57 protein-coding genes (1 of these 57 cut by a window edge) are annotated in these 55,300 nt (G+C 62.9%); 16 read left to right on the plus strand and 41 right to left on the minus strand.

From position 1 onward, the window contains the following. The 7 genes from ABUH87_RS04725 to ABUH87_RS04755 all read right to left on the minus strand — a co-directional run. Window positions 1-1,814: methyl-accepting chemotaxis protein (locus ABUH87_RS04725; RefSeq protein WP_367770385.1), on the minus strand; the 1,814-nt coding region annotated here is incomplete at its 3' end. 214 nt (window positions 1,815-2,028) lie between these two features. Beyond that, entirely contained in the window at window positions 2,029-2,643 is a 615-nt protein-coding gene (locus tag ABUH87_RS04730; protein ID WP_367770388.1) for a response regulator transcription factor, read from the minus strand. A 395-nt stretch (window positions 2,644-3,038) separates the two neighbouring features. Further along, window positions 3,039-4,124, minus strand: coding sequence for a sigma-70 family RNA polymerase sigma factor (locus ABUH87_RS04735; protein ID WP_367770401.1), 1,086 nt, complete (start codon window positions 4,122-4,124; stop codon window positions 3,039-3,041). Window positions 4,125-4,246: 122 nt separating this feature from the next. Then, window positions 4,247-5,206, minus strand: coding sequence for a peptidoglycan-binding protein (locus tag ABUH87_RS04740; RefSeq protein ID WP_367770404.1), 960 nt, complete (start codon window positions 5,204-5,206; stop codon window positions 4,247-4,249). Further along, the gene (locus tag ABUH87_RS04745; RefSeq protein ID WP_367770407.1) at window positions 5,203-5,646 is read right to left on the minus strand and encodes a hypothetical protein; all 444 of its coding nucleotides are present in this window, start codon (window positions 5,644-5,646) and stop codon (window positions 5,203-5,205) included. Before ABUH87_RS04745 ends, ABUH87_RS04740 begins: the two co-directional genes overlap by 4 nt. After that, window positions 5,643-7,007 (minus strand): flagellar protein export ATPase FliI, encoded by a 1,365-nt coding sequence (fliI, locus tag ABUH87_RS04750; protein WP_367770410.1) that lies wholly within the window; start codon window positions 7,005-7,007, stop codon window positions 5,643-5,645. Before fliI ends, ABUH87_RS04745 begins: the two co-directional genes overlap by 4 nt. Before the next feature lie 40 nt (window positions 7,008-7,047). Beyond that, on the minus strand, window positions 7,048-7,494 hold the full coding sequence (locus ABUH87_RS04755) for a flagellar biosynthesis repressor FlbT (protein WP_367770413.1): 447 nt from the start codon (window positions 7,492-7,494) through the stop codon (window positions 7,048-7,050). 168 nt (window positions 7,495-7,662) lie between these two features. On the opposite strand from ABUH87_RS04755, the gene flgE reads away from it, so the two are divergent. Genes flgE through ABUH87_RS04770 form a run of 3 tightly spaced genes read left to right on the plus strand, consistent with a single transcriptional unit; the run spans window position 7,663 to window position 12,008 of the window. Further along, window positions 7,663-8,955, plus strand: coding sequence for a flagellar hook protein FlgE (flgE, locus tag ABUH87_RS04760; protein ID WP_367770416.1), 1,293 nt, complete (start codon window positions 7,663-7,665; stop codon window positions 8,953-8,955). 46 nt (window positions 8,956-9,001) lie between these two features. After that, window positions 9,002-11,086 carry a flagellar hook-associated protein FlgK gene (flgK, locus tag ABUH87_RS04765; RefSeq protein ID WP_367770419.1) on the plus strand — a complete coding sequence of 695 codons (2,085 nt, stop codon included), beginning with the start codon at window positions 9,002-9,004 and terminating at the stop codon, window positions 11,084-11,086. A 13-nt stretch (window positions 11,087-11,099) separates the two neighbouring features. After that, on the plus strand, window positions 11,100-12,008 hold the full coding sequence (locus tag ABUH87_RS04770; RefSeq protein WP_367770422.1) for a flagellin: 909 nt from the start codon (window positions 11,100-11,102) through the stop codon (window positions 12,006-12,008). Window positions 12,009-12,207: 199 nt separating this feature from the next. Here the strand turns inward: ABUH87_RS04770 and ABUH87_RS04775 are convergent, their stop codons facing one another. From ABUH87_RS04775 to ABUH87_RS04795, 5 genes are all read right to left on the minus strand, one after another. After that, a complete protein-coding gene (locus tag ABUH87_RS04775) occupies window positions 12,208-13,326 on the minus strand; it encodes a DUF2332 domain-containing protein (RefSeq protein ID WP_367770429.1) in 1,119 nt (372 codons plus the stop codon). Between the two features lie 8 nt (window positions 13,327-13,334). Continuing rightward, window positions 13,335-15,161, minus strand: coding sequence for a methyl-accepting chemotaxis protein (locus tag ABUH87_RS04780; protein WP_367770432.1), 1,827 nt, complete (start codon window positions 15,159-15,161; stop codon window positions 13,335-13,337). Window positions 15,162-15,242: 81 nt separating this feature from the next. Then, complete coding sequence (locus ABUH87_RS04785; protein WP_367770435.1) at window positions 15,243-17,738, minus strand: TonB-dependent receptor domain-containing protein; 2,496 nt, start codon at window positions 17,736-17,738, stop codon at window positions 15,243-15,245. A 301-nt stretch (window positions 17,739-18,039) separates the two neighbouring features. Next, window positions 18,040-19,872: a tetratricopeptide repeat protein gene (locus tag ABUH87_RS04790; protein WP_367770439.1), complete on the minus strand. Its 1,833-nt coding sequence runs from the start codon at window positions 19,870-19,872 to the stop codon at window positions 18,040-18,042. Then, complete coding sequence (locus ABUH87_RS04795) at window positions 19,869-20,129, minus strand: hypothetical protein (protein WP_367770442.1); 261 nt, start codon at window positions 20,127-20,129, stop codon at window positions 19,869-19,871. Before ABUH87_RS04795 ends, ABUH87_RS04790 begins: the two co-directional genes overlap by 4 nt. Window positions 20,130-20,228: 99 nt before the next feature. Here ABUH87_RS04795 and ABUH87_RS04800 point away from each other — a divergent pair, with 99 nt between their 5' ends. Beyond that, on the plus strand, window positions 20,229-20,642 hold the full coding sequence (locus ABUH87_RS04800) for a hypothetical protein (RefSeq protein ID WP_367770445.1): 414 nt from the start codon (window positions 20,229-20,231) through the stop codon (window positions 20,640-20,642). A 65-nt stretch (window positions 20,643-20,707) separates the two neighbouring features. Here the strand turns inward: ABUH87_RS04800 and ABUH87_RS04805 are convergent, their stop codons facing one another. The 4 genes from ABUH87_RS04805 to ABUH87_RS04820 are packed head-to-tail and all read right to left on the minus strand — an operon-like array spanning window position 20,708 to window position 23,137. Continuing rightward, window positions 20,708-21,238 carry a MotE family protein gene (locus ABUH87_RS04805; RefSeq protein WP_367770449.1) on the minus strand — a complete coding sequence of 177 codons (531 nt, stop codon included), beginning with the start codon at window positions 21,236-21,238 and terminating at the stop codon, window positions 20,708-20,710. Further along, entirely contained in the window at window positions 21,235-21,612 is a 378-nt protein-coding gene (locus tag ABUH87_RS04810; protein ID WP_367770452.1) for a DUF6468 domain-containing protein, read from the minus strand. Before ABUH87_RS04810 ends, ABUH87_RS04805 begins: the two co-directional genes overlap by 4 nt. A 5-nt stretch (window positions 21,613-21,617) precedes the next feature. Continuing rightward, window positions 21,618-22,622: a flagellar motor switch protein FliM gene (fliM, locus tag ABUH87_RS04815; protein WP_367770456.1), complete on the minus strand. Its 1,005-nt coding sequence runs from the start codon at window positions 22,620-22,622 to the stop codon at window positions 21,618-21,620. Beyond that, window positions 22,619-23,137 carry a flagellar basal body-associated FliL family protein gene (locus ABUH87_RS04820; RefSeq protein ID WP_367770459.1) on the minus strand — a complete coding sequence of 173 codons (519 nt, stop codon included), beginning with the start codon at window positions 23,135-23,137 and terminating at the stop codon, window positions 22,619-22,621. Before ABUH87_RS04820 ends, fliM begins: the two co-directional genes overlap by 4 nt. 136 nt (window positions 23,138-23,273) lie before the next feature. On the opposite strand from ABUH87_RS04820, the gene ABUH87_RS04825 reads away from it, so the two are divergent. Genes ABUH87_RS04825 through flgH form a run of 4 tightly spaced genes read left to right on the plus strand, consistent with a single transcriptional unit; the run spans window position 23,274 to window position 26,070 of the window. Next, window positions 23,274-24,017: a flagellar hook-basal body complex protein gene (locus ABUH87_RS04825; RefSeq protein WP_367770462.1), complete on the plus strand. Its 744-nt coding sequence runs from the start codon at window positions 23,274-23,276 to the stop codon at window positions 24,015-24,017. Between the two features lie 28 nt (window positions 24,018-24,045). Continuing rightward, a complete protein-coding gene (flgG, locus tag ABUH87_RS04830) occupies window positions 24,046-24,831 on the plus strand; it encodes a flagellar basal-body rod protein FlgG (RefSeq protein WP_367770465.1) in 786 nt (261 codons plus the stop codon). Next, window positions 24,831-25,265, plus strand: a complete 435-nt coding sequence (flgA, locus tag ABUH87_RS04835) for a flagellar basal body P-ring formation chaperone FlgA (protein WP_367770468.1) — start codon at window positions 24,831-24,833, stop codon at window positions 25,263-25,265. The genes flgG and flgA overlap by 1 nt, the downstream gene beginning before the upstream one ends. Before the next feature lie 37 nt (window positions 25,266-25,302). Then, the gene (gene flgH, locus ABUH87_RS04840; RefSeq protein ID WP_367772104.1) at window positions 25,303-26,070 is read left to right on the plus strand and encodes a flagellar basal body L-ring protein FlgH; all 768 of its coding nucleotides are present in this window, start codon (window positions 25,303-25,305) and stop codon (window positions 26,068-26,070) included. 113 nt (window positions 26,071-26,183) lie between these two features. On the opposite strand, the gene ABUH87_RS04845 is transcribed toward flgH, so the two are convergent. Both ABUH87_RS04845 and ABUH87_RS04850 read right to left on the minus strand, forming a co-directional pair. Continuing rightward, complete coding sequence (locus tag ABUH87_RS04845; protein ID WP_367770471.1) at window positions 26,184-27,011, minus strand: class I SAM-dependent methyltransferase; 828 nt, start codon at window positions 27,009-27,011, stop codon at window positions 26,184-26,186. Further along, a complete protein-coding gene (locus tag ABUH87_RS04850) occupies window positions 27,011-29,440 on the minus strand; it encodes an HAD family hydrolase (RefSeq protein ID WP_367770474.1) in 2,430 nt (809 codons plus the stop codon). The genes ABUH87_RS04845 and ABUH87_RS04850 overlap by 1 nt, the downstream gene beginning before the upstream one ends. Window positions 29,441-29,761: 321 nt before the next feature. Here ABUH87_RS04850 and ABUH87_RS04855 point away from each other — a divergent pair, with 321 nt between their 5' ends. Both ABUH87_RS04855 and ABUH87_RS04860 read left to right on the plus strand, forming a co-directional pair. Further along, complete coding sequence (locus ABUH87_RS04855) at window positions 29,762-30,580, plus strand: flagellin (protein ID WP_367770477.1); 819 nt, start codon at window positions 29,762-29,764, stop codon at window positions 30,578-30,580. A 185-nt stretch (window positions 30,581-30,765) separates the two neighbouring features. Beyond that, window positions 30,766-31,170 carry a hypothetical protein gene (locus ABUH87_RS04860; protein WP_367770480.1) on the plus strand — a complete coding sequence of 135 codons (405 nt, stop codon included), beginning with the start codon at window positions 30,766-30,768 and terminating at the stop codon, window positions 31,168-31,170. A 267-nt stretch (window positions 31,171-31,437) separates the two neighbouring features. On the opposite strand, the gene ABUH87_RS04865 is transcribed toward ABUH87_RS04860, so the two are convergent. The 8 genes from ABUH87_RS04865 to ABUH87_RS04900 all read right to left on the minus strand — a co-directional run bounded on the left by ABUH87_RS04865 (window position 31,438) and on the right by ABUH87_RS04900 (window position 40,866). Next, window positions 31,438-32,109: a flagellar hook assembly protein FlgD gene (locus ABUH87_RS04865; protein WP_367770483.1), complete on the minus strand. Its 672-nt coding sequence runs from the start codon at window positions 32,107-32,109 to the stop codon at window positions 31,438-31,440. A gap of 11 nt (window positions 32,110-32,120) precedes the next feature. Then, entirely contained in the window at window positions 32,121-33,533 is a 1,413-nt protein-coding gene (locus tag ABUH87_RS04870) for a flagellar hook-length control protein FliK (protein ID WP_367770486.1), read from the minus strand. A gap of 64 nt (window positions 33,534-33,597) precedes the next feature. Continuing rightward, entirely contained in the window at window positions 33,598-35,676 is a 2,079-nt protein-coding gene (flhA, locus tag ABUH87_RS04875) for a flagellar biosynthesis protein FlhA (protein ID WP_367770489.1), read from the minus strand. An 8-nt stretch (window positions 35,677-35,684) separates the two neighbouring features. Beyond that, window positions 35,685-37,037 carry a sigma-54-dependent transcriptional regulator gene (locus tag ABUH87_RS04880; RefSeq protein ID WP_367770492.1) on the minus strand — a complete coding sequence of 451 codons (1,353 nt, stop codon included), beginning with the start codon at window positions 37,035-37,037 and terminating at the stop codon, window positions 35,685-35,687. Next, window positions 37,037-37,408: a flagellar motor switch protein FliN gene (gene fliN, locus ABUH87_RS04885; protein ID WP_367770494.1), complete on the minus strand. Its 372-nt coding sequence runs from the start codon at window positions 37,406-37,408 to the stop codon at window positions 37,037-37,039. The genes ABUH87_RS04880 and fliN overlap by 1 nt, the downstream gene beginning before the upstream one ends. An 11-nt stretch (window positions 37,409-37,419) precedes the next feature. Further along, window positions 37,420-39,018, minus strand: a complete 1,599-nt coding sequence (gene fliF / locus ABUH87_RS04890; protein WP_367770497.1) for a flagellar basal-body MS-ring/collar protein FliF — start codon at window positions 39,016-39,018, stop codon at window positions 37,420-37,422. A 113-nt stretch (window positions 39,019-39,131) separates the two neighbouring features. Next, complete coding sequence (locus ABUH87_RS04895; RefSeq protein WP_367770500.1) at window positions 39,132-39,791, minus strand: FliH/SctL family protein; 660 nt, start codon at window positions 39,789-39,791, stop codon at window positions 39,132-39,134. A gap of 43 nt (window positions 39,792-39,834) precedes the next feature. Further along, window positions 39,835-40,866, minus strand: a complete 1,032-nt coding sequence (locus ABUH87_RS04900; RefSeq protein WP_367770503.1) for a flagellar motor switch protein FliG — start codon at window positions 40,864-40,866, stop codon at window positions 39,835-39,837. A gap of 88 nt (window positions 40,867-40,954) precedes the next feature. Here ABUH87_RS04900 and ABUH87_RS04905 point away from each other — a divergent pair, with 88 nt between their 5' ends. Continuing rightward, complete coding sequence (locus ABUH87_RS04905; RefSeq protein WP_367770506.1) at window positions 40,955-43,612, plus strand: NHL repeat-containing protein; 2,658 nt, start codon at window positions 40,955-40,957, stop codon at window positions 43,610-43,612. A gap of 21 nt (window positions 43,613-43,633) precedes the next feature. Continuing rightward, window positions 43,634-44,068, plus strand: coding sequence for a flagellar basal body protein (locus ABUH87_RS04910; protein ID WP_367770513.1), 435 nt, complete (start codon window positions 43,634-43,636; stop codon window positions 44,066-44,068). A gap of 192 nt (window positions 44,069-44,260) precedes the next feature. On the opposite strand, the gene ABUH87_RS04915 is transcribed toward ABUH87_RS04910, so the two are convergent. The 3 genes from ABUH87_RS04915 to ABUH87_RS04925 are packed head-to-tail and all read right to left on the minus strand — an operon-like array spanning window position 44,261 to window position 46,087. Beyond that, on the minus strand, window positions 44,261-44,683 hold the full coding sequence (locus tag ABUH87_RS04915; RefSeq protein ID WP_367770516.1) for a flagellar biosynthesis protein FlgN: 423 nt from the start codon (window positions 44,681-44,683) through the stop codon (window positions 44,261-44,263). Beyond that, on the minus strand, window positions 44,673-44,987 hold the full coding sequence (locus ABUH87_RS04920; protein ID WP_367770519.1) for a rod-binding protein: 315 nt from the start codon (window positions 44,985-44,987) through the stop codon (window positions 44,673-44,675). The genes ABUH87_RS04915 and ABUH87_RS04920 overlap by 11 nt, the downstream gene beginning before the upstream one ends. Further along, entirely contained in the window at window positions 44,987-46,087 is a 1,101-nt protein-coding gene (locus ABUH87_RS04925; protein ID WP_367770521.1) for a flagellar basal body P-ring protein FlgI, read from the minus strand. Before ABUH87_RS04925 ends, ABUH87_RS04920 begins: the two co-directional genes overlap by 1 nt. A gap of 69 nt (window positions 46,088-46,156) precedes the next feature. Between ABUH87_RS04925 and ABUH87_RS04930 the strand changes: the two genes are divergently transcribed. Beyond that, window positions 46,157-46,570 carry a flagellar assembly protein FliX gene (locus tag ABUH87_RS04930; protein ID WP_367770524.1) on the plus strand — a complete coding sequence of 138 codons (414 nt, stop codon included), beginning with the start codon at window positions 46,157-46,159 and terminating at the stop codon, window positions 46,568-46,570. A gap of 27 nt (window positions 46,571-46,597) precedes the next feature. On the opposite strand, the gene flhB is transcribed toward ABUH87_RS04930, so the two are convergent. Genes flhB through flgC form a run of 5 tightly spaced genes read right to left on the minus strand, consistent with a single transcriptional unit; the run spans window position 46,598 to window position 49,484 of the window. Then, window positions 46,598-47,668, minus strand: a complete 1,071-nt coding sequence (flhB, locus tag ABUH87_RS04935) for a flagellar biosynthesis protein FlhB (protein ID WP_367770528.1) — start codon at window positions 47,666-47,668, stop codon at window positions 46,598-46,600. Between the two features lie 3 nt (window positions 47,669-47,671). Continuing rightward, window positions 47,672-48,424, minus strand: coding sequence for a flagellar biosynthetic protein FliR (gene fliR, locus ABUH87_RS04940; RefSeq protein WP_367770531.1), 753 nt, complete (start codon window positions 48,422-48,424; stop codon window positions 47,672-47,674). A gap of 5 nt (window positions 48,425-48,429) precedes the next feature. Continuing rightward, window positions 48,430-48,693, minus strand: coding sequence for a flagellar biosynthetic protein FliQ (locus ABUH87_RS04945; protein ID WP_367770533.1), 264 nt, complete (start codon window positions 48,691-48,693; stop codon window positions 48,430-48,432). Between the two features lie 4 nt (window positions 48,694-48,697). Next, a complete protein-coding gene (gene fliE, locus ABUH87_RS04950) occupies window positions 48,698-49,030 on the minus strand; it encodes a flagellar hook-basal body complex protein FliE (RefSeq protein WP_367770535.1) in 333 nt (110 codons plus the stop codon). A gap of 31 nt (window positions 49,031-49,061) precedes the next feature. Further along, a complete protein-coding gene (flgC, locus tag ABUH87_RS04955; protein ID WP_367770538.1) occupies window positions 49,062-49,484 on the minus strand; it encodes a flagellar basal body rod protein FlgC in 423 nt (140 codons plus the stop codon). A 114-nt stretch (window positions 49,485-49,598) separates the two neighbouring features. On the opposite strand from flgC, the gene ABUH87_RS04960 reads away from it, so the two are divergent. The 3 genes from ABUH87_RS04960 to fliP are packed head-to-tail and all read left to right on the plus strand — an operon-like array spanning window position 49,599 to window position 51,057. Beyond that, window positions 49,599-49,826, plus strand: a complete 228-nt coding sequence (locus tag ABUH87_RS04960; RefSeq protein WP_367770548.1) for a FliM/FliN family flagellar motor switch protein — start codon at window positions 49,599-49,601, stop codon at window positions 49,824-49,826. Between the two features lie 3 nt (window positions 49,827-49,829). Next, a complete protein-coding gene (locus tag ABUH87_RS04965) occupies window positions 49,830-50,339 on the plus strand; it encodes a FliO/MopB family protein (RefSeq protein WP_367770551.1) in 510 nt (169 codons plus the stop codon). Continuing rightward, a complete protein-coding gene (gene fliP / locus ABUH87_RS04970) occupies window positions 50,332-51,057 on the plus strand; it encodes a flagellar type III secretion system pore protein FliP (RefSeq protein ID WP_367770554.1) in 726 nt (241 codons plus the stop codon). The genes ABUH87_RS04965 and fliP overlap by 8 nt, the downstream gene beginning before the upstream one ends. Here the strand turns inward: fliP and ABUH87_RS04975 are convergent. The 7 genes in view from ABUH87_RS04975 to ABUH87_RS05005 are tightly spaced (at most 34 nt apart) and all read right to left on the minus strand, a layout consistent with a single transcriptional unit that may run on beyond the window. Next, on the minus strand, window positions 51,047-51,733 hold the full coding sequence (locus ABUH87_RS04975) for a PilZ domain-containing protein (protein ID WP_367770557.1): 687 nt from the start codon (window positions 51,731-51,733) through the stop codon (window positions 51,047-51,049). The genes fliP and ABUH87_RS04975 overlap by 11 nt on opposite strands. Before the next feature lie 24 nt (window positions 51,734-51,757). Further along, complete coding sequence (locus ABUH87_RS04980; RefSeq protein ID WP_367770560.1) at window positions 51,758-52,192, minus strand: hypothetical protein; 435 nt, start codon at window positions 52,190-52,192, stop codon at window positions 51,758-51,760. A 3-nt stretch (window positions 52,193-52,195) separates the two neighbouring features. Beyond that, a complete protein-coding gene (locus tag ABUH87_RS04985) occupies window positions 52,196-53,050 on the minus strand; it encodes a flagellar motor protein MotB (RefSeq protein ID WP_367770563.1) in 855 nt (284 codons plus the stop codon). 1 nt (window position 53,051) lies between these two features. Then, window positions 53,052-53,342 (minus strand): hypothetical protein, encoded by a 291-nt coding sequence (locus ABUH87_RS04990; RefSeq protein ID WP_367770566.1) that lies wholly within the window; start codon window positions 53,340-53,342, stop codon window positions 53,052-53,054. 34 nt (window positions 53,343-53,376) lie between these two features. After that, window positions 53,377-53,898, minus strand: coding sequence for a chemotaxis protein CheD (locus ABUH87_RS04995; protein ID WP_367770569.1), 522 nt, complete (start codon window positions 53,896-53,898; stop codon window positions 53,377-53,379). 8 nt (window positions 53,899-53,906) lie between these two features. Next, window positions 53,907-54,296, minus strand: coding sequence for a response regulator (locus ABUH87_RS05000; protein WP_367770572.1), 390 nt, complete (start codon window positions 54,294-54,296; stop codon window positions 53,907-53,909). Window positions 54,297-54,307: 11 nt separating this feature from the next. After that, window positions 54,308-55,300: the 3' portion of a protein-glutamate methylesterase/protein-glutamine glutaminase gene (locus ABUH87_RS05005; protein WP_367770576.1), read on the minus strand. Its footprint extends 30 nt past the window's final position; only the last 993 of its 1,023 coding nucleotides appear in the window; the start codon falls outside the window, past its right edge; its stop codon occupies window positions 54,308-54,310.

Here is a 55,300-nt window from a genome sequence, read left to right on the forward strand (position 1 = left end):
GGCGGCGGCGCCAGATCGTTGACGGGCGGAGCCATCAGGCTGGTTGCGGACTTCACGACGACCTTGGCGGACCGTGCGCCATCGCTGATCCGGAACTGACCGGCGGTGACGGCGAGCGCTTCGGATTCGCTGTTCAGGTTGCGCGCTGCGGCCGACGTTTGCTCGACCATGGCGGCATTCTGCTGCGTCGCCTGATCCATGTTGTTCACGGCAACGCTGATCTGGGTGATCGCAGAGGCCTGCGCCTGGTTGTCGGACGCCATGCCGCCGAGCAGCTGGTGCACTTCGCCCACGCCTTCTGAAATCCCGGCCAGAGCACCATCGACCCGCTGCACGGCTTCTACCGCGGTGACAATGTCGGTCTGCGTCACCGTCAGCTGATCACGGGCGCGCTTGGCTTCCTCTTCGGCGCGCATTGCAAGCGCGCTGACCAGATCGGCCACGACAGCGAAACCACGGCCCGCATCGCCTGCACGGCCTGCCTCCACGGCAGCATTCATGGCCAGAACCCGGGTCTGGAACGCGATCTTGTCGACACCCTCGATGACCTCGTCGATGCCCTTGGCGCTTTCGCGAACACGGCTCATGGCGCGCACGGCTTCGTCAGCCACGCCCCGGCCGCCCGAGACGGTGCTGATCGCCTCGTCCGCACGCGTCACAGTGCGGCTGGCCGCTTCGGCGGTCGCCTTGATGCGGCCATCGATCTGCGTCAGCGCAGCCGAGGTCTCCTCCAGGCTGGCCGCATTGCTCTCGGTCCGGCGGGCCAGATCTTCCGAAGCCTGCGCGATCTCGTTCGACCCGGTGCGAAGGCTGTGCGAGCTCTCGATCACAGAGCCGATCAGTTGGCGAAGGTTGATAAGAGCAGCGTTGAAGTTGCTCCGCAGATCAACATAAGAAGGCGGGAACTCGGCCTTGATCTCCGCGGTCAGGTCGCCTTGCGACACGCTGGCGAGCTTTTCGGAAACGGTATCGACCACGAACTTCTGGTCCGCGTCGGCCTTGGCTTTCGCAACCGCCGCCTTTTCCTGAGCAATGGCTGCATCCCGGAAAACCAACACGGCTTTTGCCATGGAACCTACCTCGTCGCCGCGGTCGGTTCCATCCACTTCGACTGAGTTGTTGCCGTCGGCCAGACTACGCATCGTATCCTGGAGGCGACCGAGCGGCGCAGAGATCAACTTGCGTGAAGCAAGTGCTGCAACAGCAATGCCGCTCGCGACGCTGACGACGCTGATCACGAGCATCCAAAACGACATGGAAGTCGCGTATTCATCAAGCGCATCCGTCTGCACGTCGCCATCAGCCACGCGCTTCTTGTTCAATGTCGAGTAGCTGGTGGAAAGGCCCTGCATCTGACCGTCGGCCTCCTGCAGCACGCGACCGGCTTCCTCCGTTCGATTGGCGAGGCTCAGCGCAATGCCGCGAGAAACGGTGGCGTGTAGATCGTCGAACTGCTTGCGGAGTTCGGGCATCTTGTCGGCCAACGCCGGATCAGTCTCTGAAGCCTCATCCAGGTTCTGGCTGCCAGCCTCGTAGGCCTTCTGCAATTCCTCTGCGGCCGCACGAGCCTGCACGCTAGCGCCAGGGTACGCGTAAGCCCGGTATCCGCTATAGCCCATCTCGACCGCCCTACGGTTGGCCCGCGCGAGATCGGAGGTCGCGGGGAGCGTCTGGTCGGCAAGGACGGTATAGTCGTCATTGATCGCACTGATCGTGCTGTAGCTGAGGATCGCCAGGCCCAGAGTGACGACGCCTAGCATGATTAGCAGGCTTGCCACCTTTCCGGCGATCTTCATGTTGCTGATGAAGCTCATGAACTATCCTTCATAGGTCGGCGCACCGCGTTAGGCGATGCAACTCACCTGAATCTTATAGGAAAGTTGGCCGGCAAAGCCGGCCACAGGGGCAGGTTTTTCGTTACAATCAGCGGCTCAACCGATTGCTCCTATGCGGGTGCAAGGGGAGCGGCGTGCGGTCCACACCCTGTGTGCTAGCCGTCGTCGACAATCCGGCGCAATCAGCCAGCGCTCACTCGATGGGGATCAAGCCTGCGGCGAAGGAGATACGCAGCGCTTCGGAAAGGCTGCCCACCTCCAGCTTGTCCATGAGCTTGGACCGGTGAATCTCCACCGTACGTGGACTGATCTCAAGCTCATGCGCGATGACTTTGTTCGGGCGCCCCCGTATCAGGCCATCCAGCACCGCCTTTTCCCGCCCCGAAAGGCGCTCAATCTTGGCTTGCGCCGCCGCCACGCGCGCGTCTGCGGCACGGTTCCGCTCCAGCCTTTCGAACGCAGCGTCTACAATGTCGAGCAGCCGTTCCGGCTCGTAGGGCTTCTCCAGAAAGTCGATTGCGCCAGCGCGCATAGCTTCCATTGCCAAGCTCACACTCGCGTGACCGGTGAGCATGATCGTGAGGAACCTGCTGCGATCCGTCGCGCGCAGCACCTCGACACCGCTCACTCCCGGCATGTGATAGTCGACGAGCAACACCCCAGGATCAAGCTCATCCACTTGCTCAAGGAAGGCGCTGCCGGACCGGTAGCAATGAATCAAAAGATTGGAGTGGATGGCCAGAAGCGCGCGAAGGGAGTCTCGGACCGAATCGTCGTCATCGACTATGTAAATCGCGCGAGTAGCCACCGTTTACATCTTCCCGTCTGTTGTCGGAACGATCTGGCGGAGCCTCCTGCCAGGCGGCCTGATACCTTCATGCAGCATGTCGCCCCTGCGCACCTCCACCGCCCGGTAGCGAAATGGGAGCCCCCTGCGTGCATCAGCGCTGGTGGCATTCCGAGTGCCGGGTCCATGTTTGAAGACGCCCGTGCCCACCGATCGTTCCTCCCCCAAAGTCAAAATCTCCCTCGCCTTTCTGGCCGTTGTGGACACCTTGCAATGCCGAGAGGAGAATTCCAAGCCACTTACAATAACTTGCCCAAACAGAATGGCCGCGCCAGATTACGTCCTGACGCGGCCACCGAGAGTGCTGAAAAGAGCGTCACCAGGTGAAGGCACGGCCCTCACCCATGTCGCAGATATCAGGCAGCGAGAGATCCGCGCATGATGGGCTGGGTAGCCGCGACCAGAGACTCTGCGCGAATTTCGGCAGAAAGCGCAACCGTAGGCGCTCCCTCGGAGCCATCGACCGCGACCACGCGCAGAATGCGGTTGTGGGGCTGGGCCGCATCCGGAAGAATGCTGACCTTGCTCTCGGCGGCGATCTGCGGAACGACGGCGGCTGCAGCGTGCGCGGGCGTGCCTTTTGCGGCTTTGGCGGCGGGAACACCGTATTCCGCCATGATGGCGAAACGGGGCTGCGTAGATGCAAGCTCAGCCAGTCCTTTGGTTGCGCGCTTGCTGATCTGACGGATCTGCTCCTTGGTGATACCCGTGCTCACGCCGACTTCGTCGAGCGTCGCTTCTTCGAACACCCGGCGCTCCAGGATCTCACGATCACGTGCCAGCTTTTCTTCGAGCTTCTGCACCTCTGTGGGGTCGAGACGGCTGAAGGCAGACCGCGAGCCAGTCTGAGCCTCGAGCTGACGCAGGGCGCGCTTGGGCTGAGGGCGACGGCGAAGCTGCTCCAGGCCCGCTGTGCGATTGTGACGGACATACTCTTCGAGAAGCGCGTCGGTGCTGCGCTTTGCGAGGTAATCAGAAGCAGCGCTCTCGGTGAGGGCCAGTGCGCCCTCGTCCTCGATCAGACCCTCGATCGACGTTTCCTCGCCATCAGGGCCACTCGCCGCCGCGTGGAGAGACACGGTCGTCGCTTCGACCTTCTTGGCCGATGCGCGCTGGTCGGTCATCAGGCGGAAACGCAGGCTCTGGAGTTCGCCGCGCAACTGCCAGTTAACGAACGTGGTAAACTGCGCCTTGGTCGGATCGTAACCTTCAATCGCGCGGTGCACGCCTATGGCGCAGCACTGCTCGGCATCTTCCCAGTGGGCCACCAAGCCATACTGCCGGATGAAGTGGCGTATGCGCGGAGCAATCAACTTCAGGATCTTGGCGAATGCCTTATCAACATTTGCCCGCTGCCGAGCGGTCTGCCGCTCCCCCTCATTTGCACGGTTCTCAATAACCGTTGCAACAGCGGCTTCCAAAGCGATGGTGATCTTGGACATTGGAGCTAAATTTCCGGTTACCTTGGAGCCGACCCCCCGTCGTCTCCGTGACCGCTCAATGCTCCACGCGTCCTCAATGGGGAGTAATCATTCCCATTAGTAGGATCCCCTAGTCAGTTCTCTCAGGCGAACCGGTCCGGGTTGATCCGGCGCTCGGTGTATGACGTCAGCCAGCGCCGATGCGCGTCGGTGGCGTTGCCTGCTTCCATGAGCCGGCGTGACGCTTCCGCGGGCCCGACCTGAGCTGCCAAAAGCCGGCGGGCACGGGCAGGATCTAGCCCTCCGTTCAGAAACTTAGCAGCATCCGAAGGCCCAAGATGATGTCCCAGATAAGCCGCGCGGGCAACACTCTCAACGTCCCTATCAACGTTAACGCCGACCCGCTTGAGACGGTTAAGATTACCGCGTGCGTAGTCTGCGATCGTCTGGATCGAAGCTTCCGGGTCGTAACGCAGGGAAAGAAGTGAACTGCGCGACTCTCGCGTCACTTGCCCCGAATCGTTAAGCCAGCCGCGCCGATTCGCTTCCTCATTCAGCCATGTGCCCGGGCGCTCGGCCTCAGCCTCCCAGGTTCCGCTAAGAAATTGCCCGAGTCCCGCTGCGCTAGAGCGCGGATTGCGGGAATGGATATTCCAGCTCCCGTCGCGCGCTCTCCCGGCTTCTGCATCGATGATAGAAGCAAGCGCCGTAGCAGGTATCCCCGTGCGCTCCGCGGCCCGAGAGATTGAATCAGCATGGCGCACGTTGGGGCCGAGCGCATCGGCGCGCAACGTGTCGTCCGAAACGGTCACCGTCGATGTCGTGGGCGCGTCCTCAACGGGTGCATGTGCACTTTCGGGCAACTGTTGCACTTTACCGGCGGCAGGAGTCGATCCCATGTCGCTCATCAGCGCCAGCAGCGCGTCGAGGCCGCTTCGACCGCCGACTGATTCGCTCCAATTGGCGCTCTGGGCGTTCCGCTCGTGCTCATCGCCCAGAGCGGCGCGCCAGAGACCCTGCGCCAGTTCTGACTGCGCTTGCCTGTAGATCAGGTCAGCCCTTTGCGAGGGTGTCAGGGCTGAAAGCTGGGTCCTGTCGATCATCTACGCCGCCCGGCAGCAACCCGCGCGCTGCGAAGTCTGGTAAGGAAGTCGACCGCCGAACGATCATCTATGGCAGATTGTTCGGCGCCTTCGATGCGCCGTGTCTCGGCGTCGCGATAGCGAGTGGCCGCGCCCTCGATGGCATTCAAGGAGCCATACACCTCGCGCGCCTGCGTGCGCAGCCACGTAACCTTCGCGTCGATCTCGCGCTGGCTTTCTTCCAGCTGGGATTTCTCCGCATGCATTCTGGCGAAATATGCGGTGGCCGGAAGGTCGAACCCGTCAGCGGCAATGCTGCGTTCCCGATTCACATCGTGTTCGAGCTCGGCCTGTCGGCGCTCCACCTCGGTAAGTCGGCCGATCTCGACGCCGATGGAAATACGGATCTGGTCGACTTCGCGGCGCTGAAGGCCGATCGCGGAGCAATAAGGGGTCCTCATGCCGTGACGTCCTCATTCTCTGTGGTTGTCTCTAGCTCAGTTGTGGGCTCGAGGATTTCGCGGAGGGCGGCGAAGCTCTCGGCACGGAAGCCCTGCGCATCCTTGCCCTGCCCCAGCAGTGCCTCCACGCGTGGGGCGAGGGCGATGGCGCGGTCCACCACTGGGCTCGCTCCTGCTTTATAGGCGCCAAGCCGGACCATCTCTTCCATATCGGAATAAAGTGAGAGAACGCTGCGCGCGCCAAGTCGCAGGGCATTCTCTTCCTCGGTGTGGGCGCGCGGCAATGTGCGCGAGACCGACTTCAGCAGGTCGATCGCGGGGTACCGGCCGCGTTCGGCAATGCGCCGGCTCATCACCACGTGCCCATCGAGGACGCCTCGCACGGCGTCGGCAACCGGCTCGTTGTGGTCGTCGCCGTCGACCAGGACCGTAAAGAGGCCGGTGATGCTTCCTTGTCCCGCGAGACCCGGACCAGCTCGCTCCAGAAGCCGCGGCAGTTCGGCGAAAACCGTCGGTGTGTAGCCCTTCGTCGCGGGCGGCTCGCCCGAAGCGAGGCCGATCTCACGCTGCGCCATGGCAAAGCGGGTGACCGAGTCCATCAGGCACAACACGTTCAGCCCCTGGTCGCGAAAGTGCTCGGCGATGGCGAGCGTCGTCCAGGCGGCCTGGCGCCGCATCAGCGCAGGCTCATCGGAAGTGGCGACTACCACGACCGAACGCGCAAGCCCCTCTGGCCCAAGATCGTCCTCGACGAATTCCTGCACCTCGCGGCCACGCTCGCCGATAAGACCGATCACGGCCACATCGCACTGAGTCCAGCGCGCCAGCATGGAAAGGAGCACCGACTTGCCAACGCCGGAGCCGGCGAAAAGGCCAAGGCGCTGCCCGCGACACAGTGGTGCAAAGATGTCGAGCGAGCGCACGCCGGTATCGATCTTTTCTCCGACGCGGCCGCGAGCGGCTGCGGGGGGCGGCGATGCCTTGACCGCGCGCGGGACAGGGCCTGCTGCAAGCGGCCCCTTGCCGTCGATCGCGCGGCCAAGACCGTCGACCATGCGGCCAAGCCAGCTGTCATCAGGCCGGATGCCGAAGCGTGCCGCCACCAGATCCGCCCTTGATCCGGAGGCGACGCCCTGCGGGTCGCGAAAGGGCATGCAGTGGGCGATGTCGTGGTCCAGACCAGTCACTTCGGCCTCTACGGCCCCGGTCTCCGTCGCGATCTCGACGCGCGATCCAATCTGAGCAGCTCCGGAGAGGCCAGCGACTTCGATCAGCGCCCCGCGCACCGCCACCACTTTGCCGAAACGGCAATCGGGCGTCAGTTCGCGGATCGCGCTCGCGACGGATGCGATGCTTGGCATGAAGTTGGTCCTGCCTTGAGGATCGAAGCGCTGCTAAAGCTCAGGCCGCAGCGTCGAGTCCGCTCGAAGGGGCACCCTGCTTTTCCTCAGCCGACGCCGAGCCTTGTTCTTCCAGAAGCGCTGCTTCCACCTGCATCAGCTGGCGGCAATCTCTTAGTGCCTTGTAGAACTGCAGTTGCGCGACATGCTGTCCGAAGGACAACGCGTGCGTAGCCGCTTCCGGCGTGGCGAGAACCGCCATCACCTGCCGAAGCGCTTCGAGAATGCGGTCCTGGTGCCCCTCGCCACCGGCGGGGTCGACGTAAGCCATCATCGTGTGAAAATACAGCTGCCGAGCCGGCGTGGTCGCCTCCTCCGGAGCCATCACTTCACGGCCACGCATGACCGACACCTTGTTCTCGACAACGATCTCGGTCCGGCCAACCGCCCTCATGACGGCGCCGTTAACGACGACCTTCTCGCCATCGCGCAGTGAAATCCGAAGCATGCGGTGATCCTCTTGGTGCTTGTCTTAAGTATAGGACGCAGCCCGGTCTTCCGGGCGCAGCACCACGAATTTTTACCGAGAAGCAGCCCCTCTCCGACTCCGTCCTATAATTGCATTGCAGGCGGCGGCATTCGGCCGCGCGCACCATCTCTCCAAGGGAGACCGCTGTTGAGCCTTTATTCCGCACTTTATTCGGGCGTTTCCGGCCTCAGCGCCCAGTCGTCCGCCATGGCGACCGTCGCCGATAACATCACCAACATCAACACGATCGGCTACAAGGGCGTGACGGCGGAGTTCCGCACGATGGTGACGGACGGCCGACTGGGCAACTCCTATTCGGCCGGTGGGGTATCCGCTGCGCCGCAGGCGACGATCTCTAAGCAGGGCCTGCTCCAGGCGTCAGCAAGCGGCACGGATCTGGGGGTCGATGGCGCAGGGTTCTTCGTGACCCGGACCGGCAGCGGCGCCGACGCTGACCTCGCCTTTACCCGTGCGGGCTCATTCAAGCCGGATCTTGAAGGCTATCTGCGCAACACCAGCGGCTTCTATCTCCAGGGCTGGCGGCTCGATGCGCAAGGTGATCCTATCAGCACCACGAACTTGGAAGCAGTGCGCGTTAGCGAGCTGACCGGGTCGGCGGCAGCAACCGGCCGCATCCAGCTTCGCGCAAATCTGGCATCGGGTGAGACGGAGTATACCGGCGCATACACGGCCGGCAATATGGCATCGGGCACGGTGACTCCGCACTTCACACATACGGTCGACGTCTATGATGCGCAGGGAAGCGTCCATACCGTCAAGCTGTCATACGTCAAAACCGCCCCTAACACCTGGAAGGGTGAAATCTACGCGGTTCCGGCTTCGGATGTCACCGCAGCGGGCGGGCTTCTCGCCAGTGGCGACGTCGTCTTCAATGCGGACGGAAGTCTCAACCGCACCGCCTCTTCGAGCGCGCTTTTCGATACCCTCAACGTCAACTGGACGAACGGAGCCGGCTCCGAGCCGATCGCGCTGGCACTCGGCACGAATGGTCAGCTCGACGGTCTGACCCAGTTCTCCGGTCAGTCGAACCGCATTTCGTCCTCGGAAGACGGAGGGCTGCTCGGCACGATTGCGTCGGTCGAGATATCGGCTGACGGCAAGGTGAGCGCGATCTTCTCGGACGGCACGGCACGCGCCGTATTCCAGCTGCCTCTCGCGACCTTCCAGAACCCGGATGGTCTCACCCGCCTGTCGGGCAATGCTTTCATTACCTCGAGCGCGTCCGGCAACTACGCGATCAACACTCCGGGCCAGCTTGGAGCGGGCAACATCAAGGCTGGCACTCTGGAGGCTTCCAATGTCGATCTGGCACAGGAATTCACCAACATGATCCGCTTCCAGCGGGCGTATAGCGCCTCGTCGAAGATCATCACCACGGTGGACGATATGCTGCAGGAACTTGGCAATCTGAAGCGCTGATAGGCTTCTCGACTGACCACCCGCCGCTCGATCAGGAAAAAGTCACGTGTCACTAAACGATATCTTGGGGTCAGCTCTGTCTGGTCTCGGTGCTTCGCAGTCCGGTCTGCGAACCGTCTCCGCCAACATCGCGAACGTGAACACGCCTGGCTATGCCCGCGAGCGTGTCTCGCTCTCGACCGGAGTTACATCTGGTCGAGTGAGTGGCGTGGTGGTCAGCGAACCCGATCGCGTTGCAGACCGGTTTCTTGAAGCGACGGTCTACCGCCGCTCCGGTGAAATGGGCCGGGCCGAGATCACCTCAAGCTATCTCGATCGCCTGCAATCCATGCTCGGGACACCTGGAGCACCGTCCGGCCTTTCTGCCCGGCTGGATGCGATTACCAGTGCCGCGGTCGCCATGACCGGATCACCCGGATCCGAGCAGACGCTGGCGGCTTTCACTCAGCAGATCGGTGACGCGATCTCGACGATGCAGCAGCTGGACAGCGACGTGGCTTCGCTACGGGCAGACGTAGAGACGGAAGTCGGTCACACCATTGAAACCGCGAACGGCCTTCTGAAGCGTATCCACGAGCTCAACGACACGGTAGCCCAGCTCAACGGTCTCGGCCGCAGCTCGGCAGGCGCCGCCGACCAGCGCATGACCGCGCTGGAAGATCTCAGTAAGCTAATGAACGTGACAGTTCGCGAGCAGCCCGATGGGCGCGTTACCATCGATACCGCGTCGGGTGCGGTTCTACTCGACCGTAGGCTGCGTCAGCTCTCCTACCCGGTGGTGGGCCAAGGCGTGGCCCAGCCGACATATCCTCCGATCGACATCCGCTTTGCCGATGGAGCATCAACGGGCGAACGCATCGATTCCGCCGGGGTTGGTGGCAAGCTGGGCGGCCTGATCGATCTTCGCGACCGGGCGCTTCCGCAGTTCGCAGATCAGGTCGGTGTCCTCTTCGGCGGCCTTGCCGAAACGCTGAATGCGGCGGCCAACGAGGGAACTTCGGTTCCCGCACCCGCTTCTTTGGAGGGGCGGCAGACCGGCCTCATCGGAACCGACCGTCTTGGCTTCACCGGCCAGGCAACCTTCGCGGTTCTCGACGCAGGCGGCAAGGTCGTTGCCAAAACGGATGTCGACTTCAGCACAGTTTCGCCACCAACCATTGATGGTGCGGTCGCAAGGATCAACGCCGGACTAGGCGGCGCGGGCACGGCCTCCTTCGTCAACGGCAAGCTGACCATCAGCGCAAATGGATCGGGAAACGGTATAGCCATCGGACAGGATCCGGCGCAGCCCAGCGATCGCGCGGGTGCAGGCTTCTCTCACTTTTTCGGCCTCAACGACATCGTGCGCAGCGATGACAGCGCACTGGTGCCCTCTGGCCTTCAGCTGGGCGACCCACACGGGTTCACGAGCGGCCAGACAACCCAGCTCGTACTCCGCGATGCAAGCGGGCGCTCCCTCGTTCGCTACACTCTGTCGCCTGCCTCGGGCGGCACGGTGGGTGACCTCGTCAATGACTTGAACAACAACAGTCCTCTGAAGGACTATGGATCCTTTTCACTCGACGATCGTGGACGTTTCCAGTTCAAGCCCGACGCGGCCTTGAGCGGTGCTTCGCTCAGTATACCGGCGGACTCGACCGATCGTTTTGGCACGGGACGCTCTTTCTCAGCGCTCGCTGGCCTAACGGGCGCATCCAGCGGACTTTCGCGCGCGGAGGTCCTACCGGTACTGGTGGGAACACCAAGGCGGCTTCCCCTTGCCCGCCTCGACACGACCGCCTTACCGGGCGAGAAGGCAGTCGGCGCGGGTGACGTTCGCGGTGCGACGGCGTTCGTCAACAAGCTCGCGAAGCCGACCGACTTTGGCAAGGACGGCAGTTCCACCATCGAGCGTTTCGCTAGCGGTGTTCTGGGGCGCGCGGCCACGCAGGCAGCACAGGCCGAGGCGTCGATGACCGATGCCACTGCCCGCCGCGACGATGCAGCCAATCGCCGGGACTCTTTCTCTGGCGTGAACATCGATGAAGAACTCGCGCAGTTGATCGTTTTCCAGAACAGCTATTCCGCGTCGGCACGGGTGATGACCACGGCCACGCAGATGTACGACACGCTCATCGCAATGGTGGGTTGAAAGGACCGATAGAATGACCAGGGTTGCTTCCATTCCGATGCAGCGCACGATGCTCGATGCCATCCAGCGCTCGCAACAGAAGGTCTCCGCCACGCAGCTCCAACTCGCCTCGGGCAGGAAAGCGCAGAATTATGCCGACCTGGGCACGGAAGCGGTGCGCACTCTATCCGCACATTCGCTTCTTGCCCGGCAGGATGCACATGGAACTGTCACCAAGCGGCTAGGCACCACACTGGCGATCCAGGATGCCAACATCTCCAATATTGAGTCGGCCTCTGAATCGATGCGGGTCGAGATGCTCAAGGCTGTCGGAACGGGACAGTCTGCGGGCCTTCAGGAGGCGATTGACGCAGCATTTCAGCAGGTGCGTTCGGCGCTGAACGCCGACGAGGGCGGGCTGCCCCTGTTCGCCGGGTCGCGCACCGAAGAACTGCCATTCAAACCCGAAACCCTCGCCGAACTTGCCGGCACCCCCGCCGCCGAAGTGTTCGGCAACGATCGCATTCGCGCCTCGGCCCGTGTTTCAGAAGGCCTCGATGTAGAGTTCGGGGTGGTAGCAAGCGATCTCGGCTCCAAAATCATGGAGGGCTTCCGCACTCTCGCAGGGTTGGCACCGATCGGGGAAAAGGTGTCGGAGGCGCAGATCTCCACTCTGAGAGACGCCGTGAAGCAGATCGAGAGTGGTCTGACCGACATCCGCTCGATCAACGCCGAGAACGGACGCAAGCAAGCGCAGATCGAAGATCTGGGCGTGCGCGCCGAGGATCGTTCAATCCTGCTGAAGGAACTGATCTCGCGCAGTGAGGATGCCGATCTGGCCGAAGTCGCTTCCGAGCTCACCATGCGCCGGACTGTGCTGGAAGCATCCTATTCGGTATTTTCGCAACTTTCTGGGCTCAGCCTCGTTCGTTACCTGAACTGAGCGAAAGTACCCTGCCCCCTTGTCCCCGATCCGGCCTCTCTCATCGAGAGAGGCCGGATTTCTTTTGCGCGCGTGACACGCACAACACGTAAGCTCTCGGGACACAAGCAGGCAGACCACTCACATGGTCCGCACTCATTTGCTTTCGGGAGAAGGTCGGCAGGGGAGGCTGGGCGACGGCGTCGCTCTCGATCCCCTGTCAGGCAACTGCGACGTAGTCCGCCTTCAGTTGCGAATGCTCGAGCCGCGCGGCGAGTGACTGCGGTGTCAGAGTACGCCCTATGGGTTCGATCCAGTTGCCATAGGCGTGGCAGCGCGCGATCAAATGGGTTTCATACGTGGGCCAGCATGTCAGCAGGAGCTGCACTTCGTCCCTCAGGGGAGTCCATTCAAAGCTGATCCAGGTAAGCGGACGCTCACGCGTTGCGCGCGCACCAGCGTCGGTGATCGTGTCCAGAACGTGCTGGCGTTCCGGCATGCTCAGGTACTGCAGGACCATCGAGTGGAACACCACCCGACATACGCCGTCCTCCTGTGGGTCTGCAAGGCGATCGGAAAGCCAGGTGACAGCGTTGCCTCTCTCCACAGCCGGCTTGTGTACCCGCGCCATCGCAAGGGCCTGCTCAAGCCGCCGAGCGCGGCGGGGCTGATCCGCCCACACAAAGCAGAGAAGACGTTCTCGCGTTGCTTCGTCGCACGCATTCAGCGGATTGAGATCGACCCCCCGCGCACTGATCACCTTGATCGGCGCTGCGACTGGCGGCTCACCGCGCCATTCAGGCTCTACCAGGATGGGCGAACCGAGGTCGCCAGCCATGGTGCCGCCAAGGTTATATGCGTAACGTGCCAGATTAAGGTTGAGCCCACAGCTCGACCCGAGTTCGAGGAGCTCGAAAGGAAGGCCGAGCTGGCGACGCGCAGTCATCAACGCCGTCGCAATCGCAGCCGCTCGGCCCGTTTCGTTGGTCTGCGGCGTGTGGCGCATCCATTCGCAGATGAACCTGTCTTCCGCCCTGAGAGCAGCTGCGATTGCCTCGTCGAAGTGCTGATGCTCACCGCCGTAAAGCGCCGTCAGATCCGGGCGATCGCCACGCCGGGCGATCGCATGAAGGGCAGCGTTGAATCGCATCGCGAGGGCCGCGGCGGACGGATCTGCCCAGCCGTTTATCAGGTCAGCCGTCAGCGGGGCATGCCTCAACTGACGGTGACCGGCTTCGAGTACGGCCGCAACAAATGGGGAGCCCAGCTCCCGTGCAACCTTGGACTGGCGCCAAAGCTCGCCGCTTTCGGTGACGCAGGCGATTCTGTTCATCAACATGAGTAGGTTCAGTGCCAGACCTGCTCGGCATGGCCGTTCGCCCGGCGAACCAGCGCGAGTTCAACTGAAGGCCCTTCAAGACTGGAACCCGTGCGGTGTATACCACCGGTACCGTTCCCCACGTTGAAGCGGCTCGCCTGATCCGACAACGCCGTGACTTCGCTCGCCAGCTGGCGGGCGGCAGCCGAGGTCTGCTCGACCATGGCGGCATTGCGCTGTGTCGATTGATCCATCGACCCGATCGCCACGTTGACCTCGGTAATCGCCGTCGATTGCGCCACGTTGTCGCTCGCCATCTGGCTGAGCAACTGGTGCACATCGCCCACGCCCGAAGAAATGTCGGCCAGAGCGCAATCGACTTTCTGCACCGCATCAACGGCAGCAGCGATGTCGCTCTGCGTCTCTGTCAGCTGGCCGCGCGCGCGCCCTGCCTCTTCCTCGGCCCGCATCGCGAGTGCCGAAACGAGATCGGCAACAACCGCGAAACCCCGCCCGGCTTCACCGGCACGCCCTGCCTCGACAGCAGCGTTCATGGCGAGAACGCGCGTCTGGAAGGCGATCTTGTCCAAACCTTCGATGACGCTGTCGATGCCCTTCGCACTGTCGGACACCCGCGTCATGGCCTGTACGGCCTCGTCCGCGGTAGACCGGCCACCGGTGACGCTCAGCATCGTGCCATCGGCACGCTCGACCGTCAGGGTTGCGGCCTCGGCAGTTGCCTTGAGGCGGCCGTCCATTTGCGTAATGGTCGCGGAGGTTTCCTCCAGGCTTGCGGCGTTGGCCTGTGTACGACGGGCCAGATCCTCTGCAGCCTGTGCAATTTCCGTCGATCCGGTGCGGATCGAGCTGGCCGATTCCATCACCGAGGAGATCAGGTCGCGAAGTGCGACTACGGCGGCATTGAAGTTTGTCTTCACGGTCGAATAATCGCCCGGGAAGTCGCGCGTAATCTCCGCCGTCAGGTTGCCGGCGGCAAGCTCTGAAAGGTGCGAGGAAATGGTCTCGACGACCATCTTCTGATCAGCCTCCGCCTTCGCATTGGCCGCTTCGGCAGCCTGCTTGGCCACGGCGGCATCGCGGAACACGAGAACTGCGCGAGCCATGTCTCCCAGCTCATCGCCGCGGTCCGTATCGGGGACATCGACGTCGTTCTTACCGGCCGCAAGATCACCCATTGTCTTGGTGAGATCAGCAACGGGGCGCGCAATCAGGCGGCTGAGCAACAAGGCAAGCGTAACTGCAATACCGATGAGGAAGATGCCGCCGATGATCAGCACGGTCATCGCGCTGGCAATGGCGCCTTCCTGCCGCTCGGAGTTCTCTGCGATCTGCGCCACTTCGGCATCGCGGATCTCGCGCAACGGCAGCACCGCGTCAGAGACCATCACGGTCTTGCCAGCGGCACGCACTGCATTGGCAGCGCCCTCGCGGTCACCGGCCTGGACGCGGGCGATCAGGCGATCGCCCCAGTTCTTGCGCCACTTAAGAGTCTCTTCGCGCGACTTGAGCAGCGCGGCCTTCAGCGCTGGGTCAGTCAGGTCCTGCTCCAATTCCTTGGAGATGCGGTCGTAATCGTCTCGGCCTTCGTAATAGGATTTCAGATACGATGAGTCACCTGTGACCAGATAACCGCGAAACTGGCTGTTCTGACGAAGTATCGCAGTATCCAGGGCCAGCGCTTTCGCATGCCGCTCCTGACTCGCATTGTTCATGTCCGTCGAGTTGCTGATCATGCTGATGTTCATGAAGAAAACGATCATCATGATCGCGGCGGATGCACAGATCGTGAGGAAGGAAAGGCCCAGCTTCCTCGGGATCTTCATGGATTTAAACATCTTGCTGACTCTCGATTTTGTGTTCGTTCATTCACGATGAGCCGGACGCGCCAGGCGCGTCCGGCTTCCGCCACGCTCGACTTAGAAGTCGAAGCGCAGCGACGTCGTGATGGTACGACCGTTGATCGTGCGGACCGAAACCGGGCCGCTGGCCGGGATCGCGCCCTGCGCCACTTCCGTGATGCCGACCACGTCGAACAGATTGTTCGCGTTAAGCGACAGTTGCACCCGCTCCGCCGGACGAACCTGGAAGAACGCATTGACGACGGTGTAACCCGGCATCTTCAGGGCGTTGTTGTCCTGTGCGTAGCTTCCTGTGGTGCCGACGACGTTGGCGCCGACGGTGTACGTCTCGTTCTCGAACTGAGGCGTCGCCTGGAAGATCAGCTTGGGCTGGTGGCGAGGGATATTCCCCTCGATCGCCGGATTCAGAGAGTCGCTCTCGATCTCTGCGTCGGTGTAGGTTGCACCAGCAGTCAAGCTGAACGGGCCACGACGGATTGCGCCCTCGAACTCGGCACCAATTGCCTTGTAGCCGCGCGCGATGATCACCGGGGAAAGCGAACCATCCGGCAGAGTGACGGTCTGCTGGTTGATCTCGTTCGTCTTCGCCCAGAAGCCCGTCAAGTTCAGCGTCAGGTCCCCGGCGCGGTACTTCACACCCGCCTCGGCCTGCTTGACGAAGTCACGACCTGCACGCTTATCGACCAGTTCACCGCTCAACGGGCTCACAATCGGCGTGAACAGCACGCGATCGGCAGCACCGCGTCCGCCACGGCTGTAGCGCGCAAACACGGCGAGTTCCTCAGCGACGCGGTAATTGATACCCGCCGAGTAGCTCAGGTACTCGTAGTCGAAGTTCACAGGCGCAGGACGGTCGAGCGGAATGACGGCCGTGTTGCGCTCGGGAAACGAAATCACGCCATCGTTGTTGATGTCGTACGACACGAGGCCAACGCGACCGCCGCCCAGATCGCTTCCAAACAGCGAGCCTTCCGCCTTGCCCATGTCATAACGAATGCTGCCGCCGATGGCGATCTTGCCGACCATGTAGTTGAGCGAGCCGTAAGGCGCGTTCACACGGAAATCGACGTCGTACTTGCGGCGGAAGGTGGCGCTGCCAGGTCCGCCCGTGTAAGCGATGGCACCGTTCTGCGTCATCGGAATGCCGTCGGCGCGCGTGATGTTCACCAGAGCCGACTTGCCGTCTCCGCGGACATCCGAGATGGCCGAGGTGAACAGCCAGTCTGCATCCAGGCTCTGCTGCGAAGTGTAGAAGCCAGCCGTGGTCGTCAGGACGCCCGCACCAATATTCCACTGGCGCGTCGCGCGAATGTCATTGGTCATGTTGTCGAGCGAGTTGATGTCCATTACGCGGGGCACCGCCAGCGCAAGCAGACCGTTGCCGTTGAGCGAGGCTGGATCAGCAATCACCTGACCGGCGTTGGGACCGGTAGCATAGCTCAGCGTGGCGCCGGGGCCACCGAACATGGCAGCAAGTGCAGATGCCGGCATGACGCGTCCGTGCTGGAACTGTCCCATCTGCGCGGACTGATCCGCGTAGCGGAACCGCTCAGTGATCGTCCATCCGGCAACATCGAACTGGCTTTCAAGACCGATTGTCTTGGCAATGGCGTGGATACCGTCGCGCAGATCCCTGCGGGTCAGATTGTTGTTGCCATCCAGCGTAACCATGTCGGTTACGAACGGCGAGAGCATCGAGCCGCTGTTGACGTCGAAGTTGGGGATCTCTCGGTACTTGGGATCCGAGTTGGTGCCGGTGACGGCCATCGGAACCGAAAGGTAGGAGGGAGTGCGATCGTCCAGGTACTTGCCCGAGAGACGAACGTAGCCGGTGGCGAACTCCTTGGTGACGTTCAGCTTGACCTGGCCGCCCTTATAGGCGGTGAAGCCAGTCTCACGCGGGCCTTCGCCGGCGCGATAGAAGCCGCCGACGTGGAAGCGCAGCGTATCATTGATGCGACCGCCGTAGTCGAAGTCCAGACGCTTTTCATCGAAGTCGAGACCGGTGCTGACCTGGACCGATCCACCTTCGACGTCACCCGTCTTGGAGATGAAGTTGATCAGACCGCCGGGCGAGTTCGAGGCAAACGTCGATGCGGAGCCGCCGCGGATCGCTTCAACTGCGCTGAGATTAAAATCGGGACGAAGGAAGGTGTCGGCACCGACGAACATGTCGCCGTACTCCAGCACCGGCAGACCGTCTTCCTGCAACTGCAGGTACTTCGAGCCTGAAGAAGCGAGAGGCAGACCGCGGATCGTGAAGCTGTTGTTCACGTCGCCATTGGACGCCTCGACGCGAACGCCGGGGATGTTCCGCATGACTTCAGCGACATTGCGTGCGCCGATCTTCTGGATCTCGTCGCCACGCAGCGAACTCGTCGAGGTCGCGCTGTCGAGACGGTCACGCCCCTTCGCGACACCGGTCGAGAATACTTCTACTTGCGCAGTGCCGTTTGCCGACGCGCCTTGGGCAGCATCGGCTGCTTCTTCTGCAACAGCTGGCGTGACAAACGCCAACGGTGCCAAACCAAGAAGCAACTTATACTTATTCATTTAGGAACCCCACCTCTCATTAACGAAAGGTTAAAATCCTTTCGTCGATGCCACTGCCGAAATCGGCTCTTCATCATAGACAAAGTTACGGGGGTTACGGGTTATCTGAGGTTATTTGTGCGGCTGCGGCACATCCAGTGGCAGAAATGCAACTACCCGTGCCTTGAAGTTGGATTCTGTGTCCGCGATTTACATGCCTTTGCTTCGCCCTGACGCTCGATGACCGCGATCCCGGATCGTGGCGCGATCGCAGACCCATCACTCCGATGCCGCAGCGCCGGTTTACAAGTTGACCAACCTCTCACTTACTCTTCAGTGGTGCCGGCGCGACGTCCAGAAGATCCGCATAGATGCCCGCCGGGCTGGCGGACGGGATCGCCGACATCGCTCTCGAGAGACTCTCGGCTTCCACGCCGGCCGCATCCTTGGTGAGAAGATCAAAGGCCGGAGCGGTTGGCAGGCCGGAAAATCCCGCCTGATACCGTGTGCGGAGCCGCGCCAGTTCCTCTTCCCGGCCCAGCATCCCCAACGCTATCGCGTGACGCAGCACGACGGCCTGCCTCACTTCGTTGAGGCTGTCGGCGGGCGGCAGACTAGCTGCGCTCTCTGCGACAAGCCGCCCCCAATCCCGGCGTTTCCACAAGAGTTCGGTCCGCAATCCACTCGCGTCCGGCACGTCGTCCAGAACCGACAACGCGGCCTCCGTCTTGCCAAGCTGATGTAGCGCGACCGCCATGATGCGATTCCGGTCCCACAGCATCTGCTGCGGGAAGATGGTCCCTTCGGTATCCCTTATCGCTGCAAGCGCGCGATCAGGGCGCCCGGCAAGCACATGCAACGTCGCCACGCGGACAGAAAGAGGCCCCTGCGCAATGTCCAGAGCGCGATGGCGGAGCTGATGCTCGAGCAATTCGGCAGCGCGGGCGTAGAGGCCGCTGGCCTGCAGGCGGTCGGCCAGCTGCGCCACAAGGCGGTCCCCCTCACCTCCCGCCGGCATCAGGTCGCGGTAGTCCCAGTAGATACCTGCCGCCTCGGACAACGGCATCTTGTTTCCAGGAGCCAGGAGAGCGGCTAGCCGACTCTGCACGTCGGCTACCAGCGGGGGCAGCTCAGATCCCAGTTCGAAGTAGCGGATAAGCGTCGCGCCGGCCGCGATGCTTCCCCGAGCGTCGCCCGCCTTCTTGGCCAGGCTATAGCTCAAACGCAGCGCTTGCTCCTCGATCGGGCCGCCACGCCACACAAAGCGGATGCGGTCGACTTCACGCCGCGCTTCCTTCAGACCCATCGTTCGCTGCGCAACGCCCAACTCGATCAGCGCCAGCCGCGCCTGATAACGCTCGGCTTCATCGCCGGAACGTTCTGCACGGCCGAGCCGGATGCGCGCTTTACCATAGTCGCTCATCGCCACATGCGCGCGGCCCCGCATGATGTTTGCCGTAGCGTCGCCGTCGGGTGCCGCAGCAAGCCAGCGCAGCGCCAGCTCCGGCTGTTGTTTAGCCAGCGCTGCTTCTGCCATTTCCGACAGGAACGGTACGCGCTGGGGGCCGGTGCGAGCCGCCAGCGCCGCGCGAGCACAACCAAATTCGCGTAGAGCGTCGTCGTTCAGACCGGACTGCGCAAACGCTCGGGCGCGCCAGAAACAAGCCTCTGTGTTCCCGACCAACTCGTCACGATCCAGCGCCGACAGAGCTTCCTCGGGGCGGGCGAGAGCCGCAAGGACGACCCCGCGTGCCAGCTCGTAATTGGCGACAAGCGCGAGATCCGGATCATCCTGCAGCATGACGTCGAGAACGCCCAGTGCTTCGGCATGTCGATCCTGGGAGATCAGCGTCTTTGCATAAACCCAGCGTGCACTCTGACGTGTATTTTGCCGCGACCCAGCCAATCCTGCGAGGGCCTGGCGCATGGTTTGCCCGCCCCAGCCCTTCGGACTGCTGATGCGGGGCATATCCGCGAGCTCAGGAGCGAAACCGGGAAGGCGTGCCTTGCCCGTCAGCTTGGGGTCGCCCCGGGCGCCCCCCTCAGGGGTGGGCATCTGGATGTGAAGCGGAGCCGGAGCGAGCGGAGCCTGTGCGGGTCCGCGCTGAACGGAAACGCTTGCCCCGGCCAACAGAAGGATCAGCGAGAACTTCATGCGGAAGCTGCTCCGATCAGGCCGAAGTAAACCGCAGCCACACCTCCTGCGGCGCAGGCGGCGAGAAACAGGAGCGCGCGCAACAGCGCACCGCGCACATTGGTCTCGCTGCCAGCCGCCGCAGCCGCTGTTGCCACGCCCGCACCAGCGCCAGCATCCGCATCTCCCGGCAAGGCATCACCGATGCGCCGGCCGTAGTTGGGCTGGGCGCCCGCGCCCACCAGCTTGAATTTGCCGGGCTTCTGATTGCGGCTCATCCGCGCGTCACCTCAATAACCTGTCAACTCTTCCATTATAGGAGAAACAGCGCCGGGTCGGCGCCATGCCGAAGCAACCCGCCACAGGAGGAATGTTGCATGCGCAGGGCGATCACGATGGCGGGCGCCGCGTTGACGTTGGCAGGGACCGGTACGGTCGCCGCGACGGCAGGTGCGGAGAAGGGCGATCCGGCCACGATCGAACCACATCTGGTGCCGATGCAGGAGATATCTATCCCGATCATCGACGGTGATCGCCTGGAAGGCTCCTTGCGGGTGAAGACGGTGCTGGCGGCCGACGATGAGGCCGCCGCGGAGCGCGTGACGGCGGCTCTTCCGCGCCTACGCTCGGCGTCGCTCGCCGCTGCGCTCGAGTTCTCCAGGCTGTACGCCTCGCCGCTTCGCGCGGTGGATGCCGAGATGCTGAGCAAGAACCTGACTGAAGCCCTGCAACACGAAGAGCCCGGAGTGACCCGGGCGCTCGTAGTCGAAGTGGCAGCCCACTCGGCCTGACAGGACTTAGTCAGCCATGCAGAAACAAGGACCCTGAGGCGCCGATGGCACCTCGGGGTTCTTTTTTAGGGTTTCGACCGCTGGCCAGCGCCGGAGGCAAGAATGGGCTGCGGCTGTGGCATGCGCGCCATCGCCATCGTCAATGCAGCTGCGCGCTGGGGAGACATGGCAGCAAGGATCTGCCCGGTAGAACGCTCGCGCATGCGGCGGGCAACTTCGACCTGAACATCCATCTCCAACTGCTCGAGCACGACCGCCGCACGCGCAGGCTTCATCGCCTGATAAATACGTGCGAGTTCTGAGAAGCGCTCCTCATTCGGATCGCGCATCTCGGTACCACCGGCGCGCTGCTGCGGCATTGCGCCACCGGCCTGCAACCGCTGCTCGGCAGCGCGGGCAGCCTGTTCGCGCAGTTCAAGCGCGCGAGCACGGCGAGCCGCTTCCTGATCTCGCTTCGCAAAGTCCTGCTTGATGGAGGCTCCGAGGCGAGTCTCTGGTGCGGCGGGCGCCGGATCAGCGGCGCTGACCCCGTTTGCGAGCACCGAAGCACCAGCAGCAGCAGCCATCAGCATGAGGAGCGAGGGACGCAGCTTCATGCGAGTTCTTCCTCGAGTTCGAGGAGCTCATCGCCTTCCTTGCCTTCTTCGGGCGCGCGCTTGGTGCTCGCCTCAAGCAGGCGGTCTGCCGTGGCGTTGGCGATCCCCACCATCACGCTCAGCTCGTCGCGGATCTCCTCGGCCTGAGCCAGGATGCGCGCGTTGGCCGAGGCATCTGTGCGGAGCGTCTCCTTGAGCTCGGCAAGCACATTGCTCGCCCGTCCGGTCGCCGTGTCCAGCCCCTGGATCAGCTGCGGCAGCGCTGCGCCTGCCCCTTTTACAGCCTCAAGACTGCGCATCATGCGCACGCTCTGGACGAGCACCGCAAGACAGAAAATGACCGTGATGATGTTCACGAAACTTGCGAAGCCCATGGCGTTCAATCCTTGGTGATGTCGGTGACCAGGCGGACAGCGATGTTCTCATTACGCTGTCCAAGCTGGGCGCGGCCGAGGCGAACTCCGCCGCATTGTATCTCGAATGGGTCGTCCGGGTGCTTGTTGAGGGGGATCGTCTGCCCCACCCTCAACCCACGCACCTCGGACAAGGGGAAAGTGCGTTCTGCAAGAACAGCATCGAGCGTGACCTCGGTCTTGCGCATTTCGCTGCGCATGTGCGCTTCCCAGATTGCGTCACGCCCCATCTTCTCGCCCATGAAGCGCTGGAGGAGCTTGTTCCGCACCGGCTCAAGCGTGGCGTAAGGCAGGAGGATGCTGAACATGCCGCCTCGCCCTTCCATATCGACCCGGAAAGTGGAGACAGCAGTGATGTTACTCGGGCTCGCGATTGCCGCGAAACGCGGGCTGGTCTCGATCCGCTCAAGCTTGATCGTGATGGGTGCGATCGGTTCGAAAGCCGCGGCAAGATCTGAGAGCGCCAGTTCCACCATCCGTGACACAAGCGAGCTTTCGATGGTGGTGAAGCCGCGCCCGTCGGTACGACCCGGGCCGCCATTGCCGCGTCCACCAAGAAGGGCGTCGACGACAGAATAGATCAGCGCGGAATCGACGGTGACGATGCCGTAGTTCTCCCATTCCTCGACCCGGAAGACGCCGAACATCGCCGGAAGGGGAACCCGGTTCATGAACTCACCGAAGCGAACGGATGTCGTCGCCTCAAGGCTGACGTCGATCGCATCCGACGTGAGATTGCGCATGTTGGTTGCAAACATGCGGATCACGCGGTCGCCGATCACCTCGAGCATCGGCAGACGCTCGTGGTTGATGACGTCCGACTCGATGACCGCGCGCAAACCGCTCTTCTGAGGAGCAGGAGTGCCGACGTCGCCGAACAGCGCATCGATGTCCAACTGATCGAGTTCCTGATCCTCTCCGATTACCATCGGTTTAGGATCAGGAAGGTCGAAATCCCAATCGTCGCTCATTGCTGAACAAGGTCCTGAATAAGAACGTCGGCGATAATGCCGCTGCCCAGTTGCTGGTTAGCACGGATCAGCATCTCTTCCTTTAGGCGGAAGGCCGCTGCTGAACCGGCAAGATCCTCCGGCCGCAGTTCACGAAGGAACGGCTGGTATGAGTCGATGACTAGCGGCAGCTTCTTCGTGATCTCGTCCTGATCATCGGCAGAGGCCGGGACCAGCATAAGATGCACGCGCAGGAAGCGGGGCGTACCGTCAGCAGAGCGCAGGTTCACGGTCATCGGAGGAATATCGATGAAAGTGTCGGCGCCCTCGCCTGCAGCGGCATGGCTTTCTTCTTTCGCACCGTCACCGCCGCTCATCAGCGCGTAAGCACCGCCGCCGCCGCCGAGCAGAAGAACCGTCGCAACTGCACCGATGATGATGAGCTTCTTCCGGGAACCGGCGGACTTTGCCCCTGCCTTTTCCCCACCGGCGTTGCTCTCTGCTCCGTCGGGATCGAGCTCCTGCACTTCTGCCATTTTCAATCCTTGTAACCGGCGGCTGACCAAAATCGGCGATGTCACGCCCGATGCCCTGGTTTTCTCCTATTATAGAACAGGCATGCGGCAATTTCTGCCTAGTGCACTTTTCGCGAGAATTTTTCGGAGCGAGTGAATGGACGTCTCTTCCTTCGTGCTTCTAAGCCATGAACAGGCGCTGCGCCGCCGCATGGACGTGGTCGCCAACAACATGGCGAACACGAGCACCGCCGGCTTCAAGCGCGAACAACCCGTCTTTCACGAGTTCGTGGAGAAGGGCGCCGAGAATGCTGTCGACGCCGCTCGCAACGTCTCCTTCGTGCTGGACTATGGTGCGGTGCATGACACCCGCGCCGGGATGTTCCAGACGACCGGCAACGCTCTCGACGTCATGATCGAAGGCCCCGGCTACCTTGCCGTAGAGGCCCCGGGAGGCGGCACCGCCTATACGCGCGCCGGATCGCTCAAAGTCCTGGAGAGCGGCGATCTTGCGACCTCCGCGGGGCTGCGCATCCTCGACGAGAATGGGCAGCCGATCAATGTTCCTCCTGACCAGACAGCGGGCCTCAAGATTGGCGAAGACGGGTCCATCGTCGGCGCTGCTGGGCCTCTGGGGCGACTTTCCGTCACCGTGTTCGACAACGAGGCCATGGTTTCCCCCCGCGGCGACGGGATGATGGCCGGCGAAGGCGGTCGCGTTCTGGCGGCGAACGAAGCCCGCCTGCGCAGCGGCGGCCTTGAAGGTTCGAACGTCGAGCCAATCGTCGAGACGACCAACATGGTCGAGATCCTGCGCTCCTATCAGACCAGCCAGCGAATGTCCGAGGCGCTCAACGAAATGCGTAAGCGCGCCATCGAACGTCTTAGCCGCATCGGCTGACGCACCCATTTTCTAGAAGGATAAACTCATGCGTTCCTTGTCCATCGCCTCCACCGGCATGCTCGCGCAGCAGACCAATGTCGACGTGATCTCGAACAACATCGCGAACATGAACACGACCGCTTACAAGCGCCAGCGTGCCGAGTTCCAGGACCTGCTCTATCAACAGGTCGCCCGCCCCGGCGCAACCACCGGCGGCCAGGAAGCGCGTGCGCCTTCGGGTATCCAGATCGGTGCGGGTGTGCGCACTGGCGGCGTCTACCGCATAGGCACGCAAGGCGCGCTGACGCAGACCGACAACCGCTACGACGTCGCTATCGAGGGTCAGGGCTACTTTCAGATTCTGATGCCGAACGGCACAACCAATTACACCCGCGCCGGTTCTTTCCAGGTTTCCGACCAGGGCGAACTCGTCACAGCCGACGGTTACCCCGTTGAGCCGGGGATCGTCATTCCGCAGGAAGCGGTCGACGTTGTGATCTCCGCAAGTGGCGCGGTACAGGTGAAGGTGGACGGCGATCCGCAGTTGCAGGAAGTCGGTCAGCTCCAGCTCGCGACCTTCGTCAACGAAGCCGGCCTGGAAGCGCTGGGCGGGAACCTGTTTGCAGAGACCGCGGCTTCGGGTCAGCCGAACATCGCGGCGCCAGGAGAGCCCGGTCTCGGCACGCTTCGTCAGGGCTTCCTGGAAGCTTCGAACGTCAATCCGGTGTCCGAGATCACCGCCCTGATCACCGCGCAGCGCGCCTACGAAATGAACAGCCGCGTCGTGAAGACGGTCGACGAGATGCTCTCGACCACGAGCCAGATGCGCTGATGGCTATGCTGGGGTCCATTCTCGCCCTGCTTGCCGCACAGGCCGCGCCTGCCACCGTGGAGACGCCCGTGCTCGCCCGTATCGTGGAGCGGGGTGAAATCGTGTCGAGCAAGGACTTCACTGTCGAGGCTCTACCCTCTTCGCAGGCGCGCGCCGCCGTTGCCCCGAAAGCGGCGAACGGCCTTGAGGCCACACGGCGCCTCAACGCAGGCAGCATTGTGCGCGCAACCGACCTGATGACGCCACGCCTTGTTCGTCGTGGGGAGCCGGTGACGATCTACGTGCGTTCCGGCGGGCTCCTCATCAGCACCACCGGCCGCTCGCTCGACAATGGCGCGATGGGTGAACGCGTGCGGGTTGTCGCCAATTCCACAAACCGGACCCTCGATGCCGAAGTCGAAGGCTCCGGCGCCGTGCGCACCTTTGCGCACTGACGCCCTCCGCCTCTGACCGGGAGCCATATCCATGAAGATGAAGTCCTTTGTTTCGCTGCTGATGATCGCGCCCCTGGTCACCGGATGCGGTGCCGTTGGCCGCCTTTCCAACGTGGGCAAGGCGCCAACGTTCACGCCAGTGGCCGATGTGCAGACCGCAGTCGTAGAACGCTCGCTTGCACGGCCCGATATCGTCGATCCTCTCGACCCCCGTGCGCCGGTAGGGCAGCCGCAGCCACTCGCGGCTTCGGCCTCTCTCTTCCGGGCGGGCGCAGGAGGACTGTTTCGCGACCAGCGCGCTTCGGCCACGGGTGACATCGTGACGATCCGCATCGACGTTCGGGACCGGGCCAGCGTGGACAATACGACTTCCCGCAGCCGCTCCAGCAATGAGAACGCCGGCATCGCGTCGCTGCTTGGACTGGAACGCCCTCTCAGCAAGCTGCTGCCGGGCAATCCGGACACCAGTTCGCTCGTCGACGCGGGTTCCACCTCCAAGACGAGCGGCGCCGGTTCGACGGAACGCAGCGAGACCATCAACATGACGATGGCAGCCGTGGTCACGGACGTGCTCCCGAACGGCAATCTGGTCATTCGCGGGCGTCAGGAGATGCGGGTGAACTTCGAACTTCGGGAGCTGATCGTCTCGGGCATCATCCGCCCGCAGGACATCGCCCGCGACAACTCGATCCGTCACAGCCAGATCGCAGAAGCACGGATCAGCTATGGTGGTCGTGGTCAGCTGACCGACGTGCAGCAGGCCCGCTGGGCGCAGCAGATCTACGACGCCTTATTCCCGTTCTGATCGTCGATAGCGCCCGATCTTACAGGTCGGGCGCTATCGACTTCAAAAAGAAGGGCCCGTGGTCGTGATGACTACGGGCCCTTCTTTTTGAAGTCGGACGGTTGCGGAGTTCGCTATACGCTGTGCAGCGCTGCAAGTTCATCCTGCAGATCGATGACCCTGAGGTAATTGCGAAGCCGGTTTTCCTCCAGAGTCCGCACCAGCGGGTTGTTGTGCAAGGGTGCAACGCGCGCGGCGATCTGCGCAGCCCAAGGCGCATCCATGTCGAACAAAATACCCAGGCCGAAAACCGCAGGAACGTGTGCCCAGGCGAGCTGACGACCTTCGCCCTGGAACTCGCCAATGGCATCCTCAATCGCGGTCAGCACGCCATTGCGCGGCCCACCCGAGCGAATTGCATAGGCAAAATGACCCATGCCCCGAAAACCGCGACCGGGCAGTAGCACTTCGGAGTCAACGTGCGCACCCGCGTCGTAGTCATACGGATGCCGCCACTCAACCGGGATCTCGCGTGGTGCATAGTACTGGTCGCGCCGAGCGCATGGCCAACTGACGTCATGAAAGAAGGCGAGCAGAGGCATGCCGTCGCGCCGGCAAACGGCGTCGATCGCCTTCACCTCGTGATAGACGGTGTAGTAGTTGTGATCGCCATCGATCACCCACGCCTGAACATTCGACAGGTGCGGCACCGCTTCCAGGCTTTTTAGCGGTATGTGCTCTACCTGCGCGGAACCCTGTACCCAGTCCAGAAACTCTGCCTTCGGCGCAGGATCGATGCTGACGAGCTTGCCTCCGTGGCGGCCTGCAAAATCTGCCAACACCTGTGACATGCCGCCGAATTCAGCACCGATCTCCACGATCCGGCTCGCCTCAGCGATATCGAGGCAGTCAACAATGATGTCGGCAAACTCCGACATCGAATGAATAAGCAGATCGGCCATTAGCGGGCTCCTGCGCCTGGTGCGACTTGTGGTGAAGCGGATGCGGCCACCGGGCTCGGCTGCCGCTCTGCGATCGGCCGGAACACGACCGTGAGCATCATCGCCTGCTTATTGGCAAGCACAGGGGGTGGCACCATCATGAAGGCGGCCTGATCTTCGCAGCGCATGAGATGGGGCGCGACCTGCTCCATGCCTTCAAGCGACGGGAGTGCATCAATCGGCTCGTCACCTCTTGCCGCCTTGTCCGAGAGGAACGTGCTGACCGGAACGAACTGGGCGGACTCGACCTGCACCCAGTCATAAAGGCGGCCAAACTGCACCCCGATGGCAAAGCGACATTCGCCGACCGGGATCGCCGCCATGAAGTAGCCGTCATGCGTCGGATACGCCTTGACCTTTTCGGTCAGAATATCGGTGCCGTCGGCTACGATGATTGGCAAGTCGATCGCACGGTCGCAGAAGTCCACGTACTTCAGATCCAGGCCGAAGCAGTGCTGTGTAAAAAGGGTCAGGCTCGCAGAGAGCCCCTGCCCGCGCAGTTCGGCAGGAAGATACATGCGTTCGGCGCCCTTCATGTAGAAGAGCCCCCTGCGCTTCAGTCCCTGCGCGGCAATGTCAGTGTCGAACAGCTTCACCGTGCTGTCCGTGCCAAGGTTCACGTCATGCTCGAAGCTCTCCAGGACGGCGAGCTCGGAAGGGAGCGGCAGAAACATCAGGCGCGCTAGAATGGCGGCTGCTGACTGGCGCCGGGTTTCCGCGCTGTCAGATGACGGCAGCCGCACAAAAGCCTTTTCGCGCTCGGCGACATAGCGAACCGCGCCCTGCTGCACGGCCTCGCGTACATCGCTCTGACGTGCCTTGATGCTGTTTCCTGCACGAATCGCACGGCCTTGCGCGTCATAGTCGACCACGGACCCCTGCGCTGCGGTGCAAAGCTGCTCCATCACGGCCACATTGGCGCAGAAAGCCTCGAGCGCAGTCGACGCGTAATGACGGCCATCGATCAAGCCCTTCTTGTCGAAGCGCCCCATCTTCTGCTCGCGCAAAACCAGATAGCGACCGGACACGTCCACACCGAGCGCTTGGCGCAGAACGGGCTCCGCCTTGTCCTGAACCGTCCCGTTATAGCCAAGATCGACCAGCATGAGCTTGTCGCCTGGGGCGGGTGCGACCTGGACTTTGACATAATGCGCCAGCCGTTCTGCAAAAGCCTTCGACCGCTCCAAGATCTTTCGCAGGTTCACCGGAGCCTGAACTGCTGCGGCAAACGCCTGCGAGCGCCCGCGTGAAGGAAGTTTGCGGATGATCGCCTTAGCCTCCTGTTCCGTGAACAGCAGTTGCTTGGCAATCGCCGCAATATCCGTGCATTCGAGTTCCATCTCAAGATGCTCAGAGATGGTCGCTTCGTCTTGAAAACTGGCTGCAGTCGCAGTGAAACGGCTGATTTCTAAGGCATGGGTTGGGAGACCTGTGCCCAAGGCCTCAAACACGCACTGGGGCAAATACCCATCGCGCATCAGAAACAGCAGGTGCGTCTTGCCGCCGTCTTTCGCAAACTCCTCAGCCTCTTCGGCAACCCATGTGGCAAATGCATGGAGCACGGGCCCCAAAGTCGTTAAGCCAAGCGCCTCGGCGGGATCTTCCAGAGTCGGCACTGCCAGGGCGAGAGGTGCACGATGGAGCTGAAAACAGGGCGCCTGCCTTGCTCCGCCTGCATTGATAATCGAACCGACCGACGCCTCGAGCCGCAGGCGCTGTTGCTCCGTCTCCGAAAACTGCACCAGGTGAATAGCATTGATCCCTAGCGCCTGCGCTGGAGTTAGATCAGCCTTCGGATTGTCACCGATATGCAGAATTCGCGAAGGGCTCACACCAGTTTTCTTCAGGACGTGCTTGAAGAGACCTTCACTTTTGGAAACGCCGTACTCCGAAGAGCAGAAAAAATGATCGATCAGACCAGCAACGTCTTCACCTGCAGCGCTGGCAATCAGCGCGCGGAGCTGGTCACGGCTCAGATACGTGTCGCTGACAATCGCGATCTCGAGACCCCGCGCCTTCGCAGCGCGCATGAGGGCGACGGTGGGCGCGAAACCGTAACAGTGGCGAGCCTCGGCTTCCAGTTCGGCCGCCACACCACGCGCATGCACTTCGCCCTCATGACCGGGCAGCAACGCGCCGTAGATCTGCTCGATGAGAACTTCGTTGCGCCCCTCTTTCAAGGCTGCGCGGCTACGCGCGTGCGTCTCGGCCCAGATGCGCTGTTGCGGGGTTGGGCCATTCTCACCCAGGTCGCCAAAGACGTGCGCAGGCGCGTGAACATTGCGCCAGATGAGAGTGTCGAAGCAATCCAGCGTGAGGATCTTGAGGTCCTGTGGTGCATCCTCCAGCGCCATCGCCAGTTGGTGCGGCAGTATCTTCGTGTTCATCATGCGGCGGCAAGCCTCGTTCGCAAGGCGCGCGTGAGAGCGCGCGGACATGCCTCATTATAGGACGATTACCGACGCGGCGGCGTCAACGGGAACGATGTCTCCAGCACCATGCAGGACACCGGATCAAAAAGAACCACGCCAGTTTCCAGCCACTTGCAGAGTTAATGACGAAGTAACCATGAAAATGTGAGCGCATGAGACCGCTACGGTCCCGCTCTTCCTAGAATGGAAGTGCGACCAACGTTCCTGTTTGGCCGTCGCGGTCAGCGAATTCTGGCCCGAGCCGCAGAATCGGCTTCGCTCACAGAAGAGGAAACTACCATGGGCTTTTCCGTCAACACCAACATTGGCGCAATGGCGGCTCTCCAGAGCCTCAATGCGACCAACAAGGGTCTCGATACCGTCCAGAGCCGCATCAACACCGGCCTGTCGGTTGCGTCGACCAAGGACGACTCGGCATCCTTCACCATCGCTCAGACCCTTCGCGGCGACATGGGTGGTCTGAAGGCGGTCAACTCCTCGCTCGCACGGGCGAAGAGCACGGTTGACGTTGCGGTGACCGGTGCGGAGCAGATCTCCGACATCATGAACCAGATGAAGGCCAAGGCGCTTGAAGCTTCGGATGCCGGCCTCGATGCCGACAGCCGCACTGCCATCGGCAAGGACTTCGACGCACTCAAGGAGCAGATCAACACGATCATCGACTCCTCTGAGTTCAACGGCACCAACCTGCTGAAGGCTTCGGGCGGTACGGTCGCGGCTCTGCAGTCAACCGACACCACCGCTGCTGCGCTGACGGTCGCCAACCAGGACTTCGGTGCTGTCGTGACGGCTCTCGGCACGACCTTCACCGACGCCGCCACGGCGAAGACGATGGTCACCACCTTGGAGACACAGTCCAAGGCGGTCAACACCAAGCTCAGCACGCTGGGCTCGGCTTCGCGCAAGATCGACGGCCAGATCAGCTTCACCAGCAAGCTGTCTGACGTGATTGAAGGCGGCATCGGCAACCTCGTCGATGCTGACCTGGCGAAGGAATCGGCCCGACTGCAGGCTCTGCAGGTCAAGCAGCAGCTCGGCCTTCAGGCTCTGTCGATCGCCAACCAGGCGCCGCAGTCGATCCAGTCGCTCTTCCGTTAAGAACGGAAAGCGGACGTGATAGTCTGAGATTTGGGGCCGGAGTGGAGATACTCCGGCCCCATTTCTTTGAGCGCGCCCCACACACCATGTCCGTTTCGGAACGATACGGTCTTTCCATGCGGCGAACCGCTGCTTGAGAGGTCGTGCCCGCTCTATAATAATCTCAGGAAAATCGGCGAGGCTTTGTGTTCCCCAGAATCCGCGAAATCGTCGACGAGAACGGAGATCGCCTCCGGGTCAGCGTCATAGTCGATCAAGGCGGCGCGCTGATCACGCTTGAGCTGCCGGACCGTCCCGACGTGCCTCAGGTCGTACTCGACCCTCTTGGCGCCGAACTCCTTGGCAGCTTTATCATGTCGGCACGCCTGGCGCTGCCACACGGCCTTCCCGACGAGGATAGCCAGCGCGGACTTCCCCGCCGCTTCCATCTGGTGGTGGCGCCGTTGCCGCTCATCGAAGTGACACAGGGACTGCGTGCAGACCCCTTCCAGGTTCCGGCGCGCTACTGGGACAAGCTTTACGCTGAACTTTGCCTGGTCGTTGCCCATACGCGCGATCTGGGCTGGAACGTGCCCGTTCGCGTCCACTAGAGCGTTTCCACATCGAGCGGAGACGCTCCAGATTTCCGTCGCTGCTTTTTTTCCCGAACCGTTGAGCGCCAGCGGCATCTCGAGAGCGCTCTAAGCGCACGCTTTCCCCTCTTGGTCTGACGCAGCGGGGTCGAGAAGCATACCATTACCGCTCGACAAAAAAGAAGCGGCAGACCGGAACAACCGGGCTGCCGCCACTGACACTGTCGACGAGTTTATCGGATTGCCCCCGTCGCTGTCTCCAGCGGACGGGGTCTTAGGGGCGGCTCAGGCCCCCGCGCGCTGGGCTACGCTGACCAGCGTGCCCGAGGGGAGTTCGATCCCGTTCACGCCCAGCATCACGTTTCCGGAAGCCGAGGTGACGCTGTCCACCTTGCCGATGCTGCGGATTGTGGGAGTGATGGCATTGCCGCTGGCGTCCAGCGCCTGAAGCGTCAGTGCATATTCCCCGGCGGGAGCGGTGCTTCCATCGGCAAGGGCCCCATCCCAGGTAAAGCGCCCTTCGGTGCTTGCGTCGAGAACCTTGGACGCAACGGTACGACCGCTGGCATCCTTGACTGTAGCGGTGAGCGAGGCTGCTTCACGCGGCAGGCTGTAGGTCCACTCAGCGCCATTCGCGCCAAGCCCCGCGACATTCGTGTCGAACTCGGCTTCACGTCCGATAAAGCCCGACGCCTGCGCCATGTCTGCGGCGGAGAGGCGCGAGAGGATATCGCGCAGGACGCCCGTCTGCTGCATCGACTGCTCGACCTGCGAATACTGGACAAGCTGCTGCGTGTATTCCGACGTGTCCATCGGATCGAGCGGGTCCTGATTCTGCATCTGCGTCGTTAGCAACTTCAGGAACATGTTGAAGTCCGCACCGGTCATGCTGGCAGCGGCCTGCCCGGTTTGGGCGGCCACACTGGACTGCTGGGTCGCGTTGGTTACGCTCGTCATGGGAGAGATCCTTAAGCCATCATGTTGATGCGGCCATTAGTGGCCATGGGTCGATAGGAGGCTGGGTCCTCTGCGGTCGCCAGGCCAGTGTGCTCGTTGTCGCGGTTGCCGGACTGCTGCTGTTGATAGCGTTGCTGCCACTGACTGCCGGAGTCACCGCTACCGCCACGATCGAAACGGAAACTTTGTCCATCCGTACGGACGCCCGCCTGCTCGAGGGCGCGGTTCAGATCGGAAATATCATTCCGGATGGCGTCAAGCACGCTTGGCGTGTCTGCGGCCACGACCGCGCGCAAGTGGCCGTGCTCGTTCACGGTCATGCGGATGTTGATGCGCCCTAGCTCTGCCGGGTCAAGGCGGATGACCAGTTCGTCTCCACCTGCAGAGACCCGCCGCGCGATCTCCAGGCCCATCTCACGCGCGACCTTGTCGTCACGGAAGGACACGGTTGGGTGACTTTGCGTTGCCGCATGAAGGTAGACGGGCTGCTGCTGCGGCGCAGGCAGGGGTTGCGCGGCGGCCTGCGGCGCAGGAGTACCCGCCGGCAGCGAAGCTGGCGTAGCGCTGGCCGGCTGCTGCTGGATGCGTTCGGGAGCGGCGCTGGTAACCATGCGCGCGAAGCCCTCTGAGGCTGGTTCTGGCGCGGCGTCTGAATTCGCGGCTACACCTGAACCGGATTCACCGGATGGCGCTTCGGCCTGCAATCCGTTTGCCACCGGCAGGTCCAGTTCCTTAGATGCCGGCTGGATCGCCTTCCCCACTGCTGCAGATTGTACGGTTTGAGGAGACGGTGCGACCTGGGACCAGAGCGCATCCTTGGCTGCGGCGCTTGTTCCGTCCGGAGCGGGTTCAGATTCTTCCGGTTCGACGGAGGCTGGAGCAGCATTTGGGAAAGCTTCCGCGACCATCTCGACCGAAACTGCAGGCGCAGCTTCTACCAACGGGCCCTGCTGCTGCGAGAGCACCGGAGCAGTCAGCGCGTCTTTCTCACCCTTCGGCTGAGTGGGCTCAGGCGCGGACTTGGCGGCGGATTTTACCGCACCTTCCGGCTTCGCCTCATCCTGACCGAGCGCAAGAGCAGCGGTCGCCAAAGCCGGTGCTTCCGGTGAGCCGTCGGGCAGTTCAGCAAGTGCGGATGCCCCGGCTTCTGCTGGCGTACCCGGCACGGCCGCGGCGCCCGTCAGAAGCTGCATCTTCATGTTGACCGGCGTACCTGCCCCGTCCGCCTGCGCAGGCGCTTGCAAAGACAAGCCTGGCCCGGCGAACGGTACCCTCGTGGCCGCTGATGGATCCAGAGCCCCCCCTTGGGCGGCGCCATTGCCTACCTGGCCGAGAAGCTCTGCGAAGCCGCTGCTTCCAGCGCTTGCAGCGGCTCCAGTGCTGGAGGCGCCAAGCGCAGGCGTGACGGTTGCTGCAATTTCCATTCAGACCCCTTCAAGCGAACGCATCGCCGATGATCATTATAGGACGATTTCCGGCGACAGCGGCTCAGCCGACCATTCCGATGGCCCGAACCCGCGCGCGCGTGTGAATTTCGTTCTGGGACAAGACGACCGTCGCAGGCCGGACCCTCTCGACAATCGAGCGGACGAACGGACGGATCATCGGGTTCGTCAGAATGCAGGGTATCTCACCGGAAGCTGCCAGGCGGTCGTAGGTGTCACGCACCGCGGCGATAAAGGACTGTAGCGTCGATGGGGCCATCGCCAGCTGACGTTCGTCTCCGATACCGACGATGCTTTCCGCAAAGGCCTGATCCCATTCCGGGGACAAGGTGACGATCGGTATCGCGCCTTCATGGCTTTGCTGGGCCGAGATCTGCCGGGCAAGCCGCCCGCGCACGTGCTCGGTGATCTGGACGATGTTTGAGGTCATCGCCACGGCTTCGGCTATGCCTTCCAGGATCGTCGGAATGTCGCGGATGGACACGCCCTCGCTCAGCAGGTTCTGAAGGACCCGCTGCACGCCCGAGATCGAGATCTTCGACGGGATGATGTCTGCCACCAGCTTTTCGGCATCCTTGTGGACTTCGTTAAGCAGCTTTTGGACTTCCATGTACGAGACCATGTCCGCGATGTTGTCCTTCACCAATTCGGTGAGGTGGGTCGCGATGATGGTGCCGCAATCGACGACCGTTACGCCGCGCAGACCTGCTTCCTCGCGAAGATCGCGGTCAATCCACAGAGCCGGAAGGCCGAACACCGGCTCGCGGGTGTTCTCGCCCGGCAGGCTCGTCGGACCGTCCGAAGGATTGATGACCATCAGCTTGTCCAGGCGCAGTTCGCCACGCGCCACTTCGGTCTCCTTGATAAAGACCACGTACTCGTTGGCTTTGAGCGCCATGTTGTCGATGATGCGGACCGAAGGCAGCACGAAGCCATACTCGGTCGCCATCTGGCGGCGCAGGGCACGGACCTGATCATCCAGGCGTGGCTCGGCGCGGGACTCGTTGATGATCGGCAGAAGGCCATAGCCGATCTCGATGCGGATCGCGTCGAGGGCAATGGTGCGGGATACCGGCTCCTCGCTTTCGGCAGCCTTGGATTCCTCCTGCGCCTCAAGGAAGCGCTCGCGAGCGACCGCTTCTTCGGCCTTCTTGCTCAGGCTCCATGCCAGCCAGCCGCTCAGTCCGGCGAAGGCGGCGAAGGGGATGAACGGCAGCCCCGGCATGAGCGCCAGCGCACCCATCAGGAACGACACCATTCCAAATGCCTTGGGGTAGCGCCCCAACTGCTGCGAGAGCGCCGCACCGGTCTTGCCGACAACACCACCCTTCGAAACGAGCAAGCCTGCCGCTGTCGACACGATCAGAGCCGGAATCTGGCTGACGAGTCCGTCGCCGACGGTCAGGATGGTGTAGGTGTGAAATGCCTCACCCAGCGCAAGACCGTGGATGACCACGCCAACGATCAGGCCGACGAACACGTTGATGCCGGTGATCAGCAGGCCGGCGACTGCGTCGCCCTTCACGAACTTGGAAGCACCGTCCATGGCGCCGTAGAAGCCGCTCTCGGCCTCGATCTCGGAGCGACGGGCACGCGCGCTCGCCTCGTCGATCATGCCCGCATTGAGGTCTGCGTCGATCGCCATCTGCTTGCCGGGCATGGAATCCAGGCTGAAGCGCGCCGCAACTTCGGCGATGCGGCCCGCGCCCTTGGTGATCACGACGAAGTTGATCACCATCAGGATGATGAAGATCGTAAGGCCGATCACCACCTCGCCGCCAATCAGGAACTCACCGAAGGCTGCGATCACGCCGCCGGCCGCGTCGACGCCCTCATGCCCATGGCCCAGGATCAGCCGTGTCGAAGCCAGGTTCAGGCCCAGCCGAAGCATCGTTGAAATCAGCAGGATTGTCGGAAACGCCGAGAGGTCCAAGGGCTTCTCGATGAAGAGCGCCGTCATCAGGATCATCACGGAAAGGGTGATCGACAAGGCAAGGCCCATATCGAGCAACCAGCCCGGCATCGGCATGATCAGCATCGCGATAATCGCGATGACGCCGCCAGCCAGCGCCATGTCCCGGTTTGCGCCAAGGCGCTGGGTGAGTTCGACGAACTTGTTCATGGACGTTCTCAGGCTGCCGGAGCGATGGTGATGCCCGCTTCGATGAAGCTCTTGAGCTTGTTGCGCATCGTGCGGACGGAAATGCCAAGAATGGTGGAAGCCGTCGTGCGATTGCCGCCGCAGCGCTTCAACGTCTGAAGGATCAGCTCGCGCTCGACGTCCGCCACACTGCGACCGACGAGGGATCCGATCTCGAGTTCGGCGCTGCCCGTCTCGCCTGCGCCCTCAGCCGGACGGATCTGCAAGCCATCGCTCAGGACCAGAGCGTCGCTCTCGATCACCGGCCCTCGGGCCAGAAGGATTGCACGGTGGATGACGTCCTCAAGCTCGCGAACGTTACCGGGCCAGTCATGGCACTTCAGTCGCTCCAGCGCTTCTGCGCTCAGCGGCCGCGGCTCCAGGCCGTTGGCACCGGCAAGACACTCTGCAAAGTGCACGGCGAGCATAGCGATGTCATCTCCACGCGCGCGGAGAGGCGGAAGCTCGATGCGGAGCAATCCGAGACGCGCCAGCAAGTCGGCCCGGAACGTTCCGGCAGCGACCTGGGCAGACAAGTCTCGACTGGAGCTTGCGATGATCCGCGCGCGCAGCGGGGCGGTTCCGCCTCCGGGCCGACCGCGAATGATGCCGTCCTGAAGTATGCCGACCAGCCGCGCCTGCGTGACGGCAGGCAGAGCCCCGATCTCGCGCAGGAAGACGGTGCCTTCCCCCGCTTCTTCCAGCCGCCCCACACGGGGCGCAACGGCAGTGACGAACGCTCCGGCGTCGTGGCCGAACAGCTCGGACTCGATGACCTCCGCTGCCACGCCTGCGCACTCGACGACCACGAAACGCTCACATCGTCCCGACACTTCGTGGATCATGCGCGCCATGACCTCCTTGCCCGTGCCCGCCTCACCCGCGATCAGGACGGGCGCATCGGACGGAGCGACCGCCTGCGCATAGCTCATGGCATGCTTCAGCACCGGATCCTCGCCCACCGGCGAAGAGACCCGATGGCCCAGATTCAGAATGGCAGCTGCGATCAGCTCACGATCGGGAGGAAGCGGAATGTAGTCCAGCGCACCGGCACGGATGGCCGCAACAGCGCGCTCCGCGGGCGCATGGATGCCGCATGCAAGGACCGGCACACCGATCCGCTCCGCACGCAGCCTCCTGAGGAAGTCGGGCGCATCAAGGGTTACATCGACCATAACAAGGTCGCCCGCATGCCGGCGCAATGCTTCCAGCGCAGCCTGCAAGCTATCGGTCATGACGACCTGGGCCCCGGCTTCGCGCGCCATCTCGGCGGCCAGCCGGAACTCGCCCTGGGGTGTTCCGACGAGAGTCAGGCGGATCAGGTTGGACGAGCGGGCGAACATCAGCCGTCCTGCTTCACGATCTCGGTGAGCGTAACACCGAGAGAGCCATCGATCAGGACCAGCTCGCCGCGGGCGATAAACCGGTCGTTGACGAACACGTCGACTGGCTCGCCCACACGGCGGTCCAGCTCGACCACGCTGCCGCAGCGCATCTGGATCAGTTCGCCGATCTGAACGCGGGCACCGCCGAGGACTGCCTTCACTTTGACGGGGACGTCGAAGATGGCTTCCATCTCGTCCGCATCGTTTACGGGTTGGCTCACGACGGCAGTCGTATCAGTGCCACCCGGCAGCAGCGCATCGTCGAAGTCCTCAAGCGGAGCTTCGAAGGTGGAGGGGATCACATCCTGAGTGTTGGTTTCGTTGGTCATTGCAAACTCCACTACGCGGCCATCCACTGGCGGATTACCGAGGCAGCCTCAGCAGGGCTCGCCGTTACTGCATCACCGATCCGCTTGATGGCGGAGAGCTTCACCCGGCCGTCGACCTCCGCGAGGGCGACTTCCTGCTCCAGCATACTTCCCGTTCCTTCCGGCGAGGGGAGAGCCATCGAGCCATCCGGGTTCTCGCCATCGATGGCCATTGCGAGCTGCCCTTCACCGGGTCCCGTAAGAACCGCCTGCGCACCTTCACCGTCCGCCATCCGTCGCTCGTAGCGGGGCCGCAGCATCCGCACTGCGAACAGAGCAACCGCAGCCAGGATCAGCAGCTTCACCACGCTGAATATCTGATCCGTGGGCAAGTCGGAGAAGAAGCCTTGTTCGGCTGCCGCAGCGTCCATGGCCGAGAAGGGCATCGATTCCACCACGACACTGTCGCCACGCTCCGCGTCGAAGCCGACCGCGTTCTCCACCAGGCGCTGGAGCCGCTGGAGCTGTGGCTGGGACAGGCCGCCCTCACCACCATCTACCATGACTGCGACCGTCAGACGCGTCACAGCACCGGGTGCGCGCACTCTTACCGTGTTGGTCCGAGTGTTTTCGAAGGTTGTGTCCTCGGATGTCTCATTGCTTTGCGAGCGCCGCGTGTCGCCGCCAGCGGCAGGCGGAGCAGCTTCGGCATCCGGCAACTGCTCGGCGACAGTCGCCGCCTCTGCGCCAGCCTGGTTCTCGTTGCTGGCATTGTTCGATTCAACCGTGACCTGACGGGCGATAGCCTGGCGGTCAGGGTCGACGACGCTGGCCTCCTCGCGAGTCTGATCGCGGTCGATGGTCGCTGCGACTTCCGCCCGCACCTTGCCAGCGCCCACGATCGGTTCGAGCAGTTGCTCGACTTCCTGGCGCAGCTTCGCCTCTACGGCCTGCTGGCGCTCATCCGCGTCGCCGCCGCTCACAGCGCCCGCTTCGCCGGCACGGGCAAGCAGTGCGCCCGTCTGGTCGATGATCGAGACGCTCTCGGGCGAGAGTTCGGGAACGGAGGAAGACACAAGGTAGCGGATCGCCTGGACGGACTCTCCGGAGAGACGGCCGCGGGTTTTCACAGTCACGGCAGCGGTAGCGCGGCGCGGCTCGGTGGCGAAGATCGCGCGCTCGGGCATCACGATGTGCACGCGTGCGTTGACCACGTTTTCCAGGCTTTGGATCGACTGCGAAAGCTCGCCCTCTACAGCGCGCGTCTCATTCAGCTTGGCGCGCGACGAAGAGACGCCGAAGGGCTCCTCCTCATCGAGAACGGCATAGCCGATCTTGCCGCCCAGCCGCTCGGTTGCCATCCCCATGCGCAGTTCCGCAAGGCGGTCCTGCGGTGCCATCACCGCCGTACCGTCAGCCGAGAGCTGAAAGGGGACGTTTTCGGCCTGAAGCCGCTCGACAATCGTCTGAGCGGAAGACGGATCGAGATCCGTGTACAGATAAGCCATCTGCGGCGCACCCGCACGCAGGCCCAGATAGGCAAGCCCGACCAGCAAAGCGGCGGCTACACCGCCCATTATTGCAAGACGGCGCTTACCAATCTTGTCGACGAATTCCCGCAAACCGTTCAATTTCAGCCCCGTGACTGGCGGGCCTGACGCCCTACAGCCACATTATAGGAGGAAATGGGCGGCAACTTTTTCCGGGCGGAACTTTTTGCCGGTCGAGCCGGAAAAAGCGGTGTTTACGCGGGCGCGAGAATGCCTTCCAGCTCGGCGCGAATGGCGCGGCGCCGCGCATCGGCATCAAGGCGCAAGCCGCCCTGATCCCACTGCAGGGATGCATCGCCGAGCGACAGCTTGTCATCCCCGAAGACGATCAGCGACAGACGTCGGCGCTCATTGGCCTGACGTTCGGTAACGAGCCGCTCTAGGTCTGCAACGAGATCCGGGTGCACGCGGATGCGTATGGATTGCCCCCGCTGCACTTGCCCCAGGGCACGCCCGATCGCTTCGTCTATTGCCGCAGTAGGGTCCTGCTCGAGAGCGCGAGCGGCAAGCAGGTCCGCGGCGGCAAGGGCCAGTTCTCCGGCCTCGCCCGCAAGGCGCACCTCGACCTCGCCCAACCCTTCTTCCATCGCTTCGACAGAGGCCTGGAGTGCATCCACGGCGGCCAGCAAGGCCGTTTCGCGCTCACCCCTGGCATGATCGAGACCCTGCTGGAATGCCTCAGCCCGAGCCACCGCAAGAGCAGCCTCATGCTCCGCCCTCAGTCGCGCGCAGTCCGCCTCCAGCGCCGCGATGCGGGCGTTGAGGGCCTGTTCGTCTACCGTCACGGCCTCGACAAGGGGCTCGGAAAAGATCCGCGCGAACGGGAAAGGCTTGACCTGGGCGTTGCTGACCAAGGCTATGCTCCTGCCGGAAAATCAGAATAAGGCGGGGACGCGATCAGATGATGACCGCTTCGTCGTTCTTGGGATCGACCAGCACGATTTCGCCGGCATCCGCAAGGGTTTTGGCAAGACGGACCAGACCGCTTTGCGCCTCTTCGCAGTCGCGTGCACGCACCGGACCCATACCGGCCATATCCTCGCGCATGAGCTTCGCCGCACGCTCGGTCATGCTCGCGAAGAAGATGCCGCGCATCTCTTCCGGAGCGCCCTTCAGCGCGAGTGCCATCTGGCGCTTGTCGGCATTCTTGACGATCGTGGCGATCGCGGCCGGCAGCAGGTTCATCAGGTCCTCGAAGGTGAACATCAGCGCGCGGATGCGCTCGGCCGATTCCGGCACCTTGGCGTCCAGTGCGGTGAGCATCGATTCTTCGGTCGAGCGGTCCATGGCGTTGAAGACCTCCGCCATGCTCTCGTGCGGGTCACGCCTCTGCGCGCGTGAGAGGTTTGTCATGAACTCGGACTTCAGAGTCTGCTCGACTTCCTGGATGACCTCCTTCTGGACGGTCTCCATGCGCAGCATGCGCGTGATCACATCCACGCCGATATCCTGCGGAAGCTCAGCCAGAACGCGCGCAGCATGGTCCGGCTTCAGCTTGCTCAGGATGACGGCCACAGTCTGAGGGTATTCGTTCTTGAGGTAAGCGGCCAGAACGGTCTCACTGACGTTTGACAGCTTGTCCCACATCGTGCGGCCTGACGGGCCACGGATGTCTTCCATGATCTCGCGCACCTTGTCGTTCGGCATGATGCCGGCGAGCAGGCGCTCCGTCGTTTCATAGGAGCCGTGCAGCGAGGCCATGCTGGAGACCTCGCTGGTGAACTGCACCAGCAGGTGTTCCACGACGCTGGCCGGAAGGCGGCCCAACTGCGACATGGCCGAAGAGAGTTCCTTAACCTCTTCGACCGAAAGCTGCGCCCAGATAGGTGCGCCGTGCTCTTTCCCGAGCACAAGAAGCAGAGCAGCGGCTTTTTGCAGCCCGTTGAACTTCTTCAGCTCGGGGGGCTCGGCCGCAAGGATGGTGCTCATTGAGATTCCCTATGACGAAACTGGTGTGCAGCGCCCGCAATCGGCGGGTTTCATCTATTATAGGAAAAGACAACGGAGTGGCGGGCGAATGAGTATCAACTTGTCGAACAGCCTGGCTGGCCTGTCCCTGCTGTCCGGCAGCAATGCGTTCTCGACGCTGGGCTACGGCGCCGACCTTGGCATCGAGACGCGCGCCGCCCGTATTGCGAAGGCGCAGTTCAAGACTCCGGTCACCAGCCCGCCATGGAAACAAGAAGCGTCCCCTACGCCAGTGTCCTCGCAAGTCGCTGCCATCAAGCGCCTGCGTTCGCTGGTGGACCAACCGTCACGCGCAGGTACGACGATACCGGACGTGCAGACCACCTTTACCGCATACAAGGCGCTGGACCGCCTGCGCATGCTCGCCGAAACGGCGGCATCGAAAACGACCTCCACCCTCGAACGGAACGCATTGGATGCCACCTTCTCCAAGGGGCTGACCGACTTGCAGACGTTCCTCGGCAAGGCACCCAACGACCTGTTGCAGTTGGCCTTCGGGCAACCTGCCCGCCGCGTGGAAGGCATCGCCGTACCCAGCACCGCCGCCAGCACCACGGTGGCGAAGGGCATTCTGGAAGCGCGCGACACCCCGGTACCGGGTCTGACCGGAACGGAGACGTTCACGATCCAGCTCAGCCGGGGGACGATGAACAACACCGTGACGGTGGACCTTGCCGGCACGCCCCAGCCGCCCACGCTGGACTCGGTGGCAGAAGCTCTGAACGCAGCTATCGCAGCGGTGCCGATGCGCGACACGCAAGGCAATGTCGTTACGAATGCCGACGGCAATCCGGTGCCACGCTGGTCCACACAGTTCGAGGTAACAAAGGAAACCGGAAGCTGGGGGCTGAAGCTTCAGACACCTGCTTATGAACGCGTTTCCATCGAGCAGACCAACGCGCGTGATGCCTTGGTGGTAGCGAGCGGGCAGACAGCCACCGGCTCTCCTTCGGCCACCAAGATCATGCGGTTCGACGATCCAGCCGGGGCGCTGGAGATCAGCACGCTGAACATGATCCAGTCGCTGGACCGGCTTGCGACTGAAGCAGCCAAGCTCAACGAGACTGAGAAGGATCCGGCGGAGAACGTCTGGGCGCCGACCACGACCAGCGCCATCGCGACCGATGCGCAAGGCTACTCCTATGTCGTGGGCACCACCGAAGGGGATCTTGGCGCAAACCGCCTGGGCAGCACTTCGGACTTGTTCCTGACCAAGCTCGATAGCGAGGGCAAGGTCGTATGGCAGCAGACGCTCGGGACCGCCGCCACGGCAAAGGGGGCTGCGGTCACCGTTGCCGCGAATGGCGATATCGTGGTCGCCGGAACTGTAACGGGTGACTTCAAGGGCGCCACAACCGACGGCGACATGGTCGTCGCCCGCTTCAGCGCCAACGGAGATGAACAGTTTGCCACAGTGGTGCGCGCCTTTGGCGCAGACACTGCGAACGCAGTCGCCGTGGGCAACGATGGCAACATCTATGTCGCGGGGAAAAGCGCATCCGGCGGGGGTGACGCCTTTATCGCAAGACTGAACGGCACCGGACAGGTACAGGAACGCAGGACCATTGACAGCGGCGGCAGTGATGCCGTCAAAGCGCTCGCAATCGGCGCGGACGGAGATCTGCTCGCGTTGACCAGCGAAGGCGGCACAGCGATGCTTCGAAAGATCTCTGCCGGTTCGCTCACTGCAGAGGCGGGTACGATCGACCTTGGTGCACGCGATGCCCGCGTAATTGCAGTCGCAGCCGACGGCCAGATCGCGATCGGCGGCACGAGCGCAGGCGACGGCTTCGTCGCGCGGATCGATTCCGCTCTGACCGGTGCCAGTTTCACCCAGATTGCCACCCCCGGCATCGATCAGGTCGACAGCCTGAGCTTCATGGACGGCGCCCTGTACGTGGGCGGAAGGACGACCGGCGATCTGGAGGGTACGCGCTCTGGAACGGTGGACGGCTTCATCGCACGGATCGATGCTGCAACCGGCACTGTCGACAACATCACGCAGTTCGGACAGCCGACCCTGAGAACCGACCCCGTCTATGTTGCGGCTTCTAAAGGAGGCGACAGCGCCCTTGGCGCACTTGGCCTGAACCGGGGTAACATCAATCCCGACGTGTCGGTAAAGCTGACGACCCATACCAGCGTTCGAGCCGGAGATGAGTTCCAGATCCGCGTGAATGACGGAACTGTGCGCCGCATCGTGATCGATGCCGACGAAACGCTCGCCACTTTGTCCAAGAAAGTGAGTACGCTCACAGGCCGAAACGCGCTCGTCACGACGCCTCTCGACGGCAAGGGCAATCGAACCCTGCGCATCGAGGCGAAGCCTGGCCAGGAGATCGAGCTGATTGCTGGCGCTTCCGGAAAAGACGCGCTGGCGAAGCTCGGGATCGAACCTGTCCGCATATCCGCCGCCGCTCCCGTGCCGGACGACGCTCCGCGCGTGCGCCCAGGCGGCAACTATGGGCTTGGCCTGACTCATGCGTTGGGGTTGACCACTGTCGAAAATGCAGCCGCGGCACTCGACCGGATCACCTCGGCCATCTCCATGACGCAGACAGCCTATCGCTCGCTCTACTGGGATGCCGGCAAAGAAGCGATCGTCAACAACTCTGGCCGCAAAGGCGGAAAGGTCTCGGCCTATCAGGCCGCACAGGCCGCCCGCTATCAGGCCGCGCTAGACCGCCTTAGCGGCTCAACCTTCTAACCTGCACAGGAACACGAACTTATGAGCGGTAGCACTCCGCCGATCCTGCAAGGCGTTGCGATGGCGATGCGCCATCTTTCGGATCGCCAGCGCGTGGTCGCACAGAACATCGCCAACAGCGACACGCCGGGCTACCGCGCGCGCGACTTGGAGCCCAAGGACTTTTCCGGTCTGGTCGAAGCTGCGGGAGGCAACGGTGGCGCTCCCCGCATCGCACGTCCACGGGTGCAACTCACCAGCGGCATGACCGCGCTGGGTGCATCTGCGGGAAGCGGCGCGGGCATGATCTACGACCGCAACGTGTCCGAGACAAAGCCGGACGGCAACAACGTCACGCTGGAAGACCAGCTTCTGCGCATGGGCGAGATTCAGGCGGACTTCACCGCACTCTCGGGTCTTTACCGCAAGCAGATGGGCTTGCTGCGCACGGCCGTCGGCAGCCGTGGCGGCGGATGAGGCACACCACCAGTCCCAATCCGGTCAAGGAGTGATGGAGGCGGAGAGTCAAACTGGACTCTTCGCCTCTTTCATTGCCTGCGTGATGTGCGAGCGTCGTTGTTTACGATTTCACGCGCTCGCCCCTCCACACGAGAAAGCCCGCCGCTCGTGACGAGCGACGGGCCTCCCGGGGAAAACATGAGAGCAGCTTCAGAGCTGCGTGTTGATGGAAATCGGCGTAGGAAGCTCCACCTGCGAGACACCGCCGCGGGCGCAGTAAGTCTGCGAGCGTGTGCCCGACAGACGCTTGGCCTCGGCAGCAATCGCATCGAGCATTTCCACGGACAGGCGGATCTGCCGCTCCAGCGCATCACCATTGGCCGCCGAAACCTCGCAAAGCTCGACAAGAGCCTCGGAGAGAGCCTCCCGGTCATCGGGCTCCAATGCGTCGCGCCAGTCCGGCTGTTCGCGCTGCAACTGAACGGTGCGAGCCTCGATCCAGCCCACCAGGCGCGCCTTGGCTGCCGCGAGTGCTTCGAGGTCACCTGTGGGGCCCGGGGAAAGCAGCTGCTCCGTCTCCTCGCGCATCAGCGAGATCAGGGAACGGATGGTGTCGATGAGCTCACTGGCCATGCGTATTTCCTTGCATACGGATAATCTGGTCCATGACGACGGGGGCAAGGCCGATGCCGCCACTCTTGGCCATCTCGGTGCCGAGCCGTTCGGCCAGAATTCCGCGAAACATCTGCTCGCCATGCCCGCCGGAGAACTCATCGCCCATCTCGACGCTCTCGAGCATCATGTTGGCCATCTGGCCAAGGAATACGGCCTCGAATTCACGGGCTTTCTCCGCAGCCGCGTCGGCACCCGGTTTGCGGGGCTGCGCAGCTGTGGATGCGGGAATCGCACCGTTCGCTGTCGGTGTCGTCGGGTTCATTACTGCACCTCGATTTCGGCCTGCAGTGCCCCTGCGCTCTTCACGGCCTGAAGAATGGTGATGAGGTCACGCGGGCTCACGCCCAGCGCATTCAGGCCGCTGACCAGCTGGCTGAGCGACGTGCCGCCAACCATTGCCAAGGACCGCCCCTGCCCGTCGTCGACCTCAACCTGCGTGCGGGGGACGACGGTTGTGCGTCCATCGGAGAATGGCGCGGGCTGAGAAACCTCGGGCGTTTCTGAGACGCTGATGGTCAACCCGCCTTGCGCAACCGCGACGCGGCTGATCCGCACGTCGGCAGTCATCACAACGGTGCCCGAAGCCTCGTTGATGACAATCTTCGCCGGCTGATCGACCTCGATCTCCAGGTTCTCGATCCGCGAGACCAGCTCCACCAGCGAACCACCCGCGCCCGCGGGCGTCACTTCCACGGTTGCAGGATCAAGCACCTTGGCGGTGCCGGGGAACTGGCGGTTGATGGCCGAGCCAATCCGCTGCGCGGTGGTGAAGTCAGGGTTGCGCAGCGCCAGCTTCAGGCTGCCGGCCGTGCTCAATGCGTAAGGAACCTCACGCTCCACGATGGCGCCGTTGGAAATTCGCGCCGACGTGGCAACGCCGCGGCTGATGCTGGCGGCTGCGCCTTGCGCCTTGAATCCGGAAACAGCGACCGGGCCTTGCGCGACCGCATAGATCTGCCCGTCGAGGCCCCGCAGGACCGAGGCGATCAGCGTGCCGCCCTGAAGGCTGCTGGCATCCCCCAGCGCCGAGACCTGCACGTCGATCGTGGAGCCGCCGCGCGCGAACGGGGGAAGCGTCGCAGTGATCGACACTGCGGCGACGTTCTCGGTTCGCATCTGCGTGCCGCGAATGTTGACGCCCATGCGCTCCAGCATCGCCTGCATCGATTCCTCGGTGAAGGGCGAGTTGCGGATACGGTCGCCGGTGCCTGCAAGACCTACGACAAGGCCATAGCCGACAAGCTGGTTCGAGCGGACATTTTCAACGGACACGATGTCCTTGATGCGTGGGCCGGCATATGCCGGCGCCGCAGCGCTGAGGCAGGCAGCGCCCAGGCAGACGAGAAGTCGGGGAAATCGCATGGCGCTCCGGTCGAGTGGAAATTTACCGTCTTTCTTCTTATAGGATAAGAAAGGAGCGAGCGGTTCGGCATGCAGATCAATGCGGTTTCTTCACTGCTGCAAATCCTGCTCGCCAATGAGGCGAAGCGGGCCACTGCCGCACCAGTCCCCTCTTTCGAGCCGCCGGTGCCGACCGCGGTGGCGCCGGCGACCGTAGGATCGCCGACCCAATCCGTGCAGATGCTGGTGACGCTGGCCGCCGCGATGGTTCCGCCTGAGCAGGAACGCCGCAGGCGGGTAACGAAGGAAGCCGAAAAGGTGCTGGACGCGTTGCAGATGCTGCAGGCCGCGCTGGTGGTCGGCGTCGGCGCGACAGAGCCGATCAAGGAGCTCAGAAGCTGGAGCGAGGAGCGTACACTCCCCGAAGATGCAGAACTCGCCGCACTGATGGACGATCTGGACCTGAGAGTTCAGGTCGAGCTTGCGAAGCTGGAACGGGAATAACGCAGGGCTCAAGCCCAAGCGGCAGGATCAGCCCCGTCCTCTCGCAAGCCGCATGACGTATCCGATGATTTCCGCAACCGCCTTGTAGTGCTCGGTCGGGATAGGGCGGTCGATGTCCGCCGAGGCGTAGAGCGCGCGGGCGAGTGGCGGGCTTTCCACGATCGGCACCTTGGCCTCCGTCGCGAGTTCGCGGATCTTCATCGCCACGGCATCGACGCCCTTTGCCACCACGACGGGTGCGGCCATCGCACCGTGATCGTACTTGAGCGCGATCGCGTAGTGTGTCGGGTTGGTGATAATGACGCTGGCCGTCGGAACCGCAGCCATCATGCGGTGGCGTGAGCGCTCCGCAGCAACGGCGCGCATGCGGCCCTTTACGTGGGGGTCACCCTCGGCGTTCTTGTGCTCGTCCTTCAGTTCCTGAAGCGACATGCGCATGCGGTTCATGAACGAGCGCCGCTGATAGAACCAGTCGAACAACGCCAGCGCACCCACCAGCAGCGCCACCGCCTTGAGCATCATCAGGACCAGGGCGGCCGCAGTGCGCGCGACCGCCTCCGGGCCCATGCCGATCAACTGGTCCAGCGCGATGGCTTTCGGCCACACAACAATGATCGCAACAGTGATGACGAGCGCAAACTTGGCGAGGGTCTTCGCAAACTCGACAAGGCCGCGCGGGCCGAACATCCGGGTCAATCCCGAGATCGGGGAGAGCTTCGACCACTTCGGCTTCAAGCGCGCCCAGGCGACGGTGGGGCGGCCCTGCACAAACAGTATTAGCACTGCAAAGACCAGCAGAAGCCCGAATAGCGGCGCCAGAGCCAAGGCCAGTTCGCCAAGCAGACCGCTGGCGAACGCCTGCGCGCCTGTGGGCTCCAGGGAGAGATCATCCGCATGCCCCCAGAGGCGCACGAACATGCGCTGCAGCTTGCCCAGAGCGGCCAAACCAAGGCTGCCGCACACGAAGATCATCGCCACGAACATCACGGCGTGGCGCATCTCCTGCGCGACCGCGACCTCGCCCTTCTTCCGGGCGTCATCGAGCCGCTTCTGTGTCGGCTCGTGGGTTTTCTGATCCTTATCCGGTGCTTCCGACATGGCTTATGCCCACCCACTTTGCATCCAATCGCTCATCGCCGATGCGAAGGCGGTTATCATGGCCCCCACCACCACTGCGAAGAGGGCAGTTCCGAGAAGGATATTCAGCGGCTGCGCAATGAAGAAGACCTGGATCGTCGGCGCGAGCCGCGCGGAGAAGCCGAGAGCGACGTTGAAGACAATGCCATACACCAGAAGCGGGGCCGAGAGGCTGACCGCAAGCGCCATGGCGCGGCCGATCGTCGTCACGGCAAGGCTGGCGAAGTCGCCTAGGTTGGGCACCGCGCCCACCGGAAAGATGTCATAGGAGCGGATCATCGCGGCAATCCAAAGATGATGCAGGCCCAGTCCCAGACACACGAGAGTTGCCGCGAGGACCACCATCTTGGCAAGAACCGGCGCCTGTCCGCCAAGCGCGGGATCGAAGATGATCGCCGAGGACAAGCCCATCTGGGTGCTCGCGATGGACGCAGCCATGACGGCTGCCTGGAACATCAGGCGCACAATCATGCCGAGTGCCAGGCCCACGCAAAGCTCAACCGCGATAATGCCCGCCAGGGCGCTCCCGTCGCGCGCGGCAGGCAGGACCACCGAAGACATAAGCCCCCAAAGCGCAAGGCTGAGGCCAAATGCCGTGAGAAGACGGATCCGCCCTGGCACCGCATCGTCCGAGAAAACCGGAAGCAGCATCAGCACAGCCCCGAGCCGCGCGAACAGGATGAGGAAGGCAGTGACCTGGAGCGGGAGATCCGTCATCCCTCTTAGCCGCTGATAACGCGCGCGGAGACCTCCGCCATGAATGCACCAAGCGCCTGACCGATCATCGGCAGCGTCATCACCATGACGACGCCCAGGACCAGAATCTTCGGAACGAACGTAAGCGTCATTTCCTGAATCTGCGTGAGTGCCTGCACAAGACCGATCAACACGCCGACGATCAGGGAAGCGATCAGCATCGGTCCTGCGATCGTGAGAACCAGCAACAGCGCAGCCTTCGCAATGGCCAGGGTATCAGCGGGGCTCATGGCGTTAGATCTGCATGCGCATGATTTCGCCATAGGCGCTGACCACCCGGTCACGCACTGCGACGACGGTATCGAGCGCCGTTTCGGCAGCGCCGATGGCAGTTACGACGTCGATCAGGTCTCCCTGGCCGGCAACCTGGCGCGCGCTGGCCTGCTCGGCTCCGCGCATGCTCTGCGCCGCGTCCGTCACCATCTCTTCGATCATGCTGCCAAAGCTGCCGCCACCGCTGGAGACACCCGCGCCGGGCATGGTCGAAGGCTTGGCGATGCCTGCCGAACTGCCTGTGCCGAGGGCGCGGCCATAGGCCGCGGCTGCATCAAGTGCGCCGATGGACATGTCTATCTTTCCTTAGCTCTTGGAAGTGCTGTTACTTGAGGAGATCGATCGTGCGCATGGTCATGGCCCGCGCCGTCTCGATGGCATTCACGTTTGCTTCGTAGGACCGCTGGGCAGAGCGCATGTCCGCCGTTTCGATCGCGCTGTTCACGTTCGGCATCATGATATAGCCTTGCGCATCGGCCGCGGGATGTCCCGGCTGGTAGACGCGCTGGAAGGCGGACTTGTCGGTCGATATGCCGCGCACGCGCACGCCCTGCTGCGGTGCGTCGCTGCTCTTCACGCCTCCATCAAGGATCGGCTCGAATGTCACGACGCGGCGCCGATAAGGATCGCCACCTGGCGTATTCGACACCGATTGCTGGTTCGCAAGGTTCTCCGCAATGACCCGCATGCGCAGCGACTGGGCGCGCAGCGCGGATGCGGATACGTCTACTGAGTTACGAAGGGACATTCTAATCTCCGGACCGGCGAACCCGCCTCGTGACTCTTGTAGGCAGAATTTGCCTAGTTGGTCCGATCACCCGGAAATTTAATCCTATAAGTCTCCCCATAAGGAGACGCACTCGTGCTTGAAGATGTTCCCGTCCAGATGTCGGTGGTGCTGGGTTCCAGCCAGCTTCCGATCCGCCAGATCCTCAAGATGGGTCGCGGCGCATTGATCCCGCTCGACTGCGGCTATGACGATCCGACAGAGATCTACGTTAACGATAAGCTGATCGCGCGCGGGAAGATTCAGGTGGCGGGCGATCGCATGTCGATCGAGATCACCGAAGTGATGAAGCGGAGCCGCTAGGGAATGGATACCTATGCGCTGCTGCGCACACTGGGCGCGCTCGCGACGGTGCTGGGACTGCTCGCTGGCGCCCTCTGGGCCGTCCGGCGCTTTGGCATCCGGCTTCCCAATCGTATCGGCGGGGGCGATGGTACGCGCCGCCTTGAAGTGATCGAACGGACCATGATCGACGGGCGCCGCTCAGTCGCTCTCCTGCGTCGGGATGGCCGCGAACACCTGATTCTTCTTTCGCCCGAAGGCAATGTTCTGCTCGAAGCGGGCATCGTCCGCGATGAAATCGACCATGCCGCCGAAGCGGCGCGGCTGGAAGCGCAGCGAGAGGCCATGGAAGCTTCACGCGCGCAGAGCGAAGCCATGCGGGATTCCTTTTTTGCCATGGTCGACAAGGCACGTAGCGGTGTGAAGGACCGGGTAGAGGCAGCTCAGCCGGTGGTTCAGCAAGTCAAGAAGCGCGTGCAGCCCGAAGGAAACCGGGCGAAGCCGCGTGGCCGTGGAGGCTCTCGCCGTGCGTAAGTTTCTGCGCGTTTTCGCGATCTTAGGCGCTCTCGCCCTGCCCACCGCCGCTCTGGCCCAGTCGACGACGATCGACCTGGGTGATGCTTCCCTGACGGGTCGTGCGGTCCAGCTCGTGCTGCTCATGACGGTGCTCAGCCTTGCGCCTGGCATCCTGATGACGGTGACTTGCTTCACCCGCATCGTCGTGGCTCTGTCGCTGCTGCGCAATGGCATCGGCGCGCCCGGCGTTCCGCCCAATCCAGTGCTGATCAGCCTTGCGCTGTTCCTCTCGTTCTTCGTCATGGCGCCGACGTTCGAGGAAGCATGGACGCGGGGCATCAATCCATACACCGAAGGCCGCCTGACGGAGCAGCAGGCATTCGATCGTACCGCGCAGCCTTTCCGCGTCTTCATGCTGGGCCAAGTCCGCGACGACGACTTGCGGCTCTTTACAGAGCTTTCGAAGAGGCCTCCCACCGCCCGGGCCGAAACGCCGCTAGCTACGCTTGTGCCAGCGTTCATGATTTCAGAGCTGCGTCGCGCTTTCGAAATCGGTTTCCTTCTGCTCCTGCCGTTCCTGGTGATAGACCTCGCAGTGTCGGCCGTGCTGATGGCCATGGGCATGATGATGCTTCCGCCACCAACGATCTCGCTACCGATGAAGATCATCTTTTTCGTCCTGGTGGACGGCTGGGCACTCGTATCAGGATCGCTGGTCCGCAGCTTCACGGGCTGATGACGGTTCCGGTGCGCGGTCCCGGGACCAACTCATCGGTGGAGGCCGGCGCGTTCCGCTCCTCCACCCAAGCCGCAAGCACGTCGAACGACAAGGCCACATAGAAGCCCAGCCCCACCTCCTCTTCGCCGATCCAGCGCACACCACCGCTTTTCAACGACAGGCCGGGAATGGTCATAGCCAGTCGCTCGTCTCGCATCGGCCGGAACGGCAGACGCAGCTTGGCGCCGCCTTGCGAGATGTCGAGCAGCATCGCGTCGTACATGGCGCCGCGCGCCTCGACCTTGATCGGGCAGTTCGCGGCAAGCCGGGGCGCACGCGGTGCCCGTTGACGGCTGATCCGGCTCTGGCGCGGCTGAGGGCCCAGCATCGCTTCTACATCGATGGGAGTAAGGAACTGCAGGCCAGCAGCTCCGTCGCGAGTCCATGCCACGCGGGCTTCGATTTCCTCGCCATACCGCATGCCGATGCGCACACGCTGATCGACTGCCAGCGCCGCGCGCGTCTCGATCTTCATGCCGGTCGTCGAAATGTTTCGCACGCGGCACAGGCCCTCGCGATCATCCAGCATGAGCTTACCGGTCATCAGCAGCGTCATCGTCCGGGGCGCGCGCTCCCGATAGGACCGTGTGTCAGCCTTGCTTGAGGAAGAGTCCGAGGCCTCTGGAGAGTTCATGATTCAGCGCGCCTATTGCAAGGATCAGGCCGGATTGGCCTGGGTAATGGCGGCATGGCGCACAACACCGGCGCCGAACGCCTCGGGTGCCGCTTCCATGACGACCTTGCGAAACTGCTCCACGTTTGGCAGCATACCGTCGGGACCGCTGGCGAGCGGGCTCCGGAAGGTTCTCAGGTTGATGCCGTGAAGCAACAGCGGCATCCGGGCAGCGACGAACTCCGCCTTGTCCGAAGGCACCTCGAGCTGGATCTCGAAAGAGACGTACCCGGCAAGGCGACCGTCCTTTGTCACGAGTGGTGACAGAACGGTCCCGGTCGGCACGAAGGCGCTGTTCGCAGCCTCCTTCTCCTTGGCGGAGGGAGGCGGGCCAAGCAACATGACGGCGGCATATGCCGCGCCTGCACCGACGCCAAGACCCAGGATCAGAAGAGCCAGGAGAGCAAATAAACGCTTCATACGTCAGAACCTGAAGCTAACATCACTCGGCAGAGCGGAAGGCTCGGCGAGCAGGACAACAGTGATGCGGCGGTTCTCCGGCCGCTCCGGCTGATCGGGGTAGACGGGCCGGGACGATCCCAGCGCGACCACCTCGGTAAAACGATCCTGCGGCACGCCGCTGGCGACAAGGGCAGCGCGCGCGGCATGGGCCCGGTCGCCGGACAGACGCCAGTTCGCATCCGCCTGCCCTGCCGCGTCGGTATGGCCCTCGATGGCGATCTGCACGCCCGCGCGGGCAATCCGCCCGGCAATGGTGGAAAGAATGCTGCGGCCATACCCGTTGAGTTCGGCCGTTCCGCTCCGGAACATTGAGCGGTTGTCGGTATCCATCAGGCTGACGCGCACGCCCTCCCGCGTGGGCTGTACAGCCACACTCTCGCGGTTCTCCTGCTGCTGCGCATCGAGCGCTACACGCAGTTCCTGGGCCAGGACGCGCATGGAGGAATCCGGGATGCTGGCGGTACCGCCACGAGCGGTACCGGCGGTCGCAGCCTCCATGCTGGGCTGGCCGAGTGAGGTGGTGTTGTCAGCCTGTGCGCGACGGGTCCGTCCGCCCTGCCCCCTCGTGTCACCGGGAGACATCCCGGACATCGAGGACGTACTCGGCGGCGCCGGAGTGAAGTACTCGGCCAGACCGCGCAACCGCTCCTTGTCCGGGTTCGCAAGCAGCCAGAGCAACATGAAGAAGGCCATCATGGCGGTCACGAAGTCGGCGTATGCCACTTTCCAGGCGCCGCCGTGATGGCCACCGGCCACCTTCTTGATCTTCTTGACGATGATGATCGGGCGTTCGTTCACGCCGGATGGCTGAGCCACGTCAGTCGGCTCCCAGCGCGACGCGGAGGCGGTCCTGAACCAGGTTCAGCCGCACCCGCTCAACCGCCTCCAGCGTGCTGGTGCCATTCGCAACGCACTCCAGCAGATCCGCCGCTTCCTGCGAGCGCTGCACGAGCAGGTCGAAGGTCTGCAGCTGTTCTGTGTAGTTGCAAGCCAGATACTCGTCGGACGCGAGGATCTCGCCCAGTGACTCGATGAGCGTGCGCACGTCACGAATCTCCTGTGCAACGGCGGCACACAGCGTGATGGCGAGGTCGTCGATCTTTGACATCCGAATGATCCGATACAGCAAGAGAGGCGATGACTTAGAACAGCTCCAGCTCGCCCACGTTCTGGAGAGGACGACGAACGGGAGGGGCGACGACCGGATCGGGCGCATGCACGACACGGTTGCAGCGGGAGCGGCCTTCATAGGGCTGAAATTCGACTCGCCGGGCCTGCGTCCCGCCGAGGTCCACGTGCGCGATGGCAATGCCCTCCGCTTCGACGAAACGGCGGGCGAACTCCGCGTTGCTCGAACCGATCAGGCCCAGTCCCGCAATCATGTTAGCGCCGCCATACAAGTGAGCGCGCAGCCGGTTGCGTGCGGCGCCGAGCTTCATCATCTCGTTGATGAGAAGCTCCATCGCGTGGATCCCGTAGCTTGAAAGATTCTGCTGTTGAACGCGGTGATCGGGCTCCCCGAGAAGAAAGTGGTTCATTCCTCCCACTCGGGCCACGCTGTCCTGAAGGCACACGGCGACGCACGAGCCGAGCACCGTCGAGATGACGACATTCGGCCGCGCGACGACGGCATGTTCCCCCTGGACGATCGAGATGCGTTCCATCGTACAGCTCAGGTCAGTTCGCCGAAGATGCGCTCGATCTTCTCCTTGAGCGCAGCCGGGGCGAAGGGCTTGACCAGGTAGTTGTTGACGCCGAGCGCGGCCGCCTTCTGCACGATCTCGCGATCCGAAGATCCGGTCAGCATGATGAAGACGGTCTTGCCGATCACGGCGTCCTTGCGCACTTCCTCCAGGAACTGGAGCCCGTCCATCTCCGGCATGTTCAAATCGGAGATGATCAGGTGCACGCGATCCGAGCGGACGGCGGAAAGGGCTTCAACAGCGCCCGGTTTGTCACGGACATCCTTGAAGCCGAAGTCCTGGAGGGCACGGCGGATCATGGCGCGCATGCTCGCCTGATCGTCGACCACCATGACCTTGATTGCAGCTGCTGCTGGCATTGCTTCCTACCTCAAGAACGACAAGCCGCGAGGATTGCCTCGGGCATTGCTGATAAACTGAACTGCTGCTCCACCGCACCGGCCTGGAAGGCGGCGCGAGGCATGCCGTAGACCACGCAGGTCTCCTGGTTCTGGCCCAGCGTGCGTGCGCCGGAACGGCGCATGGCAAGCAGACCTTCGGCACCATCGGCGCCCATGCCCGTCAGGATGACCCCGACAGCCCCCGCACCCAGACGTGCGACAGAATGGAAAAGCACATCGACCGAAGGACGATGTCCGCTCACCGGATCACCTGTACGGAGCCGGATACGCGGCTGACCGGGGCTTAGCGACATGTGCCGATCCCCCCCAGGAGCAATATATACGGTTCCACGCTCGATCGGAGCGCCGTCGACCGCTTCGGTAACTTTGACGGCACACACCGCATCCAGACGGGCAGCGAAGCCCGCCGTGAAGCCCGCCGGCATGTGCTGAACGATCAGCACGGGAGGGCAGTCGGCCGGCAAACCCGCGATCAGCGAGAAGAGCGCCTCGACGCCGCCGGTCGAGGAACCGATGGCAATGACGACGTCGCGGAAGGACGTGCCAGCGGGCGCAGCCCGGGCGGGCGTCGCGGAACCGCTTTGACCGACACGGCTTCGCGCTGCGGCCTTCACCGTCTTGCGTAGATGATCGGCATCGCGCGCGATCTCCAGCGGATTGCCGCAGGGCTTCGCGATGCAGTCCACCGCGCCCAGCCGCAAGGCCTCGATCGTAACCTCGGTTCCACGCGCGGTCAGCGTCGAGCACATGACCACGGGCATGGGCCGAAGCCGCATGATTTTCTCAAGGAAGGACAGGCCGTCCATTCCGGGCATTTCGACGTCCAAAGTGACGACGTCGGGATTAAGCTCCCTGATCATCGCGCGGGCCGCGTGGGGCTCGGGCGCGAGGCCGACGACTTCGATTTCCGGGTCCGCTGAAAGGATCCGGTTCAAGGCCATCCGCATGCTGGGGCTGTCATC

It is taken from the genome of Novosphingobium rhizovicinum, assembly GCF_040813635.1.
Lineage (GTDB): Bacteria > Pseudomonadota > Alphaproteobacteria > Sphingomonadales > Sphingomonadaceae > Novosphingobium > Novosphingobium rhizovicinum.

What these genes read in the sequence shown, in the direction of transcription:
- ABUH87_RS04990 (WP_367770566.1), bottom strand. Translation starts at nt 53,342, where the DNA reads ATGTCAAAGATCGACGACCTCGCCATCACGCTGTGTGCCGCCGTTGCA.
- ABUH87_RS04930 (WP_367770524.1), top strand. Translation starts at nt 46,157, where the DNA reads ATGCAGATCAATGCGGTTTCTTCACTGCTGCAAATCCTGCTCGCCAAT.
- ABUH87_RS04805 (WP_367770449.1), bottom strand. Translation starts at nt 21,238, where the DNA reads ATGAAGCTGCGTCCCTCGCTCCTCATGCTGATGGCTGCTGCTGCTGGT.
- ABUH87_RS04810 (WP_367770452.1), bottom strand. Translation starts at nt 21,612, where the DNA reads ATGGGCTTCGCAAGTTTCGTGAACATCATCACGGTCATTTTCTGTCTT.
- ABUH87_RS04945 (WP_367770533.1), bottom strand. Translation starts at nt 48,693, where the DNA reads ATGAGCCCCGCTGATACCCTGGCCATTGCGAAGGCTGCGCTGTTGCTG.
- ABUH87_RS04755 (WP_367770413.1), bottom strand. Translation starts at nt 7,494, where the DNA reads ATGCTTCGGATTTCACTGCGCGATGGCGAGAAGGTCGTCGTTAACGGC.
- ABUH87_RS04845 (WP_367770471.1), bottom strand. Translation starts at nt 27,011, where the DNA reads ATGGCCGATCTGCTTATTCATTCGATGTCGGAGTTTGCCGACATCATT.
- ABUH87_RS04865 (WP_367770483.1), bottom strand. Translation starts at nt 32,109, where the DNA reads ATGACGAGCGTAACCAACGCGACCCAGCAGTCCAGTGTGGCCGCCCAA.
- flgA (WP_367770468.1), top strand. Translation starts at nt 24,831, where the DNA reads ATGGCTATGCTGGGGTCCATTCTCGCCCTGCTTGCCGCACAGGCCGCG.
- ABUH87_RS04785 (WP_367770435.1), bottom strand. Translation starts at nt 17,738, where the DNA reads ATGAATAAGTATAAGTTGCTTCTTGGTTTGGCACCGTTGGCGTTTGTC.
- ABUH87_RS04775 (WP_367770429.1), bottom strand. Translation starts at nt 13,326, where the DNA reads ATGTTGATGAACAGAATCGCCTGCGTCACCGAAAGCGGCGAGCTTTGG.
- ABUH87_RS04745 (WP_367770407.1), bottom strand. Translation starts at nt 5,646, where the DNA reads ATGAGGACCCCTTATTGCTCCGCGATCGGCCTTCAGCGCCGCGAAGTC.
- ABUH87_RS04965 (WP_367770551.1), top strand. Translation starts at nt 49,830, where the DNA reads ATGGATACCTATGCGCTGCTGCGCACACTGGGCGCGCTCGCGACGGTG.
- ABUH87_RS04905 (WP_367770506.1), top strand. Translation starts at nt 40,955, where the DNA reads ATGAGTATCAACTTGTCGAACAGCCTGGCTGGCCTGTCCCTGCTGTCC.
- fliE (WP_367770535.1), bottom strand. Translation starts at nt 49,030, where the DNA reads ATGTCCATCGGCGCACTTGATGCAGCCGCGGCCTATGGCCGCGCCCTC.
- flhA (WP_367770489.1), bottom strand. Translation starts at nt 35,676, where the DNA reads ATGAACAAGTTCGTCGAACTCACCCAGCGCCTTGGCGCAAACCGGGAC.
- ABUH87_RS04915 (WP_367770516.1), bottom strand. Translation starts at nt 44,683, where the DNA reads ATGGCCAGTGAGCTCATCGACACCATCCGTTCCCTGATCTCGCTGATG.
- ABUH87_RS04925 (WP_367770521.1), bottom strand. Translation starts at nt 46,087, where the DNA reads ATGCGATTTCCCCGACTTCTCGTCTGCCTGGGCGCTGCCTGCCTCAGC.
- ABUH87_RS04740 (WP_367770404.1), bottom strand. Translation starts at nt 5,206, where the DNA reads ATGATCGACAGGACCCAGCTTTCAGCCCTGACACCCTCGCAAAGGGCT.
- ABUH87_RS04825 (WP_367770462.1), top strand. Translation starts at nt 23,274, where the DNA reads ATGGACGTCTCTTCCTTCGTGCTTCTAAGCCATGAACAGGCGCTGCGC.
- fliR (WP_367770531.1), bottom strand. Translation starts at nt 48,424, where the DNA reads ATGACGGATCTCCCGCTCCAGGTCACTGCCTTCCTCATCCTGTTCGCG.
- flgH (WP_367772104.1), top strand. Translation starts at nt 25,303, where the DNA reads ATGAAGTCCTTTGTTTCGCTGCTGATGATCGCGCCCCTGGTCACCGGA.
- ABUH87_RS04975 (WP_367770557.1), bottom strand. Translation starts at nt 51,733, where the DNA reads ATGAACTCTCCAGAGGCCTCGGACTCTTCCTCAAGCAAGGCTGACACA.
- fliI (WP_367770410.1), bottom strand. Translation starts at nt 7,007, where the DNA reads ATGCCAAGCATCGCATCCGTCGCGAGCGCGATCCGCGAACTGACGCCC.
- ABUH87_RS04780 (WP_367770432.1), bottom strand. Translation starts at nt 15,161, where the DNA reads ATGTTTAAATCCATGAAGATCCCGAGGAAGCTGGGCCTTTCCTTCCTC.
- ABUH87_RS04790 (WP_367770439.1), bottom strand. Translation starts at nt 19,872, where the DNA reads ATGAAGTTCTCGCTGATCCTTCTGTTGGCCGGGGCAAGCGTTTCCGTT.
- ABUH87_RS04920 (WP_367770519.1), bottom strand. Translation starts at nt 44,987, where the DNA reads ATGAACCCGACGACACCGACAGCGAACGGTGCGATTCCCGCATCCACA.
- ABUH87_RS04855 (WP_367770477.1), top strand. Translation starts at nt 29,762, where the DNA reads ATGGGCTTTTCCGTCAACACCAACATTGGCGCAATGGCGGCTCTCCAG.
- fliM (WP_367770456.1), bottom strand. Translation starts at nt 22,622, where the DNA reads ATGAGCGACGATTGGGATTTCGACCTTCCTGATCCTAAACCGATGGTA.
- fliN (WP_367770494.1), bottom strand. Translation starts at nt 37,408, where the DNA reads ATGACCAACGAAACCAACACTCAGGATGTGATCCCCTCCACCTTCGAA.
- ABUH87_RS04770 (WP_367770422.1), top strand. Translation starts at nt 11,100, where the DNA reads ATGACCAGGGTTGCTTCCATTCCGATGCAGCGCACGATGCTCGATGCC.
- ABUH87_RS04870 (WP_367770486.1), bottom strand. Translation starts at nt 33,533, where the DNA reads ATGGAAATTGCAGCAACCGTCACGCCTGCGCTTGGCGCCTCCAGCACT.
- ABUH87_RS04820 (WP_367770459.1), bottom strand. Translation starts at nt 23,137, where the DNA reads ATGGCAGAAGTGCAGGAGCTCGATCCCGACGGAGCAGAGAGCAACGCC.
- flgG (WP_367770465.1), top strand. Translation starts at nt 24,046, where the DNA reads ATGCGTTCCTTGTCCATCGCCTCCACCGGCATGCTCGCGCAGCAGACC.
- ABUH87_RS04800 (WP_367770445.1), top strand. Translation starts at nt 20,229, where the DNA reads ATGCGCAGGGCGATCACGATGGCGGGCGCCGCGTTGACGTTGGCAGGG.
- ABUH87_RS04995 (WP_367770569.1), bottom strand. Translation starts at nt 53,898, where the DNA reads ATGGAACGCATCTCGATCGTCCAGGGGGAACATGCCGTCGTCGCGCGG.
- ABUH87_RS04910 (WP_367770513.1), top strand. Translation starts at nt 43,634, where the DNA reads ATGAGCGGTAGCACTCCGCCGATCCTGCAAGGCGTTGCGATGGCGATG.
- flgC (WP_367770538.1), bottom strand. Translation starts at nt 49,484, where the DNA reads ATGTCCCTTCGTAACTCAGTAGACGTATCCGCATCCGCGCTGCGCGCC.
- ABUH87_RS04900 (WP_367770503.1), bottom strand. Translation starts at nt 40,866, where the DNA reads ATGAGCACCATCCTTGCGGCCGAGCCCCCCGAGCTGAAGAAGTTCAAC.
- ABUH87_RS04850 (WP_367770474.1), bottom strand. Translation starts at nt 29,440, where the DNA reads ATGATGAACACGAAGATACTGCCGCACCAACTGGCGATGGCGCTGGAG.
- ABUH87_RS04980 (WP_367770560.1), bottom strand. Translation starts at nt 52,192, where the DNA reads ATGAAGCGTTTATTTGCTCTCCTGGCTCTTCTGATCCTGGGTCTTGGC.
- ABUH87_RS05000 (WP_367770572.1), bottom strand. Translation starts at nt 54,296, where the DNA reads ATGCCAGCAGCAGCTGCAATCAAGGTCATGGTGGTCGACGATCAGGCG.
- ABUH87_RS04880 (WP_367770492.1), bottom strand. Translation starts at nt 37,037, where the DNA reads ATGTTCGCCCGCTCGTCCAACCTGATCCGCCTGACTCTCGTCGGAACA.
- flhB (WP_367770528.1), bottom strand. Translation starts at nt 47,668, where the DNA reads ATGTCGGAAGCACCGGATAAGGATCAGAAAACCCACGAGCCGACACAG.
- ABUH87_RS04735 (WP_367770401.1), bottom strand. Translation starts at nt 4,124, where the DNA reads ATGTCCAAGATCACCATCGCTTTGGAAGCCGCTGTTGCAACGGTTATT.
- ABUH87_RS04795 (WP_367770442.1), bottom strand. Translation starts at nt 20,129, where the DNA reads ATGAGCCGCAATCAGAAGCCCGGCAAATTCAAGCTGGTGGGCGCGGGC.